46 protein-coding genes, 3 tRNA genes and 2 pseudogenes (2 of these 51 only partly in view) are annotated in these 57472 nt (G+C 64.5%); 36 read left to right on the top strand and 15 right to left on the bottom strand.

The features are described 5' to 3' along the window. Window positions 1–307 carry the 3' portion of a CDP-diacylglycerol--glycerol-3-phosphate 3-phosphatidyltransferase gene (pgsA, locus tag AC0GNO_RS11305; protein ID WP_472903968.1) on the top strand. 263 nt of this gene lie to the left of the window's left edge, so the window shows 307 of its 570 coding nt (coding positions 264–570); its start codon lies beyond the left edge, outside the window; its stop codon occupies window positions 305–307. After that, a complete protein-coding gene (locus AC0GNO_RS11300) occupies window positions 307–1221 on the top strand; it encodes a DMT family transporter (protein ID WP_472903967.1) in 915 nt (304 codons plus the stop codon). Before pgsA ends, AC0GNO_RS11300 begins: the two co-directional genes overlap by 1 nt. Here AC0GNO_RS11300 and AC0GNO_RS11295 read toward each other — a convergent pair. After that, window positions 1178–2146: a LysR family transcriptional regulator gene (locus AC0GNO_RS11295; RefSeq protein WP_472903966.1), complete on the bottom strand. Its 969-nt coding sequence runs from the start codon at window positions 2144–2146 to the stop codon at window positions 1178–1180. The genes AC0GNO_RS11300 and AC0GNO_RS11295 overlap by 44 nt on opposite strands. A gap of 65 nt (window positions 2147–2211) precedes the next feature. Between AC0GNO_RS11295 and AC0GNO_RS11290 the strand changes: the two genes are divergently transcribed. The 6 genes from AC0GNO_RS11290 (at window position 2212) to AC0GNO_RS11265 (ending at window position 6996) form a co-directional block, all read left to right on the top strand. Continuing rightward, window positions 2212–3090 (top strand): alpha/beta fold hydrolase, encoded by an 879-nt coding sequence (locus AC0GNO_RS11290; protein ID WP_472903965.1) that lies wholly within the window; start codon window positions 2212–2214, stop codon window positions 3088–3090. Between the two features lie 16 nt (window positions 3091–3106). Further along, on the top strand, window positions 3107–4201 hold the full coding sequence (locus tag AC0GNO_RS11285; RefSeq protein ID WP_472889072.1) for a tartrate dehydrogenase: 1095 nt from the start codon (window positions 3107–3109) through the stop codon (window positions 4199–4201). Window positions 4202–4490: 289 nt separating this feature from the next. Next, complete coding sequence (locus AC0GNO_RS11280) at window positions 4491–4763, top strand: HU family DNA-binding protein (protein ID WP_177139628.1); 273 nt, start codon at window positions 4491–4493, stop codon at window positions 4761–4763. 23 nt (window positions 4764–4786) lie between these two features. After that, window positions 4787–4862 (top strand) — tRNA-Val (locus tag AC0GNO_RS11275). A 91-nt stretch (window positions 4863–4953) separates the two neighbouring features. Then, complete coding sequence (locus AC0GNO_RS11270) at window positions 4954–6864, top strand: SurA N-terminal domain-containing protein (RefSeq protein WP_472903964.1); 1911 nt, start codon at window positions 4954–4956, stop codon at window positions 6862–6864. 56 nt (window positions 6865–6920) lie between these two features. Next, window positions 6921–6996, top strand: a tRNA-His gene (locus AC0GNO_RS11265). A 187-nt stretch (window positions 6997–7183) separates the two neighbouring features. Here the strand turns inward: AC0GNO_RS11265 and rsxB are convergent. Beyond that, window positions 7184–7846, bottom strand: coding sequence for an electron transport complex subunit RsxB (rsxB, locus tag AC0GNO_RS11260; RefSeq protein WP_472889070.1), 663 nt, complete (start codon window positions 7844–7846; stop codon window positions 7184–7186). 46 nt (window positions 7847–7892) lie between these two features. After that, window positions 7893–9380 (bottom strand): polyhydroxyalkanoate depolymerase, encoded by a 1488-nt coding sequence (locus AC0GNO_RS11255; protein WP_472889069.1) that lies wholly within the window; start codon window positions 9378–9380, stop codon window positions 7893–7895. Between the two features lie 235 nt (window positions 9381–9615). Between AC0GNO_RS11255 and ygiD the strand changes: the two genes are divergently transcribed. Continuing rightward, window positions 9616–10500, top strand: a complete 885-nt coding sequence (gene ygiD / locus AC0GNO_RS11250; protein ID WP_472903963.1) for a 4,5-DOPA-extradiol-dioxygenase — start codon at window positions 9616–9618, stop codon at window positions 10498–10500. 70 nt (window positions 10501–10570) lie between these two features. On the opposite strand, the gene AC0GNO_RS11245 is transcribed toward ygiD, so the two are convergent. After that, window positions 10571–11779: an amino acid aminotransferase gene (locus tag AC0GNO_RS11245; protein ID WP_472903962.1), complete on the bottom strand. Its 1209-nt coding sequence runs from the start codon at window positions 11777–11779 to the stop codon at window positions 10571–10573. Between the two features lie 107 nt (window positions 11780–11886). Here AC0GNO_RS11245 and uvrB point away from each other — a divergent pair, with 107 nt between their 5' ends. From uvrB to AC0GNO_RS11185, 12 genes are all read left to right on the top strand, one after another. Further along, complete coding sequence (gene uvrB / locus AC0GNO_RS11240; protein ID WP_472903961.1) at window positions 11887–13995, top strand: excinuclease ABC subunit UvrB; 2109 nt, start codon at window positions 11887–11889, stop codon at window positions 13993–13995. Window positions 13996–14085: 90 nt separating this feature from the next. Beyond that, window positions 14086–14778, top strand: a complete 693-nt coding sequence (locus AC0GNO_RS11235; protein WP_472903960.1) for a LuxR C-terminal-related transcriptional regulator — start codon at window positions 14086–14088, stop codon at window positions 14776–14778. Further along, window positions 14775–16700, top strand: a complete 1926-nt coding sequence (locus tag AC0GNO_RS11230; protein WP_472903959.1) for a sensor histidine kinase — start codon at window positions 14775–14777, stop codon at window positions 16698–16700. Before AC0GNO_RS11235 ends, AC0GNO_RS11230 begins: the two co-directional genes overlap by 4 nt. Before the next feature lie 163 nt (window positions 16701–16863). Then, window positions 16864–17400 (top strand): Fe-S cluster assembly transcriptional regulator IscR, encoded by a 537-nt coding sequence (gene iscR, locus AC0GNO_RS11225; RefSeq protein WP_226462032.1) that lies wholly within the window; start codon window positions 16864–16866, stop codon window positions 17398–17400. Window positions 17401–17567: 167 nt separating this feature from the next. Beyond that, window positions 17568–18785, top strand: coding sequence for an IscS subfamily cysteine desulfurase (locus AC0GNO_RS11220; protein ID WP_472889063.1), 1218 nt, complete (start codon window positions 17568–17570; stop codon window positions 18783–18785). Between the two features lie 12 nt (window positions 18786–18797). Then, window positions 18798–19184, top strand: coding sequence for a Fe-S cluster assembly scaffold IscU (gene iscU / locus AC0GNO_RS11215; protein WP_077331347.1), 387 nt, complete (start codon window positions 18798–18800; stop codon window positions 19182–19184). Window positions 19185–19206: 22 nt separating this feature from the next. Continuing rightward, window positions 19207–19530, top strand: coding sequence for an iron-sulfur cluster assembly protein IscA (gene iscA, locus AC0GNO_RS11210; RefSeq protein WP_177133880.1), 324 nt, complete (start codon window positions 19207–19209; stop codon window positions 19528–19530). 64 nt (window positions 19531–19594) lie between these two features. Further along, the gene (gene hscB, locus AC0GNO_RS11205) at window positions 19595–20113 is read left to right on the top strand and encodes a Fe-S protein assembly co-chaperone HscB (protein ID WP_472903958.1); all 519 of its coding nucleotides are present in this window, start codon (window positions 19595–19597) and stop codon (window positions 20111–20113) included. A gap of 52 nt (window positions 20114–20165) precedes the next feature. Beyond that, window positions 20166–22049, top strand: a complete 1884-nt coding sequence (gene hscA / locus AC0GNO_RS11200; RefSeq protein WP_472903957.1) for a Fe-S protein assembly chaperone HscA — start codon at window positions 20166–20168, stop codon at window positions 22047–22049. 32 nt (window positions 22050–22081) lie between these two features. Further along, window positions 22082–22420: an ISC system 2Fe-2S type ferredoxin gene (gene fdx / locus AC0GNO_RS11195; RefSeq protein ID WP_472889060.1), complete on the top strand. Its 339-nt coding sequence runs from the start codon at window positions 22082–22084 to the stop codon at window positions 22418–22420. 132 nt (window positions 22421–22552) lie between these two features. Then, complete coding sequence (dnaQ, locus tag AC0GNO_RS11190; protein WP_472889059.1) at window positions 22553–23260, top strand: DNA polymerase III subunit epsilon; 708 nt, start codon at window positions 22553–22555, stop codon at window positions 23258–23260. 92 nt (window positions 23261–23352) lie between these two features. Further along, a tRNA-Val gene (locus AC0GNO_RS11185) sits at window positions 23353–23427 on the top strand. A 232-nt stretch (window positions 23428–23659) separates the two neighbouring features. Here AC0GNO_RS11185 and AC0GNO_RS11180 read toward each other — a convergent pair. The 3 genes from AC0GNO_RS11180 to AC0GNO_RS11170 all read right to left on the bottom strand — a co-directional run bounded on the left by AC0GNO_RS11180 (window position 23660) and on the right by AC0GNO_RS11170 (window position 27392). Beyond that, window positions 23660–24307, bottom strand: coding sequence for a nitroreductase family protein (locus tag AC0GNO_RS11180; RefSeq protein WP_472903956.1), 648 nt, complete (start codon window positions 24305–24307; stop codon window positions 23660–23662). Between the two features lie 66 nt (window positions 24308–24373). Beyond that, window positions 24374–26857 carry an arsenate reductase (azurin) large subunit gene (locus AC0GNO_RS11175; protein WP_472903955.1) on the bottom strand — a complete coding sequence of 828 codons (2484 nt, stop codon included), beginning with the start codon at window positions 26855–26857 and terminating at the stop codon, window positions 24374–24376. Window positions 26858–26867: 10 nt separating this feature from the next. After that, window positions 26868–27392, bottom strand: a complete 525-nt coding sequence (locus tag AC0GNO_RS11170) for an arsenate reductase (azurin) small subunit (protein WP_472903954.1) — start codon at window positions 27390–27392, stop codon at window positions 26868–26870. Window positions 27393–27585: 193 nt separating this feature from the next. Here AC0GNO_RS11170 and AC0GNO_RS11165 point away from each other — a divergent pair, with 193 nt between their 5' ends. Genes AC0GNO_RS11165 through AC0GNO_RS11155 form a run of 3 tightly spaced genes read left to right on the top strand, consistent with a single transcriptional unit; the run spans window position 27586 to window position 31168 of the window. Then, window positions 27586–28419 (top strand): substrate-binding domain-containing protein, encoded by an 834-nt coding sequence (locus AC0GNO_RS11165; protein WP_472903953.1) that lies wholly within the window; start codon window positions 27586–27588, stop codon window positions 28417–28419. Next, window positions 28419–29864 carry an ATP-binding protein gene (locus AC0GNO_RS11160; protein WP_472889054.1) on the top strand — a complete coding sequence of 482 codons (1446 nt, stop codon included), beginning with the start codon at window positions 28419–28421 and terminating at the stop codon, window positions 29862–29864. The genes AC0GNO_RS11165 and AC0GNO_RS11160 overlap by 1 nt, the downstream gene beginning before the upstream one ends. Next, the gene (locus AC0GNO_RS11155; protein ID WP_472889053.1) at window positions 29861–31168 is read left to right on the top strand and encodes a sigma-54-dependent transcriptional regulator; all 1308 of its coding nucleotides are present in this window, start codon (window positions 29861–29863) and stop codon (window positions 31166–31168) included. Before AC0GNO_RS11160 ends, AC0GNO_RS11155 begins: the two co-directional genes overlap by 4 nt. 105 nt (window positions 31169–31273) lie before the next feature. Here AC0GNO_RS11155 and AC0GNO_RS11150 read toward each other — a convergent pair whose 3' ends face one another. After that, window positions 31274–32224 carry a LysR family transcriptional regulator gene (locus AC0GNO_RS11150; protein ID WP_472903952.1) on the bottom strand — a complete coding sequence of 317 codons (951 nt, stop codon included), beginning with the start codon at window positions 32222–32224 and terminating at the stop codon, window positions 31274–31276. Between the two features lie 115 nt (window positions 32225–32339). Here AC0GNO_RS11150 and AC0GNO_RS11145 point away from each other — a divergent pair, with 115 nt between their 5' ends. The 9 genes from AC0GNO_RS11145 to AC0GNO_RS11105 are packed head-to-tail and all read left to right on the top strand — an operon-like array spanning window position 32340 to window position 48768. Next, window positions 32340–32669, top strand: a complete 330-nt coding sequence (locus tag AC0GNO_RS11145; protein WP_472889051.1) for a hypothetical protein — start codon at window positions 32340–32342, stop codon at window positions 32667–32669. Between the two features lies 1 nt (window position 32670). Further along, window positions 32671–34596, top strand: coding sequence for a 1,4-alpha-glucan branching protein GlgB (gene glgB / locus AC0GNO_RS11140; protein WP_472903951.1), 1926 nt, complete (start codon window positions 32671–32673; stop codon window positions 34594–34596). Next, a complete protein-coding gene (locus AC0GNO_RS11135) occupies window positions 34593–36623 on the top strand; it encodes an alpha-1,4-glucan--maltose-1-phosphate maltosyltransferase (RefSeq protein ID WP_472903950.1) in 2031 nt (676 codons plus the stop codon). Before glgB ends, AC0GNO_RS11135 begins: the two co-directional genes overlap by 4 nt. A gap of 9 nt (window positions 36624–36632) precedes the next feature. Then, window positions 36633–39983, top strand: a complete 3351-nt coding sequence (gene treS, locus AC0GNO_RS11130) for a maltose alpha-D-glucosyltransferase (protein WP_472903949.1) — start codon at window positions 36633–36635, stop codon at window positions 39981–39983. Between the two features lie 15 nt (window positions 39984–39998). Continuing rightward, window positions 39999–40679 (top strand): mechanosensitive ion channel family protein, encoded by a 681-nt coding sequence (locus AC0GNO_RS11125; RefSeq protein ID WP_472889047.1) that lies wholly within the window; start codon window positions 39999–40001, stop codon window positions 40677–40679. Beyond that, the gene (glgX, locus tag AC0GNO_RS11120) at window positions 40679–42820 is read left to right on the top strand and encodes a glycogen debranching protein GlgX (RefSeq protein ID WP_472903948.1); all 2142 of its coding nucleotides are present in this window, start codon (window positions 40679–40681) and stop codon (window positions 42818–42820) included. The genes AC0GNO_RS11125 and glgX overlap by 1 nt, the downstream gene beginning before the upstream one ends. Further along, the gene (gene treZ / locus AC0GNO_RS11115) at window positions 42817–44652 is read left to right on the top strand and encodes a malto-oligosyltrehalose trehalohydrolase (protein WP_472903947.1); all 1836 of its coding nucleotides are present in this window, start codon (window positions 42817–42819) and stop codon (window positions 44650–44652) included. The genes glgX and treZ overlap by 4 nt, the downstream gene beginning before the upstream one ends. Next, the gene (gene treY, locus AC0GNO_RS11110) at window positions 44649–47606 is read left to right on the top strand and encodes a malto-oligosyltrehalose synthase (protein WP_472903946.1); all 2958 of its coding nucleotides are present in this window, start codon (window positions 44649–44651) and stop codon (window positions 47604–47606) included. Before treZ ends, treY begins: the two co-directional genes overlap by 4 nt. Then, a complete protein-coding gene (locus tag AC0GNO_RS11105; RefSeq protein WP_472903945.1) occupies window positions 47590–48768 on the top strand; it encodes an amylo-alpha-1,6-glucosidase in 1179 nt (392 codons plus the stop codon). The genes treY and AC0GNO_RS11105 overlap by 17 nt, the downstream gene beginning before the upstream one ends. Window positions 48769–48863: 95 nt before the next feature. On the opposite strand, the gene AC0GNO_RS11100 is transcribed toward AC0GNO_RS11105, so the two are convergent. Beyond that, complete coding sequence (locus AC0GNO_RS11100) at window positions 48864–49112, bottom strand: hypothetical protein (protein WP_472903944.1); 249 nt, start codon at window positions 49110–49112, stop codon at window positions 48864–48866. A gap of 320 nt (window positions 49113–49432) precedes the next feature. Here AC0GNO_RS11100 and AC0GNO_RS11095 point away from each other — a divergent pair, with 320 nt between their 5' ends. From AC0GNO_RS11095 to AC0GNO_RS11085, 3 genes and pseudogenes are all read left to right on the top strand, one after another. After that, window positions 49433–50785: a tyrosine-type recombinase/integrase gene (locus AC0GNO_RS11095; RefSeq protein ID WP_008905361.1), complete on the top strand. Its 1353-nt coding sequence runs from the start codon at window positions 49433–49435 to the stop codon at window positions 50783–50785. 73 nt (window positions 50786–50858) lie between these two features. After that, window positions 50859–51059: pseudogene (locus tag AC0GNO_RS11090) on the top strand (transposase); the annotation flags it as partial. Next, window positions 51053–51541, top strand: a pseudogene (locus AC0GNO_RS11085) (transposase); the annotation flags it as partial. The pseudogenes AC0GNO_RS11090 and AC0GNO_RS11085, both read left to right, overlap by 7 nt. 134 nt (window positions 51542–51675) lie before the next feature. Here the strand turns inward: AC0GNO_RS11085 and AC0GNO_RS11080 are convergent. The 6 genes from AC0GNO_RS11080 to AC0GNO_RS11055 form a co-directional block, all read right to left on the bottom strand. After that, window positions 51676–51813: a hypothetical protein gene (locus AC0GNO_RS11080; RefSeq protein ID WP_008905363.1), complete on the bottom strand. Its 138-nt coding sequence runs from the start codon at window positions 51811–51813 to the stop codon at window positions 51676–51678. A gap of 159 nt (window positions 51814–51972) precedes the next feature. Beyond that, window positions 51973–52662 (bottom strand): TetR/AcrR family transcriptional regulator, encoded by a 690-nt coding sequence (locus AC0GNO_RS11075; protein WP_237707255.1) that lies wholly within the window; start codon window positions 52660–52662, stop codon window positions 51973–51975. 108 nt (window positions 52663–52770) lie between these two features. Further along, window positions 52771–53964, bottom strand: coding sequence for an acyl-CoA dehydrogenase family protein (locus AC0GNO_RS11070; RefSeq protein ID WP_008905365.1), 1194 nt, complete (start codon window positions 53962–53964; stop codon window positions 52771–52773). Window positions 53965–54002: 38 nt separating this feature from the next. Further along, window positions 54003–55784 (bottom strand): acyclic terpene utilization AtuA family protein, encoded by a 1782-nt coding sequence (locus AC0GNO_RS11065; protein ID WP_008905366.1) that lies wholly within the window; start codon window positions 55782–55784, stop codon window positions 54003–54005. Window positions 55785–55814: 30 nt separating this feature from the next. Beyond that, window positions 55815–56306, bottom strand: a complete 492-nt coding sequence (locus AC0GNO_RS11060) for a PaaI family thioesterase (protein WP_008905367.1) — start codon at window positions 56304–56306, stop codon at window positions 55815–55817. A gap of 38 nt (window positions 56307–56344) precedes the next feature. Beyond that, window positions 56345–57472: the 3' portion of an MBL fold metallo-hydrolase gene (locus AC0GNO_RS11055; RefSeq protein ID WP_008905368.1), read on the bottom strand. Its footprint extends 513 nt past the window's final position; the window shows 1128 of its 1641 coding nt (coding positions 514–1641); its start codon lies beyond the right edge, outside the window; the stop codon is at window positions 56345–56347.

The raw sequence follows: 57472 nt of genomic DNA, 5'->3' as shown, positions 1-57472 counted from the left end.
GGAGCGGGCCGATGTGTTTGTGGCGCTCATCATCATCGGCCGCGAGATCGCCATTTCCTCGCTGCGTGAGTGGATGGCCATCATCGGCGCGACCAAGAGCGTGGCGGTGCACATGGTCGGCAAGCTCAAGACCGCGGTGCAGATGACGGCGATTCCCTTTCTGCTGTTTGACGGGACGCTGCTGGGCCTGATCAACACGCACCTGTGGGGCACCTGGCTGATCTGGATCTCGGCGGTCCTGACCGTCTGGTCCATGGTGTATTACTTGCAGAAGGCGCTGCCCGAGATACGGGCCCGCTCGCGCTGATGCCCGAGTCCAGCCGCGACAACGCATGGCTGCGCGCCATGCCCTGGGTCTTCGTGCTGATCTGGAGCACGGGCTTCATCGTTGCGCGCTACGGCATGCCGCACGCGCCACCGATGAAATTTCTCGCGGTGCGTTACGCGCTCTCCATCCTCTGCTTTCTGCCCTGGATCGTGCTCGCCGGCGTGAAGTGGCCGAGCAATCGCAAACAGGCCTTGCATCTCGCTGTCACGGGCATCCTGATGCATGCGGGCTACCTCGGCGGTGTCTGGGCGGCGGTCAAGGCGGGCATGGGTTCGGGGCTGTCCTCGCTCATCGTCGGCATCCAGCCCGTGCTCACTGCCATCTGGCTCACCAGCGTGGGAGGGCATCACGTGTCGCGCCGCCAGTGGGTCGGCCTGCTGCTGGGCTTTGCCGGTCTGGTGCTGGTGGTCTCGCGCAAGTTCGGTGCCGGTGGCCCGGGCGACCAGGCCAACTGGATCAACCTCTCGTTTGCGTTGATGGCCTTGTTGTCCATCACCGTCGGCACGCTGTACCAGAAGCGCTTCGTGCAGCCCTGCGACGTGCGCAGTGCCAACACGGTACAGCTGGCCGCCGCGTTGCTGGTCACGCTGCCGCTGACCTTGATGGAGTCGGAATCCATGCACTGGACCCAGGCCGACGGCGCGCTCAACGCCGAGCTGGTGGGCGCCATGGCCTGGTCGGTGCTGGGGCTCACGCTGGGCGGCAGCTCGCTGCTCTACATGCTGATCCAGCGTGGCGCGGCGGCCTCGGTCACCAGCCTCATGTACCTCGTGCCGCCCAGCACTGCGCTGATCGCCTGGCTGCTGTTTGCCGAGCCCATCACGGCGGTGACCCTCGCCGGCACCGCGCTCACCGCTTTCGGCGTGAGCCTGGTGGTGCGGCCGGCGCGCTGAGGCGCCGCCACGGTTCGTCCTGGAAGCGCTCAGCGAGGAAATCCAGCAGCAGACGGATGCGCCGAGGCACCTGAGACCGGAAGGGCGCGAGCCAGTGGACGTCGGCGTCGGGCATGGCGTAGGCCGGCAGCACCCGCACCAGATCGCCGCTGGCCATCTGCGGTGCGATGTCCCACAGGCTGCGCAACATGATGCCGTGGCCAGCCAGGCACCAGTCGCGCACCATCTCGCCCGAGTTGCTGGAGAGTGGTCCGCGCACTGGCGCGTGCTGAATCGCGGGCTCTCCCTCGCGCTGCAGCCGCCAGTGGTCGAAGCGCTGTCCTGGTCCGCCGCCGTTTTCGCGCACCACGAGGCAGGCATGGGCAGCCAGTTCCTGCAGCGAGCGGGGTTCCCCGTGGGCTTGCAGGTACGCGGGTGCCGCCACCAGCACCCGCTGGTTGGGTGCGAGCCGGCGCGAGACCCATTCGCTGGCGCGTTGTGCCGGCGCGTTCCAGAGCCAGATGGCGCCGTCAAACCCCTCCACCGCCAGATCGGGCAACTGCTCGGTCAGCTGCAGCTGGATGTGCACCGCCGGGTGCCGTGCCTGGAAATCCGCCAGCGCCGGCCCCAGCCAGAGGCGGCCGAAACCGAAGGTGGCAGCGAGGCGGATCGGGCCTGACGGTTCGGTCTGGCGCTCGCGCAGTTCGGCCTCCAGCGCGTCAAAAGCGCGCAGCAATTCACCCGCGCGTTCACACAAGGTCTCGCCTTCGGCCGTGGGGCTGACGCGGCGGGTGGTGCGCTGGAACAGGCGCAGGCCGAGCCGGGACTCCAGCGCGGCCAGGCGTTTGGTCACGGCCGAAGGGGCCACCTTCAGTTCGCGCGCGGCCATCACCAGGCTGCCGTGCTGGCGCACAGCGAGCACGAGTTCAAGATCGGGGCGGTCCAATTGTTTCCTTTTGAGAACGAATCAATTGCAGGATTATTGCTTCAATGCGGATTAAGCTTGCGGCCATGTTCAAAGGTTTTCAGACCCGCACCGTGCTCCGCGAAGGCGTTCGCCTGCATACGCGCGTGGCCGGCGAGGGGCCACCGCTGCTGCTGCTGCACGGCCATCCGCAGACCCAGGCCATGTGGCACCGGGTGGCGCCCGCGCTGGCCGGGTGCTTCACCGTGGTGCTGATGGACCTGCGCGGTTACGGCGACTCGGCGCGCCCCGCGCCGGATGCGGATCATCGTGCGCACAGCAAACGCGAGATGGCGCTCGATGCGCTGGCCGTGATGGCACAGCACGGCTTTGACCACTTTGGCGTGCTGGCCCACGACCGCGGCGCGCGCGTGGCCCACCGGCTGGCAGCCGACCACCCGAACGCGGTGCAGCGGCTGATGCTGCTCGACATCGCGCCCACGCTGGCCATGTACGGGCAGACCTCCGAAGACTTCGCGCGCGCTTATTGGCACTGGTTCTTCCTGATCCAGCCGCCGCCCCTGCCGGAGGCGCTGATAGCGTCCGACCCCGTGCGTTACGTGCGCAGCGTGATGGGCAGCCGGCACGCGGGGCTCGCCCCGTTCGATCCCGCCGCACTGGCCGAGTACGAACGCTGCGCTGCGTTGCCCGGTACGGCGACATCGATCTGCGAGGACTACCGTGCCAGTGCGGGCATCGACCTGGAACACGACCGCGCGGACGTGGTCGCAGGCCATCGCCTGATGCAGCCCCTGCGCGTGTTCTGGGGCGAATACGGCACGGTGGGGCGCTGCTTCGACGTGCTGTCACTCTGGCGCGAGCGCGCCCATCAGGTCACCGGTCAGGCCTTGCCGTGCGGCCACTACATCGCCGAGGAACTGCCCGAGCGGGTGATCGCCGAGGCAGTCCCCTTCTTCACCCCTTGATCCACAGGAGCATCCCATGAGCAAAACGCACCGCATCGCGGTCATCGCCGGCGACGGCATCGGCACCGAAGTCATGCCCGAAGGCCTTCGCGTGATGGAGGCTGCGGCCACGAAGTTCAACATCCCGCTGCGGTTCGACCACTTCGATTTTTCGAGCTGCGACTACCACGAGAAGCACGGCCAGATGCTGCCCGACGACTGGAAGGAACAGATCGGCGGCCACGACGCCATCTACTTCGGCGCCGTCGGCTGGCCCGACAAGGTGCCCGACCACGTGTCGCTCTGGGGCTCGCTGCTGCTGTTTCGCCGTGAATTCGACCAGTACGTCAACATCCGCCCCGCCAAACTCATGCCCGGCGTGACCGCACCGGTGGTGCGCCGCGATGGCAGCCCGCGCCAGCCCGGCGAGATCGACATGGTGATCGTGCGCGAGAACACCGAGGGTGAATACTCCAGCATCGGCGGGCGCATGTACCCGGGCACCGAACGCGAGATCGTGGTGCAGGAAACCGTGATGTCGCGCATCGGCGTGGATCGTGTGCTGCGCCACGCGTTTGAAGTCGCGCGCTCGCGTCCCAAAAAGCACCTGACCAGCGCCACCAAGAGCAACGGCATTGCGATCACCATGCCGTACTGGGACGAGCGCGTGGCCGAGATGGCCAAGCAGTACCCGGACGTGACGGTGGACAAGTTCCACATCGACATCCTCACCGCGCACTTCGTGCAGCGCCCGGACTTCTTCGACGTGGTGGTGGGCAGCAACCTGTTCGGCGACATCCTGAGCGATCTCGGTCCGGCTTGCACCGGCACCATCGGCATCGCGCCCAGCGCCAACCTCAATCCGACGCGCCAGCACCCTTCGCTGTTCGAACCGGTGCACGGCTCCGCCCCCGACATTGCGGGCAAAGGCATCGCGAACCCGATCGGTCAGATCTGGTGCGGCGCGATGATGCTCGACCACCTGGGCTACCGCGCCGCGCACGACGCGGTGATGGGTGCCATTGAAGCGGTGTTGCAGCCGGGCATCGGCGCACCGCGCACGCCCGATCTGGGGGGCAGCGCCAGCACACAGGACGTGGGTCGGGCGATCGAAAACGCTCTCCGCCGTTGAAACGGTGCCGTGACCTTTCGGGCAGGCGTGCAAAATTTCACGAACCCTTCAATCACACTTTGACAATGCGCATAGAATCTGCGCTCTCGTTCAGAGGGCATTCGCCTGTGTTGGCTGAAGTGTTGACAGGGAACTTGACCCGTGGGTCTAATCAACGGGCACCAGTCTGGCCACGTTGCCCGGCCAATGCGAACATGAGCGATCCGGACAGTGCGTTGTCAGACAGGCTTCTGTGCAGGGCGGCTGAACGGTCCACAAGAAATTTCAATCACTTCAAGAGGGGCTATTTGTGAACAAAACAGAACTCGTCGAACACATCGCCAAGCATGCCGACATTTCCAAGGCGGCCGCCACGCGAGCACTGGACTCCACCATCACAGCCATCCGCACCACCCTGAAAAAGGGCGGTACCGTTTCCCTGGTCGGTTTCGGTTCGTTTGCCGTGACCAAGCGCCCCGCACGCAAGGGCCGCAACCCGCGCACCGGCGAAGAGATTAAAATCAAGTCCGCCAAGGTGCCGAAGTTCCGTCCGGGCAAGGCATTGAAGGATGCGCTGAACTGAAGCGCCATCCCGGTTTTCCGGTGGGGTGCTTAGCTCAGTCGGTAGAGCGGCGCCCTTACAAGGCGTAGGTCGGCGGTTCGACCCCGTCAGCACCCACCACCATCGAAAAGGCGAACCCGGGTTCGCCTTTTTTGTTGCCGGCGCAGGCAGAACAGATCTGGCGCCGTTTGTTGTTTCAGGAATTCAAGGCATGTTCGAATCCATCCGCAATCACAAGAAGTACCTCATGGGCTTTTTGCTGATCCTGATCGTTCCCGGGTTCGTCCTGTTCGGTGTCCAGGGCTTTTCAGATCCCAGCCCGGGCGGCGAGACTGTCGCTTCGGTCGACGGCAAGGACATCACCCAGGCCGAATGGGACCAGGCTCACCGTGTGGAGTCGCAGCGCCTGCGCGATGCCAATCCGACCCTCGACAGCCGGCTGCTGGACACCGACGAGTTCCGTTACGCCGCGCTGGAGCGCCTCGTGCGTGACCGGCTGCTGACGGCGGCTGCCGAAAAATTCAAGCTCTACACCAGCGACCAGCACCTGGCGCGCGCGCTGCAGCAAGACCCGGGCATTGCCGCCCTGCGCCGTGCTGACGGCACGCTCGATGTCGAGGCCTACAAGCAGCTGGTGGGTCGCCAGGGCATGACGCCCGAGATGTACGAGGCCAGCGTGCGCGCCGATCTGTCGAAACAGCAGGTGGGGCAGGGCGTGACGGGTTCCGGTTTCGTTCCGGCCGATCTGGCCCATCTGACGCTCAACGCTTTCTTCGAACGTCGCGAAGTGCGCGTGCAGCGCTTTGCCGCCGCCGACCAGGCCAGCCGCGTGCAGCCCGCCGATGCCGACATCGAGCGCTTCTATCAGGAGAACCCGGCCTTGTTCCAGGCGCCCGAGCAGGCGGACGTTGAATACCTGGTGCTCGACGCAGCAGCCCTGCAACAGTCGGTGGCCCTCAACGAGGCCGATGTGCGTTCGTACTACGAGCAGAATGTGTCCCGCCTGTCGGGCAATGAGGAGCGCCGTGCCAGCCACATCCTCCTGACCGTGCCCGCGAACGCGCCTGCGGAAGAAAAGGACAAAGTGCGCCAGCGCGCTCAGGCCCTGCTCGAACAGGTCCGCAAGGCCCCGCAAACCTTTGCAGACGTGGCCAAGGCCGAGTCGAAAGATCCAGGCTCTGCGGCCAATGGCGGCGACCTGGACTACTTCGGGCGCGGCGCCATGGTCAAGCCCTTTGAAGATGCGGTGTTTGCACTGGAGAAAGGCACGATCTCCGACGTGGTCGAGACCGACTTCGGTTTCCACATCATCCAGCTGACCGACATCAAGGCGCCCAAGCCACGCAGCTTCGACGAGATGCGCGCGCAGATCGAAACCGATCTCAAACAGCAACAGGCGCAAAAGCTGTTTGCCGAGACCGCCGACACCTTTGGCAACCTGGTTTACGAACAGGCCGACAGCCTGCAGCCCACGGCCGAGCGCCTGAAGCTGGAGGTGAAGACCTTCAAGGGACTGACGCGTCAGCCCGGTGCGGACGCCGGCGTGTTGGCCCATCCGCGGTTGCTCGAAGCCATCTTCGCACCCGACGCGGTGCAGAACAAGCGCAACACCGAAGCGGTGGAAACCGGCTCCGGTCAGCTGGCTGCGGCACGCGTGGTGAACCACACCCCGGCCCGCACCAGGCCGCTGGCCGAAGTGCGCGACAGCGTGCGCGCGCGGTTGGTGGCCCAGCGCGCCGCCGAACTCGCCAGTGAGGAAGGCGCCAAGCAACTGGCCGCCTGGAAATCGGGCGCGAATGCCTCGGGCATGCCGGCTTCGGTGGTCATATCGCGCGAAGATCCCAAAGGTCTGCCGGCTGCGCTGCTCAAGGCAGCCCTGAGCACCGATCCGGCGCAATTGCCCGCCTGGGCGGGTGTGAGCCTGGGTGACCAGGGCTACGCGGTGGTGAAGGTCGAAAAGGTCCTGCCCCGTGCCAAACGCGATGCGGCGGTACCAGAGCAGGAGGTGGCGCAATACAACCAGTGGTGGACCGCCGCCGAGAGCCAGGCTTACTACGAGATGCTCAAGGAGCAGTTCCGCGTCAAGCTCATGGTGCCCGCGCCCGCACCACCGCAACGCTGAAGCTTTTTGTCGATCGCGTAAACCGTTCAGGAACGCGCTATAATGCAAGGCTTGAGGTGGCTGTAGCTCAGTTGGTAGAGTCCAGGATTGTGATTCCTGTTGTCGTGGGTTCGAGCCCCATCAGCCACCCCAGTAAATACAAGAAAACCTCGCTATCTTTTGGGTAGCGAGGTTTTTTTCTTGTCCTGCCGTTGTCAGGGCGGATGTCCGTCGTTTTCCCGAAGATGAGGGGTTGCCGGGCTGGGTTCGCGCAGTGTCGGCACGATGGCGATCTGGAGGTCGCTGAGCGTTCAGTCCACGGCCCGGGCGGGTGTGATGCTCAACCGCCGTCGGCCTGGCGTTTGGCCCGCGCACGCTCCAGCGCCGCTTCAATGACGGCGCGTTTCTTGTCCAGCACAGCGGGGTCGGTGTGCTGCGAATGGGCCTCAAGGTCGGCGTATTTCATGCGCGCTTTGGTTTCGAGCAAGAGATCGTGTTCCACCTGTTCGCGGGCCAGTCGCACGGTGCGCGCGTCGTAGCGCTGGCGGGCCAGGGTGGCCTGTTCGGTGGTCCACGCCTGCCAGCCAGTGCGTTCACCACTGACGATCTCCAGCGAGATGCAGTCCACAGGACAGACCGGCAAGCAGAGCTCACAACCCGTGCAATAGGGTTCGATCACGGTGTGCATAAGCTTGTTGCTGCCGACGATGGCATCGGTTGGGCAGGCCTTGATGCACAGGGTGCAGCCGATGCACCAGTCTTCATCGATCACCGCGAGGGTCAAAGGACCTTCGATCCCGTTGGTCGGGTTCAGCGGTGTTTCGGATCGACCGGTGAGGGCAGCCAGTCGGGCGATGCCCTCGGCGCCGCCGGGCGGACACTGGTTGATGCCGGCTTCCCCCGAGGCAACCGCTTCGGCGTAACGGGCGCAGTCCGGGTAACCGCAGCGGGTGCACTGGGTCTGGGGCAAGGCGGCGTCGATGCGCCGGGCGAGATCGTTCATGTCGCCAATATACCGGGGAGCAGGGCGCTCCCCGGCCCGCACGCCATCAAGCTGAGCGGGGAGGGGTCTTGCGTTTGGCGGCGGCGACCGGGGCCTTGGTCGCGGGCTTGGCCACGGCTTTGGTCGGCGCTGCCTTGGCGGCTGGCACAACTGCTTTGCTCACCACCTTGGTTGCGGTCTTGGCTTGGGCCGGTTTGACGGCGCGCACGGCGGGTTGGGCCACAACAGCGGGCGCGGTCGACGCGGCAGCAGCGGCCTCCTGCGCAGGCTTGGGCTGGTGCGACAGGATGAAGGTCTTCACCACCGGGTAGACCATGTCGCGCCAGCGCCGGCCGCTGAAGATGCCGTAGTGACCGGCGCCTTTGGCCTCGTAGTGCATCTGGTGCGTCTTGGGAATGCCAGAGCACAGATTGTGCGCGGCAGCGGTCTGGCCCGAGCCGGAGATGTCGTCGAGCTCGCCTTCGATCGTGAGAAGGCCGGTGGTCGCGATGTCTTCCGGACGCACGCGCTCGATCTTGCCCTTCACGGACTTCACGTCCCAGGTGCCGTTGACCAGCTTGAAGTCCTGGAACACCGTCTGGATGGTTTCCAGGTAGTAGTCCGCGTCCATGTCGAGCACGGCGTTGTACTCGTCGTAGAACTGGCGGTGGTTCTCGGCGCTCTCGTTGTCACCCTTGATCAGGTCCTTGAAATAGTCGTAATGGCTGGTGGCGTGGCGGTCGGGGTTCATGGCCACAAAACCGGTGTGCTGCAGGAAGCCGGGGTAAACACGGCGGCCGGCGCCCGGGAAGTTGCTCGGCACGCGGTAGATCACGTTGTTTTCGAACCAGCTGTGGCTGCGCTGCGTGGCCAGGTTGTTGACCGCCGTGGGCGACTTGCTGGCGTCGATGGGGCCGCCCATCATGGTCATGGACAGCGGTGTCGTTTCGCCGCGGCTGGCCATCAGCGAAACCGCAGCCAGCACCGGCACGGTGGGCTGGCACACGCTCATGACGTGGCAGTTGCCGTAGCCCTTTTGCAGGTACTCGATGAATTCCTGCACGTAGTTGATGTAATCGTCGAGGTGGAACTCGCCTTCGGACAGGGGCACCAGGCGGGCGTTTTTCCAGTCGGTGATGTAGACCTTGTGGTCCTTGAGCATGGTGCGCACGGTGTCGCGCAACAGCGTGGCGTAGTGGCCGGACAGCGGTGCCACCACCAGCACAACGGGCTGGCCTTTGAGCTTCTCCAGGGTCGCGGTGTCGTCAGAGAAACGCTTGAAGCGGCGCAGTTCGCAAAACGGCTTGTCGACTTCCACGCGCTCATGGATCGCCACATCCACGCCATCCACATCGACCGTGTGGATGCCGAAAACAGGCTTTTCGTAGTCTTTGCCCAGCCGGTGCATCAGATCGTAGCCGGCCGACACACGCTGTGCCATGGGCAACTGGGCCAGCGGCAGAGAAGGGTTGTTGTAAAGCCTGGAGGCCACTTCGGCCAGGTCAGCGAACGGCTCCATGATGGAGCGCTGGGTTTCGTAAATCTGGTAGAGCATGGGGCAGCCGATCAGTTATGTTGCAGTGCAATATAACAGTATGCCGCAGGTGGCGCGAGAGTGAAAACACCTAATTTCCCCAGCCGGTTGTCACCTTCGTGAAAGAATGTGTCCTGAGCTTTCTGGTTGTTGTTTCACCGATCCCCGCCTCGTCCGAGAAACCGTTCCCCAGCATCCAACGCCGCCCGCTGATCCGTACCGGTATCGCTCTTGCCGCCACCGCGATGGGAATCCCATGAGCCTGTCCTCTGCCGCCCAGCCCTCCACGCCGGCTGTCACCGGTGCCCGTCTGGAGTCCCTGACAAACTGGCCCCTGACCGAACGCCTGCCTGTGCTGTTTCTGGGGCATGGCAGTCCCATGAACGCCATCGAAGACAACGCCTACCGGCGCAGCTGGCAGGCGCTGGGCACCGAACTGCTGGAGCGGGGTCCGCGTCCCCGCCTGATCCTGTGTATTTCTGCCCACTGGATCACCCGGGGCTGGCAGCTCACCGCCATGGAGGACCCCCGCACGATCCATGATTTCGGTGGTTTTCCGCAAGCCCTGTTCGATCAGCAGTACCCGGCCCCGGGATCGCCGGCGATGGCGCAGGCCATCAGTGCGGTCCTGTCTCAGCCGGGCAGCGGGGCGCCGCTGGGTCTGGACGATCTGGAATGGGGTCTGGACCACGGCACCTGGTCGGTGCTCAAGCCGATGTTTCCGGATGCCAGCATCCCGGTGATCCAGCTCAGCATGGATTACAGCCGTCCGCCAGCCGAACATTTTGAACTGGGGCGGCAACTGCGCGCACTGCGAGACCGGGGCGTTCTGATCGTGGGCAGCGGCAACATCGTGCACAACCTGCGCGCCATCCGCCGCGAAGCGCCCGACAACCAGGCCTACGACTGGGCGATCGAGTTTGACCGCATCACGGGCGATCACATCGCCGAGGGGCGGCTGGAGGCCCTGGACGGATTCCGTGCGCTGGGCCCGCTGGCCCAGATGGCCCACCCCACCTGGGACCACTACCTGCCTTTGCTGTACGCCGCTGGTGCGGTGGAGGCGGGTGAAGCGCCCCGTTTCTTCAACGACAGCTTCCAGGCCGCTTCCATCTCCATGCGCTCGGTCATCTGGGGCTGATCGGGCTCCATGGGCTTCCAGAAACAGAAATGCCGCTCACCGAGCGGCATTTCTCTCTGGTTCAACCCGGTCAGATCACCTTGGCGATCGCCTGGCAGACGTAGTCGATGTTCTTGCTGTTGAGTGCGGCCACGCACATGCGGCCGGTGTCGGTGCCGTAGACGCCGAACTCGCTGCGCAGACGCACCATCTGGTCCTTGGACAGGCCGGAGTAGCTGAACATGCCGATCTGGGTGGTGATGAAGCTCATGTCCTTGGCGACGCCGGCGGCCTTCAGGCCATCGACCAGCTTCTGGCGCATGGCCTTGATGCGCACGCGCATCTCGCCCAGTTCCTGTTCCCACAGCGCGCGCAGTTCGGGGTTGCCCAGCACGGCGGCAACGATGGCGCCACCGTGGATCGGTGGGTTGGAGTAGTTGGTGCGGATGGCGATCTTGAGCTGGCTGAGCACGCGGTCGGTCTCTTCCTTGCTGCTGCCCACCACGCTCAGGGCGCCCACGCGCTCGCCGTAGAGGCTGAAGCTCTTGGAGAAGCTGGTGGACACGAAGATGTTCAGGCCAGCGGCCACGAACTTGCCGATCACGGCGCCGTCTTCGGCGATACCGTAACCAAAGCCCTGGTAGGCCATGTCCAGGAAGGCGGTGAGGTCGCGCGCTTTCACCACGGCGATCACCTGGTCCCACTGGGCCGGGGTGATGTCGTAACCGGTGGGGTTGTGGCAGCAGGCGTGCAGCAGCACGATGGTGCCGGGGGCGGCGGCGTTCAGTGCGGCCAGCATGCCGTCAAAGTTGATGCCACCGAGGCCGCCGTTGGCGCTCTGGTCGAAATAGGGGTAGGTGTCGACGGTGAAACCGGCGTTGGTGAACAGCGCACGGTGGTTTTCCCAGCTCGGGTCGGAGATCAGGACCTTGGCATCGGGGCTGACTTTTTTCAGGAAATCGGCACCGATTTTCAGGCCGCCGGTGCCGCCGATGGCCTGCACGGTGGCCACGCGGCCGCTCTTGACCACTTCGGAATCGGCGCCGAAAACCAGGCCCTTGACGGCGTTGTCGTAGGCCACGATGCCGTCGATCGGCAGGTAGCCGCGTGCGGTCGGCTTGTCCATCATGGCCTTTTCAGCGGACTGCACGCACTGCAGCAGCGGCAGTTTGCCGTTGTCGTCGAAATACACGCCCACACCGAGGTTGACCTTGCTGGGGTTGGTATCGGCAGCGAACTGTTCGTTCAGACCCAGGATCGGGTCGCGCGGGGCCATTTCGACGGCGGAGAAGAGGGACATGCTGAAAATCCTGTGGGTTGGGGGCGATTCGGACCCGGGCGCGCGAAGGGGCTTTGCGTTACGCTGTCGGGTTCGTTTGAACTACAGCCACCGATTTTAATCTGCCCATGTCCATCCCTGACGCCGCCCCGGTTCTCTCGTTGGTTGAGGGTGCGCCCGCGCACGAGGGTGAGTTCGTGCGTTTCCCTGGCTCGCCGTTCGAGCTTTTCATGCCGTATCAGCCGGCGGGCGACCAGCCCGAGGCGATCCGCCAGCTGGTGGAGGGTGTGAACGACGGCGAGGTGTTCCAGACCCTGCTGGGCGTGACCGGCTCGGGCAAGACCTTCACCATGGCCAACGTGATCGCGCGCCTGGGGCGTCCGGCCATCGTGTTCGCGCCCAACAAGACGCTGGCCGCGCAGCTGTACAGCGAGTTCCGCGAGTTCTTCCCGAAGAACGCGGTCGAATACTTCGTCAGCTACTACGACTACTACCAGCCCGAGGCCTATGTGCCGCAGCGCGACCTGTTCATCGAAAAGGACAGCGCGATCAACGAGCACATCGAGCAGATGCGCCTCTCGTGCACCAAGAGCATCCTGGAGCGGCGCGACGTGGTGATCGTGGCCACTGTCTCGGCCATCTACGGCATCGGCAAACCCGAGAGTTATCACAAGATGGTGATGCTGCTGCGCGTGGGCGACAAGATCGGCCAGCGCGACCTGATCGCGCAGCTGGTGCGCATGCAGTACGCGCGCAACGAGGCCGACTTTTCGCGCGGCAAATTCCGCGTGCGCGGGGACACCATCGACGTGTTCCCGGCCGAACACTCGGAAATGGCGATCCGCATCGAGCTGTTCGACGACGAGGTGGAAACGCTGCAACTGTTCGACCCGCTCACCGGCAAGGTGCGGCAGAAGATCCCGCGTTTCACGGTGTACCCCAGCAGCCACTACGTGACGCCGCGCGAGCAGGTGCTGGGCGCGGTGGAGCTGATCAAGGACGAACTGCGCGTGCGCCTGTCGCAGCTGGTGGGCATGGGCAAACTGGTGGAAGCGCAGCGGCTGGAGCAGCGCACCCGCTTTGATCTGGAAATGCTCAGCGAAGTGGGGCACTGCAAGGGTATCGAAAACTACTCGCGCCATCTGGCCGGCAGCGCCGAGGGCGAGCCGCCGTCCACGCTGACCGACTACCTGCCCAAAGACGCGCTGATGTTCCTGGACGAGAGCCATGTGCTCATGGGCCAGTTCGGTGGCATGTACAACGGCGACCGCGCGCGCAAGACCACGCTGGTGGAGTACGGCTTCCGCCTGCCCAGCGCGCTGGACAACCGGCCGTTGAAGCTCGAAGAATTCGAGCAGCGCATGCGCCAGGTGGTGTTCGTCTCGGCCACGCCGGCCGACTACGAAAAGACGCATTCGGGCCAGGTGGTGGAGCAGCTGGTGCGCCCGACCGGCCTGGTGGACCCGGAGGTGGAGGTGCGCCCCGCCACCCACCAGGTGGACGATGTGCTGCAGGAAATCCGCATCCGTGTGGAGAAGAACGAGCGCGTGCTCATCACCACGCTGACCAAGCGCATGGCCGAGCAGCTGACCGACTACCTGACGGAAAACGGCGTCAAGGTGCGTTACCTGCACAGCGACGTGGACACGGTCGAACGAGTGGAGATCCTGCGCGACCTGCGACTGGGCGCGTTCGACGTGCTGGTCGGCATCAACCTGCTGCGCGAGGGCATCGACATCCCCGAGGTGTCGCTGGTGGCGATCCTGGACGCCGACAAGGAAGGCTTCCTGCGCTCCGAACGCAGCCTGATCCAGACCATCGGCCGCGCTGCGCGCAACCTGAACGGCCGCGCCATCCTCTACGCCGACCGCACCACCGAGTCGATGAAGAAAGCGATTGGCGAGACCGAGCGCCGCCGCACGAAACAGATAGCACACAACCTGGCCATGGGCATCGAGCCGCGCAGCATCAACAAGCGCATCAAGGACCTGATCGACGGCGTGTACAGCGAAAAGGCCGGCAAGGAAGCCGACCGCCTGGCCGCCGAGAGCGCGCTGCGCGCCAGCGTGGAGGACATGAGCGAGAAGGACGTGGCGCGCGAGATCAAGCGGCTGGAGAAGCTGATGCTCGAGCATGCGCGCAACCTCGAATTCGAGAAGGCGGCGGGCGTTCGCGACCAGTTGCACCACCTCAAGGCGCAGATCTTTGGCGCGCCCGGTGTGGACAACGTGGCCTGAAAACAATGAAGGACAATGGCGCCACAAGCACCCGCGCAGGGGCCGGCCAGCATGGACGGGACGCGGGGGCAACCAGCAACCGATCCATTTATGCAAGCACCGCAAGCGCTGCGCGAACCGGAGGGGCAGGGCTCTGACACGCGCATTTACCTGGTAGAAGACGATCCGTCCATCCTGCAGTTCGTGCAGCAGGCGCTGCTGCGACGCCCGCTCTGGCAGCTGTTGGGGCACTCCGCCACGCTGGCCCATGCGCGACGGCACGCCGTGGCGTCGAACGCCAATGTGTTCCTGGTGGACCTCGGTCTTCCCGATGGCAGCGGCGAAGCCTTGCTGCGTTTGCTGGCACGCCAGCAACCCGGCGCCGAGCTGCTGGTTTTTACCGTGTTTGGCGAAGAGTCGCGCCTGGTGGCCGCGCTGGAGGCGGGCGCCACGGGTTACGTGCTCAAGGGCTGCAGCCCTGAGGCCCTCATTGATGCCATCGAACAGATCCGCGAAGGGGGTGCGCCCATTTCGCCCCTGTTGGCGCGTTTGCTGCTGAAGCAGTTTCGCGAGGTTCAGTCGTCGTTGCCTGTGCTGGAGTCGTTGCACGAGGTCTTGTTGTCCGACCGCGAAACGGAGGTGCTGCAACTGGTGGCCAAGGGGTATGTCAACAAAGAGATCGCCGCCCGGCTGTCGATTTCACCGGCCACCGTGGGCACGCACATCAAGAACCTCTACCGCAAGCTCGCGGTGCACAGTCGCGTGCAGGTGGTTCGCGCAGCCCAGCAGCGGGGACTGCTTTGAGCCTGTGGCGGCCCCTGCTGCAGCGCCTGCACCGGACCCCGGCTTATTTCTGGGCGGGGTTGCTGGTGGGTGTGATGTTGCTGGCACTCGGGCTGGCCACCCGGGTGGGCCACGTGCCCGGCGCGGTCGCCATCGAGCAGGCGACCGTGCTGCTCGCAGGGCAGGCTGAGACCTCAGCCACTGCCGTTGATTTGCCCCACGTCTGGGACAACGAGCGGCGCAGCTGGCGCGGGGAGGCGCACTACCGGTTGGCCTTGCCCGAAGCGCTGGCGCAAGCCGGGCAGCTTGAGAACGGTCTGGGGCTCTTGCTGCCCCGCGTGGGCGTGCGTTTCCGGGTCTTGTTCAATGGGCAGGAGCTGTCGGCCGAGTGCTGGCGGCGCAGCTCGGGCTATTGCGACGCCGGCACCCGGGCGCATTTCGTGCAGCTGCCACAGCGCCTGATGACGCCCCAATGGGCTGACAACCGGATCGAGGTTCAGCTGAAGGGGCAGTTGCTGCGCATCAGCGGGCTGTCACCGGTCTGGGTGGGTCCCCGGGATGCCTTGTACCAGCGCCATCGGTGGTTGAGCTGGTGGCAGGTCAACCTGACCTGGATGGTGGCCGCCTCGTCGTTCATGATGGGTGTGCTGTCGCTGCTGATCTGGTCCCGGACCGCTGAGCCCCTGTTTGGCTTGCTCGGTGGCGGGCTCGTCGTTCTGACCGTGCGTTTGTGGCTGTCCACGCCGGTTTTTCTGCCCGGGCCGTTCCTGGTCTGGGACTACGTTCACAAACTCAGTTTTACCTGGTACTGCGGCTTCACCTACCTGTTCATGTCGGAGCTGTTCAATTTCAGGCAAAGTCTGGTGCGCAAGCTGGTGGTGGTCATGATGGCGCTGGGGCCGTTCTGGCTCGCCCTGCAGGCCTGGCTGGAGAATTACCAGCTCTACCGGTTGTGGACGGGCGTGATCGTGCTGGTGTGCATGTTGGCCCTCCTGAAAGTGATGCATCGGGCCCGCTGGGGCATGAATGTGAACCAGCGCCTGATGGTGGTGGTGGGTATGGCCACCATGGCCACCGGTTTGCGCGACTTCCTGGTGGTGCAGATGGATTTCCCCGGTGACACCGATATCCGCTGGATGACGCCGGGCAGCCTGGTGCTCATGTTCGCCATGGGCTGGGTGCTGGTGCGGCGCACAGCCCAAGCCATGGAACAGGTTGCGCAGCTCAATACCGAGCTGGCGCGCAAGGTGAGCGAGCGTGAGGCCGAGCTGCACGCCGTGTTTGACCGTCTGCGCGCGGTGGAGAACCAGCGCGTGCTGGAGTCCGAACGACGGCGCCTGACCCGTGACATGCACGACGGCCTCGGAAGCCAGCTGGTGCAGACGCTCAACCTGGTGCACAGCAGCGGCGCCAAGGTGGACAGTGCGTCCGTGGCGAACATGCTCAGTCACGCACTGGAAGAGCTGCGCATGACGCTCGACTCGCTTGAACCGATGGATGGCGACCTGCCCACCATCCTGGGCACCTTGCGCCAGCGCATCATGCCGACGCTGCAAGCCGCCCGCATCGATCTGGACTGGCAGGTCGAAGCGGTTTCCGCCGTTCCGGGGCTGGAGGTGCGTGGCGTGATGCACCTGTTCCGCTGCCTGCAGGAGGTTTTTGCCAACGTGGTCCAGCATGCACAGGCCACCCGTGTGACCGTGCGCACCTGGGAGCGCGGCGGGCGCATCTTCCTCAGCGCGACAGACAACGGCGTGGGACTGGGTGAGCCGATGGAATCGGGTTTCCGTGAAGGTGGCCGCGGTATCAGCAACATCCGGGTGCGGGCGACCGAAATCGGCGCCGAGGTGCGGTTCTCCTGCGCGCATCCGGGAACCTGCGTGACCTTCAGCTTTGCATCGGATTCTGCAGAAGCCACCCTGGGCCCCTCGGTGCAAGGTTGAGCAAGACGAAGGGTTTTAAGGTATACTCGATCAAAATAGTCGGGAAAGACTTCAACGTATTGGCCGCCATCGTTGCGGCGGGGTGGGCGGAGAAGCGGTTTGGTGGGTTTTTACCCATGAAACCATCAACGACGGTCAAGCCACAATTTACAGGAGCTTGAAAATGCGCCTCACGACCAAAGGCCGCTTTGCGGTCACAGCCATGATCGATCTGGCCCTGCGCCAGAACAACGGTCCCGTCACGCTCGCGGCCATCAGCCAGCGCCAGCAGATTTCGCTCTCTTACCTGGAGCAGCTGTTTGGCAAACTGCGGCGCCACGAACTGGTGGAATCCACGCGTGGCCCGGGTGGTGGTTACAGCCTGGGCCGCAAGGCCGCGGAAATCACCGTGGCCGACATCATCGTTTCGGTGGACGAGCCGATCGACGCCACCCAGTGTGGCGGCAAGGAAAACTGCCTGGGTGAAGGCAACCGCTGCATGACCCACGAGCTGTGGGCAGCGCTCAACGCCAAAATGGTGGATTTCCTCGACTCGGTGTCCCTGCAGTCGCTGGTGGACGAGCAGCTCGCCAAAGGTGTGGTGGTGGAAAACGCCCCCATGATCAAGCGGGCCATTTCCAGCGCCCCGGTGGTCAAACCGATCCGCGTGAACGCCCCCAATTCGGTCTTCGCACTGGGAGGTGCGGCTTTTTCGAAATGACACCGGCTTCCGGGGACTGTTTCCCGGTGCCGTTGTCCGACTTCAGGTGTTCCGGGGTGTCCTGATCGATGCCTGGGGTCCGGTGCGTTTTCGATTGCCGATACATTCATTGCCTGCAGATTCAGAACCCTTCCCATACCAACCGCCAGCCCATTTCATTGCCCTCCATGAGCACACCGCACTTTCCCATCTACATGGACTACAGCGCCACCAACCCCTGCGACCCGCGGGTGGTGGATGCCATGATTCCCTGGTTGCGTGAACATTTCGGCAACCCGGCCTCGCGCAGCCATGCCTGGGGCTGGGAAGCTGAAAAGGCCGTTGAAACCGCCCGTGAGCAGGTGGCCGCGCTGATCGGTGCCGATCCACGCGAAATCGTCTGGACCAGTGGCGCCACCGAATCCAACAACCTGGCTTTGAAGGGGGCGGCCCACTTCTACCAGACCAAGGGCAAGCACCTGATCACGGTCAAGACCGAGCACAAGGCCGTGCTCGACACCATGCGCGAACTGGAGCGCCAGGGCTTCGAGGTGACCTACCTCGACGTGCAGGCCGACGGCCTGCTCGATCTGGAGGTCTTCAAGGCGGCGATCCGCCCGGACACCATCCTCGCCTCGGTCATGTTCGTGAACAACGAGATCGGTGTCATCCAGGACATTGCCGCCATCGGCAAGATCTGCCGCGAGAAAGGCGTGATCTTCCACGTGGATGCGGCGCAGGCCACCGGCCGGATCGACATCGACCTGCAGACGCTGCCGGTCGACCTGATGAGCCTGACCGGCCACAAGACCTATGGCCCCAAGGGCATCGGCGCGCTGTATGTGCGGCGCAAGCCACGCATCCGTATCGAGGCGCAGATGCACGGTGGCGGTCACGAGCGCGGCATGCGTTCGGGCACACTGCCCACGCACCAGTGCGTGGGCATGGGCGAGGCCTACCGCATCGCCAAGGAAGAGATGCACGCCGAGAACGTTCGCATCCGCGCGCTGCACGACCGCATGCTGGCGGGCCTGAAGGGTATCGAAGAAGTGTTCATCAACGGCCACGAGACGCAGCGTGTGCCGCACAACCTGAACATGAGCTTCAACTACGTCGAAGGCGAGTCGCTGATCATGGGTATCAAAGGCTTGGCGGTGTCGTCGGGTTCGGCCTGCACCTCGGCCAGCCTGGAGCCCAGCTACGTGCTGCGCGCGCTCGGCCGCAGCGACGAACTGGCCCACAGCAGCCTGCGCATGACGATCGGCCGCTGGACGACAGAAGAAGAGATTGACTACGCCATCGGCACGATCAAGGAAAACGTGGCGAAGCTGCGCGAGTTGTCCCCTCTGTGGGAAATGTTCAAGGACGGCATTGATATCTCTTCGATTCAATGGGCCGCACACTGAAGGAGAAAGACCATGGCTTATTCTGAAAAAGTTGTTGACCACTACGAAAATCCCCGCAACGTCGGCTCCTTTGACAAGGGCGACGAATCGGTGGGTACCGGCATGGTGGGCGCACCCGCCTGCGGCGACGTCATGAAGCTGCAGATCAAGGTGAACCCGACCACCGGCGTGATCGAAGACGCGCGCTTCAAGACCTATGGCTGCGGTTCGGCCATCGCATCGAGTTCGCTGGTGACCGAATGGGTCAAGGGCAAGACGCTGGACCAGGCCGCTGCGCTGAAGAACAGCGAGATCGCCGAAGAACTGGCGCTGCCGCCGGTGAAGATCCATTGCTCCATCCTGGCCGAAGACGCCATCAAGGCCGCGGTGGACGACTATCGCAAAAAGCACCTGAACTGATCCAGGAAAAATTTCCAGCACCATGGCTATTTCGATCTCCGAAGCCGCTGCGCGGCACGTCACCCGTTACATCGCCAAGCGTGGCAAAGGCGTGGGCGTGCGCCTGGGCGTCAAGACCACCGGTTGTTCTGGCCTGGCCTACAAGCTGGAGTACGCGGACGAGATTGCACCGGAAGACGTGGTGTTCGAGGACAACGGTGTCAAGGTGCTGGTGGATCCGAAAAGTCTGGCCTACATCGACGGCACGCAGCTCGATTTCGTGCGCGAGGGCCTGAACGAAGGCTTCCGCTTCAACAACCCCAATGAGCGCGACCGTTGCGGTTGCGGCGAGAGTTTCAGAATCTGATACTGTTGCCGAATCACCCACTAGTAGCCGCCAGTGCGTACCGTCCTGGCGGCTTTTTGATGCCATGAACCTGCTGTCCAACGACTTCGAAGTTTTCGGTATTGCACCTTCATTTGCGCTGGACCGCGATGCCCTGGACCAGCGCTGGAAAGACCTGCAACGTGAGGCCCATCCGGACCGTTTTGCGACCTCCGATGCGTCGGCGCAGCGCCTGGCCATGCAGTGGTCGGTTCGCATCAACGAGGCCTACCAGCGCCTGAAGGACCCGCTCAAACGCGCCGCCTATCTGTGCGAGCTGAACGGGGTGCCGATCCAGGCCGAGAACAACACCGCCATGCCGGCAGCTTTCCTGATGCAGCAGATGCAATGGCGTGAAGACCTGGAAGACGCCCGCAGCAGCGAGGCGCTGGAGCGCATGGCGGACGAGGTGAGCGCTGCGCGCCGCACGATGTTGACCCAGCTGCAGCACACAGCCGACGGTGAGCGCAACTTCGCTGCACTGGCCCAGCAGGTCAGAGCCCTTATGTTTGTTGAGCGCTTTGCCAGCGACGTCGAGAACCGGCTCGATCAGCTGGGACAATAGCGGGCTGACCTCCGCAACCCTCTGCTTTCTTTCTCCACCAGAACCCGCGCCCATGGCTCTCCTGCAGATTTCCGAACCCGGCCAGTCCCTCGATCCGCACCAGCGACGGGTGGCGGTCGGCATCGACCTCGGTACCACGCATTCGCTGGTGGCAGCGGTGCGCCACGGTGTATCCGAATGCCTGCCGGCGGCGGACGGCCGCGTGATCCTTCCCAGCGTGGTGCGCTACCTCGACCCGGCGCAAGGCGGTTCGGGTCGCCAGATCGGCTTCGACGCTCTGGCTGCGCAGGTCAGCGACCCAGCCAACACCGTGAGCTCGGTCAAGCGCCTGATGGGCCGCACACGCGCTCAGGTGGCTGACGCTGACAAACTGCCCTACACCATCGTTGAAGAGAACGGCATGGCTGTGGTCGACACCATCGCCGGGCGCAAGACACCGATGGAGGTGAGCGCCGAAATCCTGGCCACGCTGCGTTTTCGGGCCGAAGACAGTTTCGACGACGAGCTGTTTGGCGCGGTCATCACCGTGCCCGCGTACTTTGACGACGCGCAGCGCCAGGCCACAAAAGACGCGGCGCAGCTCGCCGGCATCAACGTGTTGCGCCTCATCAACGAGCCCACCGCCGCAGCGATCGCGTACGGGCTGGACAACGGCTCGGAAGGCATCTACGCCATCTACGATCTCGGCGGCGGCACCTTCGACATCTCCATCCTCCGCCTGACGCGGGGTGTCTTCGAAGTCATGGCCACCGGCGGTGATTCCGCGCTGGGTGGTGACGATTTCGACCAGGCGCTGGCTGCCTGGGTGCTGGCGCAGCAGGGCGTGACCACGCCTCTGAATGCTTCCGAGCGTGCGGGTCTGCACGCAGAGGCCCGCCGCTGCAAGGAAGCCCTGTCGGCCGTGGATGCCAGCACCGGTCATGTGGTGTTCGAAGCAGTGGTCGGCGGCCAGACGCTGCGCCAGACCGTCACGCCGGCCCAGTTCGAGGCCGCCACCACCGCACTCACGGCCCGCACCATGACCGCCGTGCGCAAGGTGCTGCGCGATGCGCACATCGCCAAGGATGAAGTCAAGGGCGTGGTGATGGTGGGTGGTTCCACCCGCATGCCGGTGATCCGCCGCACTGTGGGCGAGTTCTTTGGTCAGGAACCCCTGGTCAACCTGAACCCGGACGAGGTGGTGGCGCTGGGCGCGGCGATCCAGGCCAATGCACTCGCCGGCAACAGCCGCGACGGCGACCTGCTGCTGCTCGACGTGATCCCGCTCTCGCTCGGTATCGAGACCATGGGCGGTCTGGTCGAGCGCATCGTGCCGCGCAACAGCCCCATTCCCACCGCGCTCGCGCAGGACTTCACCACCTACCAGGACGGCCAGACCGCTTTGGCGCTGCACGTGGTGCAGGGCGAACGCGATCTGGTGGCCGACTGCCGCAGTCTGGCGCGCTTCACGCTGCGGGGCATCCCCCCTATGGCGGCGGGTGCAGCGCGCATCCGCGTGAGCTTCACGGTGGATGCAGACGGCCTGTTGTCTGTCCATGCGAAAGAGCAGGGGAGCGGCGTCGAGGCGACGATCGACGTCAAGCCGGCTTACGGCCTGTCGGACGAACAGATCGCCGCCATGCTCAAGGACAGCTTTGCCACCGCCCAGCAAGACATGCAGGCGCGCGCGCTGGTCGAAGCCCGGGTGGACGCCGACCGCATGATCGCCGCCACACACAGTGCCCTGGCGGCCGACGCCGACCTGCTGGAGCCCGCAGAGCTGGAGTCCATTCACCATCTCATCGCCCAACTGGGCCAGATCACCTCCGGCGACAACACCGCCGCGATCGAATCCGCCACCGAAGCGCTTGCCAAGGGCACCGAAGCCTTTGCCGCCATGCGCATGAACCGGGGCATCCAGCATGCCCTGGCCGGCAAACGGCTCGAAGAAGTCTGAGACCCGCCGCGGACCGACGCACAGGAACCCCCATGCCCATCATCAAGATATTGCCCCACCCCGAATACTGTCCGCAAGGAGCCCAGGTCAACGCACCAGCGGGCACCTCGATCTGCGAGGCGCTGCTCGAAAACAACATCCCGATCGAACACGCCTGCGACATGGTGTGTGCCTGCACCACCTGCCACGTGATCGTGCGCGAAGGTTTCAACAGCCTCAACGAGCTGGACGACAACGAAGAAGACCTGCTCGACCGCGCCTGGGGCCTGGAACCCAACTCGCGCCTGTCCTGTCAGGCCATCCTGGCGCAGCAGGACGTGACCATCGAGATACCCAAGTACTCGATCAACCACGCCAAAGAGAATCATTGACCCCCTGGCGTCTCCCCACCGCCGGTGGGAACCCGGGGCGCCGCCGCTGCGCGGGTCGCTGCCCCCCAAGGGGGCTGATCCGGCCGGGCGCCGGATCGCCGCTGATGTCACACACAGATATGAGGGAAGAACATGCGTCAGATCGTCCTCGATACCGAAACCACCGGCCTGTCCGCCGACAGCGGCGACCGCATCATTGAAATCGGCTGTGTTGAACTGCTCAACCGCAAGCTCACCGGCAACAACCTGCACTTCTACGTCAACCCGGAGCGCGACAGCCACGAGGACGCGCTCAAGGTGCACGGCATCAGCAACGAATTCCTGCGCGACAAACCCAAGTTCGGGCAGATCGCCGACGAGCTGCTGGACTACCTGCGCGACGCCGAACTGATCATCCACAACGCGCCGTTCGACATCAGCTTCCTCAACAAGGAGCTGGAACGTCTGGGGCGCCCGCCATTGCGTACCCTGATCGGCCAGGTGACCGACAGCCTGGTGATGGCCAAGGAAATGTTTCCGGGCAAACGCAACGGCCTGGACGCGCTGTGCGACCGGCTGGGCGTGGACAACTCCGGGCGCACGCTGCACGGTGCGTTGCTCGATGCCGAGCTGCTGGCCGACGTCTACATCAACATGACGCGTGGCCAGGACGCGTTGCTGATTGAAGGGAATGAAAGCAGCGAAGCGGGCGTAGAAGCCATCGTGATCGATCTGTCCGGGTTCGAACTGCCCGTGCTTCACGCCAATGAACAGGAGCTGCAGGGGCATGATGCCGCGCTGGCCGATCTGGACAAGGCCTGCAAAGGCAAGACGCTTTGGCGGTCGCTGGAAATGGCTTGAACGCGCACTTGTCCATTTTTTCTGCGCAGCGGAAAAACGACCCAAATAAGACGCTATAATTTGAGGCTTCCGAGAGATCGGTCAGATCAATCGGGCGGTTAGCTCAGTGGTAGAGCACTGCCTTCACACGGCAGGGGTCGCAGGTTCGAACCCTGCACCGCCCACCAAAAATTGTCATACATGACAACGCTTTACGCCACCTTCGGGTGGCGTAGTCGTTTCTGGTGGGGAAAAAGTGGGCCAAAAAACGGATCTCTGTTTGTTGTCTCACCAGCACAACTGGCTTGTGCGGACTAGATTGCGATAGCTGGGTTGCTGGACTCGGAACATGTGGTGATCACACATGGCACGTTTCCGGTTGCGACGGGGGAACGCCAGAGACGTTCCGAAGCAGGGCGGTCACAGCGTGCTGACAAAGTTCTGCACCTCGGGGTGCAGGCGTCGTGCCTTGCGTTTGGAGACGGTGCCGATGTTCAGGAAACAAACCGCTTCTTCGCCCGCAGCGAGCCCAAACAACTGGCGCATGCGGGTGGACTGCATCGCTTGCCCACTGGTCAAGCTGCTCCCAAAACCTTGGCCATGCGCCATCAGGAGCATGTTCTGCACGGCTGCGCCCACGGACACCATGCGTTCCAAAGCCGGAATGGGCGGCTCGCAGGCGCCCAGCTGGGCCACCACCAGCATCAGTGCCGGGGCGCGGTGCGCTTTTTCGCGGGCGGACTCGATCTGTTCAAGTGTTGCGCCTGGATCGCGGTCCACCAAGGCCAGTGCAAAGACCTCGGCCAGCAAGGCGCGTTTGTCCTGCGGCACGATGACAAATCGCCAGGGCTTGACCAGGCCGTGGTCGGGTGCCGAGGCGGCGCTGCGAAAGATCTGTTGCAGCTGCGAAACGTCGGGGCCTGGCTCCACCAGGCGTTTGGGGGATATGTTCTGGCGGGATGTGATCCAGGCCTCGGCCATGTTGTCGGTGAATGGATCACGCTCTGACGGACTTGATGGCAGGGTGACTTCCTGCCACGGCGCTGGCATGTGTGAGGCATTGCCCATGGTGGTCTCCTGTCTTGTGGTCACGAAGAAAGAAAGGGTGGCCACCGCCACCCTTTCTTGGGCCAATTACGCGTAGCGGCGGTCCTTGAACGAGATCGACTTCTTGTAGTCGTCCACGCTGCCCACACGCTTGATGCCGCCCCAGGTGCCCTTGTAGTAAGGCACCACGTTGCGGTCCACCCAGGAGGTCACCACGTCACCGGCCACGCCCTTGATGTAGCCAAAGAGCATGAAGGTCTGGCCCGCTTTGATCGCCTTGAGCGGGTAGGCCATGGCGTAGGTGCTGCCGAAGTCGTTGTAGACCTCGACCACGTCACCGGCCGCCACGCCCAGTGCCTTGGCATCGTCCGGATTCATCTCGATGTAGGCCATCGGGTAGCGGTCGCGCACGAAGCTGTTGTACTGGTCGTGATAGGCCGTCTGCCAGACTTCGTTGGCGCGGCCCTGGTTGATCCAGAACCTGTACCTGGCCTTCTGGTCCGCCACCATCTTGGGCAGGCCGTTCCACGGTGCGGGCTTGAAATGGGCCTTGCCGTCGCCGGTGCTGAACTTGCCATCGGCGTATTCCATCTCGGTGCCGATCAGCTTGCCGTCCTTGACCTCCTTGATGGGCAGTTGCACACCGTTGTTGCCGGCCTTGCGCAGCAGTTCGTAGGTGGCGAGGTAGCCGGTGGGGCCACCCTGGCTGTCGATGGGCTCCACCCCCGGGCGACCGGCGCGGCGGAAGCCGTCGTTGAAGGCGTCTTCTTCGGTCTTCCAGTTGAAACCGTCGAAACGTTTGGCCATGTCCGCCTTGCCATCTTTCTGGTACATCGCCTTGAGCGTGTTGGCAATGTCGGCGGCGATCAGGCAGTCGGGCTTCGCGGAGCCGGGAGGGTCCATGAACCTTTCGGACAGGCGCATGCGGCGCTCGCCGTTCATGGAGGTCAGGTTCATTTCGCCTGGGTGGGTCGCCGGGAACAGCAGGTGCGCGTCGTCGGCGAGCTGCGTGGGGTAGAGGTTCATGGCCGCCACGAACATGCCACCCTGGTACCTGCAGGCGTTGTAGATCACGTCCACCAGTTGTTCGGTGCTCGCTCCGCGGGCTCGCGAGATCGCCTCGTCCACGATCTTGGCGCGTTTGCTCAGCACCAACCGATGCTGTTCAGCGTTCAGCGTGGTCTGGTAGGGGTTGGTGCCCCACAGCGTGTACATCAGGCCCTTGCCGGCGATGACTTCCTGGTCCAGGTAGATCTTGCCGTTGCCGGGGTAGGGCGGACGGGTGTAACCCTCCTGGTGGCCGCCGAGGCGGCACACGCCGGTGCCGCGGCGCCCGACGTTTTGTGTTGCCAGCACGAGGCTCACCAGCGCGCTCTGGATGACGTAGTTGTCGTTGCCCCAGATGATGCCCTTCTCATAGGGGTGGAAGGTGCGGGGGCGGTGTCCGCTGGCCTTGGGTTTGTAGGCCCATTCCGCCGCCTGCCTGATTTGGGCCACGGTCAGTCCGGTGGCCTTGGCGCCGTCTTCCAGGCTCATGCGGTTGGTCTTGACCGCGTCGTCGTAGCCGCTGGTGTGTTGGGCGATGAAGTCCTTGGCCGTCCAGCCTTGCTGCACGACGTAGGTGAACAGCGTGTTGAACAGCGCCGTGTCGGTGCCGGGCTGGATGTCCAGGTGCAGCACATTCTCCTTGCCGGCCACCTGTTCGCAGATCGCCACCGTGGCCGAGCGGCGCGGGTCCACGATGATGATCTTGGCGGCGGCGGCTGTTTCGCCCGGGAACCACTTCTTCTTTTTGTCCACCGTGGAGCCTGAGAGGTTGGCCACCCAATGGTTCAGGAAGTAGTTGGTCTGCGTTTCGTAGGGGTTGGCACCGGTGCACAGGATGCAGTCGGCCAGCTGGGCGTCTTCGTAGCTGTTGTTCAGCTCGCCCACGCCCATGTCGCGCGTGGCGTGGCACTCGGAGTTGTAGGCCGGGCGGTTGTGGATGCGCACCATCTGGGTTTTCAGCGCGCTGAACATCAGCTTGCCGGTGCCCCAGGTGTTCTCGAAGCCGCCGCCAGCGCCGCCGTGGTCGAAGCAGTCGTAGAACAGGCCGTCAGGGCCGTCGTTGTCGAGGATCTTCTTGGTCAGGCCGGCGTAGATCGCCAGGGCCTGCTCCCAGCTGGTGTCGAGCCACTGGTCGCCGCGCTTGATGCGCGGGTGCTTCAGGCGCTCGCGGCCGATGCCGTCGTGCGTGTACATGTAGCTGGCCATCTTGCCGCCGCGCGTGCTGGAGAGGCCGCTGTTCACCACGCATTCCTTGTCGGGAACGATCATGATGTTCCACTTCTTGCCGCCCTTGTCGGTGATGGTGTTGGTCATCGCCCGGGTCAGGGTGGTGGCAAACGGCGGCAGCTGGGTGCGGAAGTCCAGGCCCAGCGCGTTCTGGTCCGGGGCGCGGCCGCCTTCGGTGTTGTGATCCCACTTGTAGGCGTGGTAGCCACATCCGACGATGCAGAAGTGGCAGGTCATGTTGGTCTTTTGCGCGTCTTTCGGGGGCAGCGCGATGCGGTCGTTGATCTGGGTGGTCATGCGGCTCTCCTCACAGGATGTTGGACTGGCGGCCGTAGATCAGGCCATCGACGCCGACGGCGTGGATGCTGTCTGTCTTGGCGTCGTACTCCAGCAGGATGCGCGGCAGGTCTTCGGTGGCCTGGCCGGTGACCATCTGGCCGCCGTTCTCGGGGTCGAAGATGGAGAAGTGGCAACCACACTTGAAGGTCTTGGTGCCGGGTTCGTAGCCGACCGGGCAGCCCATGTGGGTGCAGAACGAGCTGTAGGCCACGATATCGCCGTTGGGGCCAACGCCGCCCGGCACGGGTGAGCCCATGCGGATGGCCAGGCAGGCCGAGCTGTCATCGGGGTAGGCAAAACTCACCGCCTGGTTCAGCGGCAGACCCTTGGCCGAGCCGACGGCTTTTTTGGGATACGGCAGCGTGGTGCCGCTGGATGCCGGCGGGGTGGCGGCGTTCGCATTGCGAATCGGGATGATGGTGGCGCCCGCCACGGCGGCTGCGGCGCCGCCCGATTTCAGAAAAAAGCGGCGACCGATCTTGACGTCTTCCATTTTGTCTCCTGGTTGGGTGAAAACATGGAACCGGTATGCAACGTTCATGCCAGCAAGGAAGTCTTTTAAAATCAACCACTTACTTCATTAGGGTTTCTTCTCTGTGGGATTTTCGTAACCATGATGAAAATCAAAGTTACGAAAACGTAACGCGAGAATGTCTGTGAACCGAAGACGCTACCTGGCCGCTGGCATGTGCGGCGCCGCCGCGGCGGCTGTGTCCCTCCCGGGATGGGGAGCGGACCGCCTGCGCATCGGGCTGACCCCGGTGATCCTGGCGGATCAGGTGGCCTTCTTGTCGCGCTGGGGTCGCTACCTGGGCAGTCGGGTGGGGATCGATGTCGAGTTCGTGGCCCGCGAGTCCTACCAAAGCATCCTGGACCTGCTGTTTTCCAGACAGATCGATGCCGCCTGGATCTGTGGGTATCCCTTCGTGCGTTTCGAGAGCGGGCTGTCCCTGCTCGCCGTGCCGCTGTACCACGGCCAGCCGTTCTACCAGGCCTATCTCATTCGCTCGAAAACCCCAGTCCCGGAGATCGAGGGCTGGAACGATCTCAAAGGGCGCGTGCTGGCCTATTCCGATCCTCTCTCCAACTCGGGCTGGCTGGTCGCGCAGGCCCAGCTGAGCAAGGCCGGGGTGTCAGCACGAGACCTGAAGCGGGGTTTTTTCACGCACGGCCACCGCAACGTGGCCGAAGCCGTGGCGGCCCGCCTGGCCCAGGCTGGCTCCATCGACGGTTATGTATGGGAGACGATGCGCGACCAGGGCATGCCTGCGATTGCCAAGACCGAGGTGATCTGGAAGTCGGAATCTTTCGGGTTTCCACCCCTGGTCGTGCGCAAGGGGCATGAGCACCCGCAAATGGAAGCACTTCGGCAAGCCCTGCTGCACATGGGCGACGACGAGGTGGGGCGCGATCTGTTGGCCTCGTTGAATCTGACCGGCTTCACGCCAGGACAGGCGAGCCTGTTCGATTCCATTCGCCGACAAGCCCGGCAGGTGCCCGGCAGCGGGGTGGCGGGCTGATGCTCAGGCGGCTGCCCTACCGGGTGCAGATACCGCTGGGGCTTTCTCTGGCCGTGCTGCTGGCGGCCGTGCTCGTCACGGCCATCACCGCGCGGGTGCAGGCACAGAATGCGCGCCGCGACACCTTGTCGCTGCTGGACCGGGCGGTGGTCCTGGTCATCGCCCAGGTGCGCCCCCTGCTGGCGGCCGATGACACCTGGCGCGTGTTCTCGCTGCTGCGCGACACGGCCCAGCTCATCCCAGGGGCGGATGCGGACCAGGCACGTCTGGCCATCCTGACCCCGGACGGCGCTGTTTTTGCCGCTTCGGACCCGGTGAAGCTTGAGACCGGCGGCCAGGTGCTGGGCAAGCCCTGGCGCGAGCAGCCACTGCTGTCTTCCATGGAGGCGGAACAACGGGAGCTTCACCTGATCCCCGACGGCTCCGTGGTGCTGATCGACCCGATTCGAAGCGAAGACGGCCAGACCTTGGGCTTTGTGTTCACCGAGGTGGAGTCGGCCGCTTTCGCGCCTGACTGGTCGGCGCTGGCCCGCACGGCGCTGATCAGCATTGTCTTGGCGGTCACGGTGCTCGGCCCCCTTGGGTGGTGGGTAGGCAAACGCATGGCCCGTCCGGTGGGTCGGCTGGTGGAGGTGATCGAACGCATCGGACGCGATGACCCCGGGGTTTTGCGCGATGACGTCCCCAAGACCACGGACCCTGAGCTGAGCCGCATTGGCGACGCCATTGCGCAGTTGATGGGCGAACTCGAACGCCGCAAAGCAGCGGAAGAACGTGCGCTGTCGGCCGAGCGGCTGGCGGCTCTGGGCAAGATGACGGGCGCCGTCGCGCACGAGATCAACAACCCCCTGGCGGGCATGTTGACGGCCACCCAGACGCTGCGCTTGCATGGGGGCACGGAGACGATTCGCCTGCGCACCATCGATCTGCTCGACCGGGGGTTGCAGCAGATCCGCACCACCGTGGCGGCCCTGTTGCCCCAGGCCCGGATCGAGGACCGGCCCCTGGAGCCGGGTGATCTGGAAGACATCGTGACCCTGGTGAGGGGCACGGCTGAAAAACGTGGGGCAGAGATCCGGTTTCAGGTTGATGTGGAGTCGGCGCTGCGGGTGCCCTCTGCGCCGCTGCGGCAAGTCATGCTCAATCTGCTGCTCAACGCCCTCAAGGCGGCGGGTGAAAACGGCGTCGTTGCCGCGCGCCTCCAGGCCGATGAATCCCGGGTACGGTTCTGCATCAACAACAGCGGACCGGTGCTGAGCGAAGACAAGTTCAAAAGCACGCTGGCCGCCGAAAGCGGCAAGGACCCGCGCGGCTTTGGCCTGTGGGTGTGCCAGGAACTCGCCAGCCACCTGCGCGGTCGGTTCGAGCTCGACACCACCGAAACCTCACAAACCTGTCTCTTGTTTGAGGTCCCGAACCGAGAAGCGCCGGAAGGCCAGACATGACATCCATTTTGTTGATTGAAGACGACCCCATCATGGGAGAGTCGCTGATGCAGCGCTTCGAACTGGAAGGCCTGCAGGTGAGCTGGTGCCGTCGGCTCGCTGAAGCGCGCGAAGCGCTCGCCACCTTGCCGTCGGCCGTGGTCAGCGATGTTCGCTTGCCAGACGGCCTGGCCACCGCATGGTTCGTCGGTTTGCACGCCACCGTCAGGGCCTTGCCCTGGTTTTTCCTGACGGGATACGGCAGCGTCAACGATGCGGTCGCAGCGGTCCGCGCCGGTGCCCGGGAGTACCTGACCAAGCCTTTCGATATCGAGAGCCTGGTGGCCAAGATCAAGGATGCGGTGGACCTGTCCTCCGCACCCGACGACGACGCGCTGCTGGGTGTTTCTGTAGCCATGCGCCGGGTCGAAACCATGGTGCACAAGGTGGCCAGCCAGCGCGTGTCGGTGTTGCTGACGGGCGAATCGGGCGTGGGCAAGGAGGTGGCGGCCCAGCTCATCCACAGCCTCGATCCCAGAGCAGGCAAGGGTGAATTCGTGGCCGTGAACTGCGCTGCGATCCCAGAGACCCTGCTGGAGGCGGAGTTCTTCGGATACGAAAAGGGCGCGTTCTCGGGGGCCATGCGAACCCACAGGGGCTATCTGGAGCGCGCCAACAAAGGCACCTTGTTTCTGGACGAAGTGGGTGAACTGCCCGCCAGCATGCAGGCCAAACTGCTGAGAGCGTTGCAGGAAAAATGCTTCTTTCGCCTGGGGGCCGAGCGGACCATCCAGAGCGACTTTCGCATCCTGGCCGCCACCAACCGAGACCTCTACGCGGACATGAACGCGGGATCGTTCCGGGAAGACCTGTTCTACCGGCTGGCGGTCATCAAGATCGAGTTGCCGCCGCTGCGCGAGCGACCGGAAGACATCCGCTGGCTGACCGAAAAGCTGCTGGCCCAGATCGTGGTGGAGCAGGGCCGGCCCCTGGCCATGTCCGAACCCTTCATGCGCGATTTGATGCGCCGGGAGTGGCGCGGCAACGTGCGGGAGTTGCGTTCGTTCCTGGAGGAGGCGGTGGTGCTCAGCGATGGCGGGATGCTGGACCTTCCCGAGCGCCCGGCTTCATCTTCTGCCATCGCAAATGACAGGCCCGATGACGGCATCGTCACCCTGCAGCGCATGGTCGAAACCGTGGAGCGCTCACACATCCAGAAAGCACTGCAGCACTGCGATGGCAGCGTCGGGAAAACGGCCGATGTGCTGGGCATCAGCCGCAAAACGCTGTGGGAAAAGATGAAGAAGCTCGCCATTCAGGCTTGAACGGCAGCGGGAGATAAAAGCCCCGCTCCGCAACCCATGCGGATCACGTGGGTTTGGCCCATGGTGATCTCGAGATCCTTCCAGAGAGGGTGGTACGGCGTGTCGTTAGACGGTGGGGCCTGGCTGCAAGGCGCGCAGCGGGTTGGCGGCATTGGCCAGCGCAGGGCCAAACGCGCGCATCAGGACCTGAATTCGGGCGGCGTCCTTCAGTTCAGGGTGTGTGACCAGCCACATAGGCGTCACCAGTTCCTCGATCGATGCGGTCAGCGGTTGCAGATCCGGAATGCTCGACTCGACAAACGCTGGCAACAGGGCAATGCCGATGCCGGCGCGTGCCATGTTCGCGGCGTGGCTGAAATTGTCCACGCGCAGCACGACCTGATCGGCGGGCACGCGCCCGGCCAGCCACCGGTCGAACTTCAGATCGTGGGAGTCGCGCTCGAAGGCGATCCAGCGTCGTTGGCCCATCAGGTCATCGATGCTTTGTAGCGGCAATTTCCCCCGCCCCGTTTTGCGCGTGAAGACCTTGAACTGAAGGTCGGTCAGCTTTCGACCCACCAGCCAGTCCGGCACCGTGTCGGCGATACGGATCGCGATGTCGGCCTCACGCCTTCGCAGATTGACGTGTTCCCGGGTGCTGATCAACTCGATCTGGACGTCCGGGAACGACGACCTGAACTGCGCAAGCACCGAAGGCAGCAAATGATCGATGACGATGGACGACACACTCACACGCACGTCGCCACTGGGCCGCAGGTCTGCTCCGCTGGCGCGCATCTCAGCGCCGATGGCCAGTGGCTCGAACTCTCGTGCCGCACGGTCGATCTCATGTCCCGCAGCCGTGAGGGTGTAGCGAGGCCGACCGCGATTGAACACCTTGGTCTTGAGGCGCGACTCGATCTGATCGAGCTTGCGCAGCAAGGTCGAATGTGTCATGCCGAGTGGCGCGAAGGCCTTCGCCACGCTGCCATGGCGCGAGACCGCCAGAACGGTCTGGAAGTCGGACCAGTTCAGCAGGAGCCGCAGTTCATCGGGATGGGTGGTTGCTCGTCGCATAGGGGAAAAAGTGGCGTATTACGTGCGCTGGCTGCAGTTCAAATGATCATTTTTGCAAACTTTAACTTCAAAAAAACAGATTAGTTTCGCAGAGATCATAAGTTAATGTGCACATATGAAAGAGAACACGAAGTCGGTCGCCGCATCGCGCCGCAAGCGTTCTGCGGCAGATCCGAAGAACCTGATGGCTCTTGAAGCGGGCCCGGTCCCCGAGCAGGTGCTGCTGGAAGTAAAGCGGCGCGTGCTTGAAATCGAGGCCGGATACCGCGAGGTCGCCCAGAAGATGGGGCAGCTCTACATGTATGCCGATCAGCAAGGGCTCGCCTTCCTGACCCGGTATCTCGATCGACCGATGCGCAACGCAGCCGACAACGAACGCGCGATGGTGTCGATCCTCGACGAGCTGCAGCTCAACGCAAGCCGCCGTCTAACCGGAAGCAACTGAAATGAACAAGCCACTCCTGAAAACCATCGCAGCCCGACCGGGCACAGCGCTCGGGGAACAGGACATCCACCTGTTCCGCGAGGGCACGCATTCGCGACTGCACCAGAAGCTCGGGTGTCACCTCCATGCGACCGGGGCCCGTTTCGCGCTCTGGGCACCGAACGCCCGTTCCGTCTCGGTGATCGGTGATTTCAATGCCTGGAATGTCGATGCCGATCAAGCCCAGGCGCGCGCAGACGGCTCGGGCATCTGGGAGCTCGATGTGCGCGGCGTCGAGGCGGGGCAGCGCTACAAGTTCGCGGTCTTCACACCAACCGGCGAGCGGCTTGAGAAGGCGGACCCCTTTGCGTTTCGCGCCGAGCTGGCGCCGGCCACCGCCTCCATCGCCTGGCGTCTGGATGGCCACACGTGGGCCGACGGTGCGTGGATGGCGGGTCGCGCTGCGACCCATGGGCTGAATGCGCCGATGTCCGTCTACGAGGTACACCTCGGGTCCTGGCGGCGCGCCGAGGACGGTGAGATGCTCGACTACCGCACCATGGCGCGGTTGTTGACGCAACACGTGACGGATCTGGGGTTCACCCATGTCGAGCTGATGCCGATCACGGAGCATCCGTTCTATGGCTCGTGGGGCTATCAGACGACTGGCTATTTCGCGCCGACCTCGCGCTACGGAACGCCGCAGGACTTCAAGTTCCTCGTCGATACGCTGCACCAGGCGGGCATCGGGGTGATTCTGGACTGGGTGCCGTCACACTTTCCTGCCGACGCACACGGGCTGGCGCAGTTCGACGGCACGCACCTCTACGAGCATGCCGATCCGCGGCAAGGGTTTCACCCGGAATGGAGCTCGTCGATCTTCAACTACGGGCGCAACGAGGTTCGTTCTTTCCTGCTGTCGAGCGCGATGTTCTGGCTCGACGAATACCACATCGACGCCCTGCGCGTGGACGCGGTGGCCTCCATGCTCTACCTCGACTACGCGCGCAAAGCGGGTGAATGGATCCCCAACGTGCATGGCGGACGCGAGAACCTGGAAGCCATCGCGTTCCTGCGCCAGCTCAACGAATCGGCGTACCGCGACCATCCGGGTGTGCAGGTGATCGCCGAGGAGTCCACGGCCTGGCCCATGGTCTCGCGGCCCACCTACATCGGCGGCCTGGGCTTCGGCATGAAATGGAACATGGGCTGGATGCACGACACGCTTGCCTACATGCACGAGGACCCGATCCACCGGCGGTGGCACCACGGGCAGCTGACGTTTTCGCTGGCCTACGCCTTCAATGAAAACTTCATGTTGCCGCTTTCGCACGACGAGGTGGTGCACGGCAAGGGCTCGCTGATCGAAAAGATGCCCGGCGACGACTGGAAGAAGTTCGCCAACCTGCGGCTGCTCTACGGGCACATGTGGGGACACCCCGGCAAGAAGCTGCTGTTCATGGGCTGCGAGTTTGGCCAGCGACGCGAGTGGAACCACGACCGCGAACTCGACTGGGGGCTGATCGACGGCAGCGAAGCACACGGCGGCCTGCAGCGGTGGGTCTCGGATCTCAACCGCCTCTACCGCAGCGAGCCCGCGTTGCATGCGCTCGACTTTGATGCCGCGGGTTTCGAATGGATCGATGGTGCCGACGCCGAAGGCAGCGTGCTGAGCTACCTGCGCAAGTCGGGCGACGGCGACGCGGTGCTCGTGGTGGCCAACTTCACGCCCCTGCCGCGCGAGAATTACCTGGTGGGCGTGCCGACGCCGGGACACTGGCGCGAGCTGCTCAACAGCGACGCGACGGTGTACGGTGGCAGCGGCGTGGGCAACCAGGGGGGCGTTGACAGCGTGCCCGTCGCGGTGCACGGCCGCTTTCACGCGTTGAATCTGCGACTGCCGCCGCTGGGCGTGCTGGTCCTGAAACTGGAAGGAGCCGCGTCGTGAGCCTCGACAACGAAGTCCACCCCATCGCCCTGACCGATGGCCGCGTCCGCGTGGTGATCGAGAACATCCAGCCGGCGGTGGACGGCGGTCGCTTCCCCGTCAAGCGCATCACCGGCGATGAGGTCGTCGTCGAAGCCGACTGTTTTGCAGACGGCCACGACGTCGTGGCCTGCATGCTGAAGTGGCGCAGCGCCGGGTCGGACTGGAAGAGCACGCCCATGCAGCCGCTCGCCAACGACCGCTGGCGCGCCAGCTTCGTGGTCGCCGCGCTGGGCACCTGGGAATATGCGGTCTGTGCCTGGGTTGATCCGTTCCAGTCCTGGCGCCATGATTTCGCGCGTCGCGTGGATCTCGACGACGTGCGGATCGCCGCCGCCTCCGGGGCCGGCCTGATCGAAGCATGCGCCGGGCGTTCGGATCGAGCAGCCGATGCCGAACTGCTCCGGGCATGGTCGCGCGAACTCGCGCAGCTCGCCGCCGACCCCCAGGCCGACGTCGATGCGTTGAAACGCGTGGGTGACGACGAAGCGCGTGCCGCCGTCGCGCGCCGCTACCCCGATCTGCGCCATGCGTTCACCGACCCCCAGACCTACGCTGTCACGGTCGAGCGTGAGCGGGCGCGCTTCTCCGCGTGGTACGAGTTCTTCCCCCGATCGGCGTCGGACGACGCCAGCCGGCACGGCACGTTCGCTGATTGCGAAGCCTGGCTGCCCTACGTCAAGCGCATGGGATTCGACGTGTTGTACTTTCCGCCGATCCATCCGATCGGACGGTCGCGTCGCAAAGGAAAAAACAACACGCTCGACGCCCAGGCCGACGATCTGGGCAGCCCGTGGGCCATCGGTGCCGCCGAGGGCGGGCACACGGCGATCCTCGGTGAACTCGGGACGGCAGCAGACTTCCGGCGGCTCGTCAAAAAGGCCACCGAACTCGACATCGACATCGCGCTCGACATCGCGTTCCAGTGCGCGCCCGACCACCCGTGGGTGACCGAACATCCCGACTGGTTCAAGAAGCGTGCGGACGGCAGCATCCAGTACGCCGAAAACCCGCCGAAAAAGTACCAGGACATCTACCCCTTCGACTTCGAGAGCTCGGACTGGCGGGCGATGTGGCTCGCGCTGGCGGGCGTCTTCGAGCACTGGGTCGGTGAAGGGGTGAGCGTGTTCCGCGTGGACAACCCACACACCAAGGCCTATCCCTTCTGGGAGTGGGTGATCGCCCGCGTGCGTGCGCTGCAGCCAGAAGTGGTGTTCCTGTCCGAGGCCTTCACACGGCCGCGGGTGATGCACCGGCTTGCCAAGGTGGGCTTCAGCCAGTCGTACACCTACTACACCTGGCGCAACACGAAACAGGAAATCACCGCGTACTTCACCGAGCTGAGCAGCGGCCCCGGCCGCGAGTACTTCCGCCCCAACGTCTGGCCCAACACGCCGGACATCCTGCCCGCTGCGCTCCAGTACGGCGGGCGTCCGGTCTTCATGGCCCGGGTCGCCATGGCAGCGACGCTGGCCGCCAGCTATGGCATCTACGGACCGGCCTACGAACTGCTGGAGGCGCAGGCCCTGCGTGCCGGTGGCGAGGAGTACCTCGATTCAGAGAAGTTCGAGCGCCGCGTGTGGGACCGCACGCGCGCCGATTCGCTGGCCGAGTTCATCGCGGTGCTGAACCGCGCCCGCCGCACCAATCCGGCGTTGCAGAGCGATGCCGGCCTGCGGTTCCTGAAGATCGACAACGAGCAGATGATCGCCTACGCCAAGACCTCTGCCGACGGCGCGAACACCGTCGTGTGCGTGGTCAACCTCGATCCGCACCACACGCAGAGCGGCTGGGTCGAGCTCGAACAGGACAAGCTCGGTATCCAGCCCGGACAGGCCTACCAGCTGCACGATCTGATCACCGGTTCCCACTTTCTCTGGCACGGCGAGCGCAATTTCGTCAGCCTGGATCCGCAGCGCACGCCCGTCCATGTGATGGAGCTCCGGTCGCGCCTGAAGCGCGAGAACGATTTTGACTACTTCCTTTGAGAGATGCCTGTGATCGATGAACCCCAGCCCGGAGAGATCGACGCGATCGTCCCTGACACACCTGCGGCCGATCCTGCAAATGAACCGCTCTGGTACAAGGATGCGGTCATCTACGAGCTCCACATCAAGGCCTATGCCGACGCCAATGGCGACGGCATTGGTGATTTCCGGGGTCTGACCGAACGTCTCGACCACGTGCAGTCGCTCGGCGTCAACACGATCTGGTTGCTGCCGTTCTACCCGTCACCCCAGCGTGACGATGGCTACGACGTCGCCAATTACGAGGACGTGAACCCCAACTACGGCACGCTCGACGATTTCAAGGCCTTCGTGATCGAGGCGCACCGGCGCGGCCTGCGCGTGATCACCGAACTGGTCGTCAACCACACGTCCGACCAGCACCCCTGGTTCCAGGCCGCGCGACGATCCCCCAAGGGCTCGCCCGAGCGCAACTACTACGTCTGGAGTGACGACAACAAGCTGTATTCGGGCACGCGCATCATCTTCACCGACACCGAGAAGTCGAACTGGACCTGGGACGAGGTCGCGCAGCAGTATTTCTGGCACCGCTTCTTCAGCCACCAGCCCGATCTGAACTTCGACAACCCGCTGGTCCTTGAGGCCGTGCTCAAGACCATGGAGTTCTGGCTCGAGATGGGGGTGGACGGCTTCCGGCTCGACGCTATTCCCTACCTCATCGAGCGCGACGGCACGAGCAACGAGAACCTGCGCGAAACCCACACGGTGATCAAGGCGATCCGCGCGCGCATCGAGGCCAACTACCCGGGCCGCCTGCTGCTGGCCGAGGCCAACATGTGGCCCGAGGACGTGCGCGAGTATTTTGGTGACGCCGACGAATGCCAGATGGCGTACCACTTCCCGCTGATGCCGCGGATGTACATGGCCATCGCCCAGGAAGACCGCCACCCGATTGTCGAGATCCTGGCGCAGACGCCCGAGATCCCCGACAGCTGCCAGTGGGCGGTGTTCCTGCGCAACCACGACGAACTCACGCTGGAGATGGTCACCAGCAAGGAGCGCGACTACATGTACCGCATGTACGCCTCCGACGCGCGGGCGCGGATCAACCTCGGCATCCGCCGCAGGCTCGCGCCGCTGCTTGAAAACGACCGCGCGCGCATCGAGTTGATGAATGGCCTCCTGCTGTCGATGCCCGGCACACCGGTGCTCTACTACGGTGACGAGATCGGCATGGGAGACAACATCTTCCTCGGCGATCGCGATGGCGTGCGCACGCCGATGCAGTGGACCAGCGACCGCAATGGGGGTTTCTCGCGCGCCGATCCGCAGCGTCTGTACCTCCCCCCGATCCAGGACCCGATCTACGGTTTCGAGGCCTTGAATGTCGAGGCCCAGGCGCGCGAGCCGTCGTCGCTGATGAACTGGACCAAGCGCATGCTCGCCATGCGCAACGCCACCCAGGCCTTCGGCCGCGGCCACTTCACGATGCTGCATCCGGGCAACCGCAAGGTGCTGGCCTACGTGCGGGAATACGGCGAAGACGTCATCCTGTGCGTGTTCAACGTCAGCCGCGTCGCGCAGCCGGTCGAGCTGTCGCTGGAGGCCTACAAGGGCCGCGTTCCGGTCGAGATGATGGGGCGCAGCCCGTTCCCGCCCATCGGCGATCTGCCCTACTTGCTGACGCTGCCGGCCTATGGCTTCTTCTGGTTCCGCCTCGCCACCGATGCCGCGCCGCCGCGGTGGCACGAAGAGCGCCTGGCGCTCGAGGACCTCCCGGTGCTCGTGCTGTTCGACGACTGGAACAGCTTCTTCCGCAGCAAAGTCGTGCCGTGGCGCATCGGCATGGCCGAGAAAACGCGCAACCAGTTCGAACGCGAGCTGATGCCCCGCTTCATGCTGCGCCAGCGCTGGTACGCGGCGAAAGGCGAACCCCTGGAACGCGCCACACTGGCCGCCCACAGCCTGCTCGAAGAAGGCACGTCGCAGTGGCTGCTGGCGCTGATCGACACCCAGGGTCCTGCGGAACCGGAACGCTATTTCGCGCCCCTGGTGATGGCCTTCGAAGACGACGACGAAGAGCGCACCCGTGCCCTGATGCCCGTGGCGGTGACCAAGGTGCGCCAGCAGGCCACGATGGGCGTGCTGGCCGACGCGATGGGCGACGAGCCCTTTTGCCGAGCCATGGTCTCCGCCATCGGCGCGCGGCGCGAAACGGTTGCCGAGGGCGGCGTGGTGCGTTTCGTGCCGACCCAGGCCTACAGCGCGGTCATCGGCGACGCGCTCCAGGTCGCCACGCCGCTGCAGAGGCTGACCACGAGCAGCAACTCGATCAGCCTGCTGGGCGATCAGATCTTCCTGAAGGCCTATCGGCGATTGCACGCCGGCGTCAGTCCCGAACTTGAAATGGGCGGCTTTCTCACCGACGTGGCGCACTACGAACATTGCGTGCCCGTGGCCGGCAGCGTCGAGTTCCACGCCAGGGACGGCTCGGTCTGGGCGCTGGCCCTGCTGCAGGCGCAGGTGAAGAACCAGGGCGACGCATGGAACTTCACGGTCGACCAGCTGGCGCGGCTGCTCGAATCGCTGCGCAACGTCGACACCGATCTGCAGGCCGGCATGGACGCGATGGCGCAGCGGGTGGAAATCCTGGCGCGACGGGTGGCGGAGCTGCACGTGGCACTGGCACAACCCCATGGGTTGCCTGCGTTCGACCCGGAGCCCATCCGGGTCGATGACCTCGTGAACTGGTCGTCGGCGGTGCGCGTCGAGTTCGAACGTACGCTGGAGCTGCTGGCTTTGCGCCACGCCGCATTGAGCGAGTCGCAGGCTGACCTGGCCTCCCGGGTGGTGTCCGCCCGCGCTGCGCTCGATGCACGGATCGCCCAGGCCGCTGCGACAGCGCCTGCCGGCGTGAAGACCCGGTTGCACGGCGACCTGCACCTGCAACAGGTGCTGATCGCGCAGGACGACTTCCTGATCATCGATTTTGAGGGCGAGCCGCAGCGTTCGCTTGAGGAGCGGCGTGCCAAGCACAGTGCGCTGCGGGATGTGGCCGGCATGTTGCGATCCTTCGATTACGCCAGACACACGGCGCTGCACCAGACCGCGCAGGGCAGTGTCGAGCTGGAGCGGCTGGCGCCTGGCGCCAGGCACTGGGAGCGGCACATCCGGCAGGCGTTTCTGGGGGCCTACCGCCAGGTCGTGGTGGCTGGAGGACTCTATGCGAATGCGGCCGCGTTCGACGATGCCTCCGCATTGCTGGACCTGTTCGAACTCGAGAAGGCGTTGTATGAACTGCGCTACGAACTGGACAACCGGCCGGACTGGGTCGGCGTCCCGCTCGCCGGAATCGCCGCGCTGGCCGGCGTTGAACACTAGACACCAGGAGTTGAGATGGAAAATATCGACGTGATGCTGGTCCCGCTGCGCGGGCTCCTGCTTGAAATTGGCAATTTTCTGCCCCGCCTGGGCGTGGCCCTGGCGGTGATCGTGGTCGGCTGGCTGCTGGCCAAGGGCTTGCGCATGGGCGTGGTGAAAGCGATGAGGGCGCTCAACTTCCACATCCTGACCGAGCGTGCCGGTATCGACGGGTTCCTGAAACAGGGTGGCACCGAGAAGGACACCGTCGAGTGGTTCGGCATCATCGTTTACGTGCTGGTGCTGATCGCTTCACTGATCGTGGCCTTCAACACCCTGGGCCTGACCCAGGTGACCGATCTGCTGGGCAAGGTGCTGCTGTTTGTGCCGCGTCTGCTGGTGGCGCTGCTGGTGATCGTGTTTGGTGGCTACTTTGCGCGTTTCGTCGCGAACGCGGTGCAGCGCTACTTCCGGGCCGCGGGCATCAGCGATGCCGAGATCCTGGGCCGCATCGTGCGCTACGCGGTGATGGTCTTCGTGGTGCTGCTGGCTGTTGACCACCTGGATATTGGTGGTGGGCTGATCCAGCACACTTTCCTGATCCTGCTGGGCGGCGTCGTGTTCGCGCTGGCGCTGGCGTTCGGTCTCGGCGCTCGTGAGCGCGCTGCTCAAATGATCGAGCGCTGGTTCCCGCGCGACCCGGCGGACCGCATCTGATGTCCGCCTCCGCCGTCATTGATGCCCTGTGGCCGGGGAAACCCTATCCGAGAGGCGCCACCTGGGATGGCATGGGCGTCAACTTCGCGCTCTTTTCCGAGTCGGCCGAGCGTGTCGAGTTGTGTCTGTTCGATGCGAGCGGGCGCAACGAGATCGCGCGCCTGGCCCTGCGCGAGCAGACCGACCAGGTCTTCCACGGCTACCTTCCCCAGGCACGCCCAGGCTTGTTGTACGGCTATCGGGTCTATGGGCCTTACCGCCCGCAAGACGGCCACCGCTTCAACGGGCACAAGCTGCTGCTGGATCCGTACGCCCGCAACATCGTCGGCACCATCCGCTGGCACGATGCCCTGTTCGGCTATCGGGTCGGAAGCACCCAGGGCGATCTGTCTTTCGACCGGCGCGACAGTGCCCCCTACCTGCCGCGCTGCAAGGTCATCGAATCGGCGTTCACCTGGGGTGACGACCGTCCGCCCAACGTGCCCTGGCACGAGACGGTGATTTACGAGCTCCACGTCGCCGGCTTCACAAAACGCCACCCCGACGTGCCGCCCGAGCTTCGTGGCACCTATGCGGGTCTTTCCTGTGCACCCGTGATCGACCATTTCAAGCGCCTCGGCGTGACCACGGTCGAGCTGATGCCGGTGCACTCCTTCCTGGACGACCGCCACCTGGTTGAACGAGGCCTGCGCAACTACTGGGGCTACAACACGATCGGCTACTTCGCGCCCGAGCACCGGTACAGCGCCAGCGGGAAAATCGGCGAGTTCAAGACCATGGTGCGCACGCTGCACGAGGCCGGTATCGAGGTCATTCTCGACGTGGTCTACAACCACACGGCGGAGGGCAACGAACTCGGACCGACGCTGGCTTTTCGCGGCATCGACAACGCGTCCTACTACCGCCTTGCACAGGACAATCCGCGCCACTACCAGGATTTCACCGGCTGCGGCAACACGCTGAACATGCGGCATCCGCGTGTGCTGCAGCTGTTGATGGACTCGCTGCGCTACTGGGTCACGGAGATGCATGTCGATGGCTTCCGCTTCGATCTGGCGTCGGCGCTCGCCCGCGAGCTGCACGCCGTCGATCGGCTGAGCGCGTTCTTTGACATCCTGCGTCAGGACCCTGTGCTGTCTCGCGTCAAGCTGATCGCCGAGCCCTGGGACCTGGGCTCGGGTGGCTACCAGGTCGGCAACTTTCCCGTCGGCTGGGCCGAGTGGAACGACAAGTACCGCGACACCATGCGCGCCTACTGGAAGGGAGAGGGCGGCGTGATCGGCGAATTCGCGCAGCGCCTCACCGGATCGAGCGACCTGTACAACCGCAGCAGCCGCAAGCCCTACGCGAGCATCAACTTCATCGCCGCCCACGATGGTTTCACGCTCGCCGACGTGGTCGCCTACAACGACAAGCACAATGAAGCCAACGGCGAAGAGAACCGCGATGGCCACGGCCACAATCTTTCATGGAACGCCGGCATCGAAGGTCCGACGGACGACATCGACGTGCGTGCGCTGCGGGCACGCCAGCAGCGCAACTTCATCACCACGCTGCTGCTCTCGCAGGGCGTGCCCATGTTGCTGGCCGGCGACGAAATGGGGCGCACCCAGCGCGGCAACAACAACGCCTACTGCCAGGACAACGACATCAGCTGGCTCGACTGGACCCCCAGCGCAGACCAGCGCGCCTTGCTGGCTTTCACGCAACGCGTGATGGCGCTTCGGGCGGCACACCCGGTGTTCCGCCGTCGCGACTTTTTCCAGGGCCGGCCGCTGCACGGCAGCACCGTGCGCGACATTGTCTGGCTGCAGCCCCAAGGCACCGAGATGGGGGAGCAGGCATGGGGGGAAGAACACGCTCGTGCCCTGGCCGTCTTTCTATCGGGCGACGGCCTCAACGAGGTTGATGGGCGTGGCCGCACCGTGCGTGACGACAGCTTTCTGGTGATGTTCAACGCCGATTCGAACGAGGTGCAGTTTGTGCTGCCGTCAGGCGTGGTCCCACCGGCGGGCGAGTTGCTGATCGACACCTCGTTCGGCGCGGACCGACCCGACGCCCCCTTCAACTCGGGCGAGCCCTACGTTCTGGCCGCGCGATCGCTCGCGCTCGTGCGCTTCAAGAGGAACCCTGTGCCATGAAGCGGCAGCACGAAATGCCTTTTGGGGCGCAGCCGACCGAACGGGGCGGCGCGCGGGTTCGCCTGTGGGCGCCGGCCGCAACGGATGTCGTGCTGGTGCGCAGCGGCGATGGACCGGACCAGGGCAGCTTCCCCATGGCTGCGTTGAAGGGCGGCTGGTTCGAGCTCGAATTGCCGCGAGCCCAGGCCCGCACCGACTACGCGTTCCGCATCGACGACGGCCTGGTGGTGCCCGATCCCGCCTCCCGCAGCAACAGCGACGACGTGCATGGACCCAGCACCTTCGTCGACCCGCGCAACTTCGAGTGGACCGACGGCGCGTGGCGCGGCCGGCCCTGGCACGAAGCGGTGATCTACGAACTTCACGTGGGCTGCTTCACCGCCGAGGGGACGTTCGAGTCTGCGATTGCCCGGCTGGACGCGCTCGTCGCCCTCGGCATCACCGCGATCGAACTGATGCCGGTGGCGGCATTCGCGGGCCGACACGGCTGGGGTTATGACGGCGTGCTGCCGTTCGCCCCCAAGGCCGCCTACGGTTCGCCCGATCACTTCAAGCGGCTGGTCTGTGCGGCCCACCAGCGGGGGCTGATGGTGCTGCTGGATGTCGTCTACAACCACTTCGGCCCTGACGGCAACTACCTGAACGCCTACGCACCCGGCTTCTTCAATCCAGACGTCACCACGCCCTGGGGCGCCGCCATCAACCTCGACGGTGAGGGCAGCCGCGTGGTGCGCGATTTTTTCATTCACAACGCGCTCTACTGGATCGAAGAGTTCCATCTCGATGGCCTGCGCATCGACGCGGTGCACGCGATGCACGACACCGGAACGCCGCACTTCATTGACGAGCTGATCGCGGCTGTGCGCGCAGGCCCCGGCCGCGAGCGGCATGTGCACCTGGTGCTGGAAAACGACCTCAACGACGCGGCGCGCCTGAGCCGCGACGAGACCGGTGGCCCGCTGCTGGCCGACGCGCAATGGAACGACGACGTGCATCACGCCGTGCACGTCATGACCACCGGCGAGACGGACGGCTACTACATCGACTACGCCGCCGAACCGGTGCGACTTTTCGGCCGCGCCCTGGCCGAGGGTTTCGCATTCCAGGGCGATCCGTCGTCCTACCGCGACGGCGAGCTGCGCGGCACGCCCTCGACGCATCTGCCGCCGCTGGCCTTCGTCAACTCGCTGCAGACACACGACCAGGTGGGCAACCGCGCGTTCGGCGAGCGCATCGCCACGCTCGCCGCAGCGGCGGAACGCAGCGATGCGCTGCGCGCGCTGCTGGCGTGTGTGCTGCTGGCGCCGTCACCGCCGATGCTGTTCATGGGCGAGGAATGGGCGGCCGGCACGCCGTTCCTGTACTTCTGCGACCACCAGGGTGAGCTCGCGCAGGCCGTGACCCACGGGCGGCGTTCAGAGTTCGGCCGCTTCGCCCGCTTCAACGATCCGAGCGCACGCGACGCCATCCCCGATCCGAACGCCGAAAGCACGTTTGCCAGGAGCCAACTCGACTGGCAGGAACGCGAGCGGGCGCCCCACGCCGAATGGCTCGCGCTGTACAGCGACCTGCTGCGACGGCGGCACGCGCACCTCATACCCTGGCTCCAGGGCGCACGCAGCGGCGTCATGACGCTGCCGGCACCCTGCACGCTTCGCATCACCTGGCCGCTGGGTTCAGGGCATCGCTGGCACCTGCTGGCTCAGCTGGCATCGCACGAAAGCCCCGCAGGCCTGGCGACCGAGCTGCCGGGTGCCCTGGTGTATCGCAGCCATCCGGTCGCTGCGCGGCTGCCCCCCTGGTCGGTGCAGATCGCGATCGAGGCGCCATGACAACCCATTCCCCCCGGCGGCAGGCGATCGTGCCGCATGCCACCTACCGCGTTCAGTTGCACAACGGCTTTCGCTTCGCCGATGCGATGGCGCTCGTGCCCTACCTGGCCGATCTGGGCATCAGTCACCTCTACATCTCGCCGCCGTTGCGGGCGCGGGCTGGCAGCCAGCACGGCTACGACGTGGTCGATCACGGCATGCTCAATCCCGAACTGGGCACGCGCGCCGATTTTGATCAGCTTGTTGCGAGCCTGCATGCACGCAGCATGGGGCTGCTGGTCGACATCGTGCCCAACCACATGGGGGTGCTCGGCGGCGACAACGCCTGGTGGCTCGACGTGCTGGAGAACGGCCCCGCGTCGGCGTACGCCGACCACTTCGACATCGCGTGGCGCAACGCCGATCCGGAGCTGTCGGACAAAGTGCTGCTGCCGGTTCTGGGTGACCAGTACGGCGCAGAGCTCGAACGGGGTGGTATTCGTCTGGCTTTTGATGCGGCTGGCGGGTGCTTCACGTTGGCTTACCACGAACATTGTTTGCCGATCGACCCGAGCGGATACGGTGCGCTGCTCCGGCTGGCGCAGCGGGCCTTGTTGCCGGGGGCGATGTCGGGCGTGCGCGTCAACCGGCTTTCAAGCCTCGCCACCCTGTTCGACCGTTTGCCGGCGCGCAACGAAACCGATGCCTCAGCCCGCGAACGCCGCCAGCTGGACACGACCCGCTTGAAGGCGGCGCTGGCCCAGCATGTGCGTGAGTTTCCCGCACTGGTGTCGGCCATCGATCAAACGGTCACCGTGATGAACGGCCGACCGGGGGACCGCAGCAGCTTCGACGCACTCGACGCACTCATCGACGCGCAGGCTTACCGGCTCGCGCATTGGCGCATTGCGGCCGACGAGATCAACTACCGCCGCTTCTTCGACATCAACGAACTCGCTGCGCTGCGCATGGAGCGCCCCGAGGTGTTCGAGGCGACGCATCGCCTGCTGCTCGAGCTGGCGACCTGCGGCGCCATCGATGGCCTGCGGGTCGACCACCCCGACGGCATGGCCGATCCGGCGGGCTATTTCGAACGCCTGCAACGGCGCTATGCACAGATGGCGGGATTGCCAGCACCCACCGGGCGACATGGTGACGGGGCGCCCGATATGCCGCTGTACGTCGTGATCGAGAAGATCGTTGCTCCGCACGAGGCGGTGCCGAACGACTGGGCGGTCCACGGCACCACCGGCTACCGGTTTGCCAACGTGATCAACGGGCTGATGATCGACGGCGCCGCGAAGACCCGGCTGGACCGGGTGTGGCGCTCGTTCGTGGGCGAGGAGGCCGTGGACTTCGACACCCTGGCCTGGCATTGCCGCCACGTCGTGATGGATGGAACGCTGGCCGGCGAGCTCACCGTGCTCAGCGCATCGCTGTTGCGCCTGGCCCGCGAGGATCGCCGCACGCGCGACTTCACGCTGAACTCGCTGCGGCTGGCGTTGTCCGAAGTCGTGGCGTCGTTCCCGGTCTACCGCACCTACATGCTGGACAGGCCGAGCGCGCAGGATCGCAAGTTCATCGACTGGGCCATAGGCCGCGCCCGCCGCCGCAGTCTCGTGGCTCCCCCCGGTGTGTTCGACTTCCTGCGGCGCGTCCTGATCGGTCGCCCTTTGAGTGGTGCACCGGTCGGCCTGGGCGTGCGCTATCGGGCGTTTGCGCGCCGGCTGCAGCAGTACACGGCGCCGGTGGCGGCCAAGGGCATCGAGGACACGGCGCTGTACCGCCACCACCGGCTGGTTTCGGTGAACGACGTGGGCGGCGACCCCGATGCGTTCGGCATGTCTGTCGATGCCTTCCACGCCGCCAGTCTTGACCGCTCGATCCGATGGCCCGACACCATGTTGGCGACCTCCACCCACGATGCCAAGCGCTCGGAAGATGTGCGCCTGCGCATCGACGTCATCAGCGAGATGCCCGCGGCCTGGCGGTTGACCGTGCGACGCTGGAGCCGGTTGAACCGCAGCCACAAGCGCACCGTGGACGGCGAGCGCGCACCCACGCGCAACGACGAGTTCCTGCTCTATCAACTGCTGTTGGGCAGTCTGCCCGACGGTGAGCTCGACGATGCCGGGCTGGCCGACTACGCGGGGCGGATCGAGCAGGTGATGCTCAAGTCGGCCCGCGAGTCCAAGGCGGTGACCAGCTGGATGAACCCCAACGTGGCGTATGAAGGCGCGCTGAGTTCGTTCGTGCACGCGTTGCTGGGGCGTCGCGAGCGCAACCTGTTTCTTGAGGACCTGCAAAGCAATGCGGCGGTGGTCGGGTGGCACGGCGCCCTCAATGGCCTGACGATGGCGGTGGTCAAGACCCTGTCTCCGGGCGTGCCGGACTTCTACCAGGGGCACGAAGCGATCCAGCTGTCGCTGGTCGACCCCGACAACCGGCGCCCCGTCGATTTCGACCGGCGCCGTGAAATGCTCGCAGAGGCGCGGGCCATCGCAGCCTTGCCCGACCGGTCTGCTGCACTGAGCGAGCTGCTGGCCCATGCGGGCGACGGTCGGGCCAAGTTCTGGGTCACCTGGCAGGCGCTGCAACTTCGGCAGGCCCATGCCGACATGCTGCGGCACGCGGACTATCTGCCGCTGGAGGTGCGCGGCGAGCGCAGCGCCAACGTGATCGCGTTCGCGCGGCGCCGGGGGCGGTCCTGGTTGGTGGTGGTCGGCACGCGCCTGAGCGCCGCATTCGGGCTGCCCGTGGGCACTGCGCCGGTCGGCGAACACTGGGGCGACACAGCGATCGTGTGGCCTGATGGCGGAATGCCGGACCCGGCAGACCTGTGGCTCACCGATGCGGTGAGCGGCCGGCGCCACGGGCCACTGGGGGCGACGCTGCCGCTGGCCGAAGTGCTGCGAGAATTTCCGGTGGCGGCGCTCTTCAGCGCCGACGCCGGAACCCATGACCCACCAGCCTGACGCCTCCACCATCCCGCTCATCCAAGCCTGCACCCAGGCCGCGCTGAAGCTGCTGCAGGCCAACCTGACGCCGCACGGCATCCTGGCCGCCAGCCGGTCCGAAGCGGCCGAGGCGCGCCGCTATACCCGCATCTTCGGGCGCGACGCAGCGATCTGCGTCATGGCCATGTGTGGCAGTGGCGTTGACGCCCTGGAGGTGGGGGCGGTGGCCAGCCTGGATGCGCTGGTCGCGCAGCAGGCGCCGAATGGCCAGATACCCAAGTACGTCGACCCGCAAGGGCAGGATGCCGACTTCTGGTACCTCGGTTGCATCGACGCGACCCTGTGGTGGCTGATCGCGGTGGACCACGTGCGCCGTGCCGGGCCGGTGAACCCTGATCGCTGGCAGGCCGGGGTCGATCGCGCGATCGCCTGGCTGCTGGCGCAGGAGCACCAGCGTTTCAGGCTGCTGCAGCAGAACGAGGCCAGCGACTGGGCCGACATCATGCCGCGATCGGGCTACGTGCTGTACACCAACGCGCTGTGGTACGACGTCAAGCGGCGCTTTGGGCTGGCAGACGCCGAGGCCACGCACCACCACTTCAACCACCTGTTTGACCCCTTTCAGCGCGATCTGCCCGAGTACCACAGGGCGCGGCTGTTGCGCCACTACGCGCGTCGCGGTCGGCGCGATCCGGGCCTGTACCTCAGCTTTGTCAACCTGGCGGTGTCCGGCCACGAAGGTGACGTGTTCGGCAACCTCATGGCCGTCCTGAACGGACTGGCCGACACCGCCAAGTGCCAACAGATCGTTCAGACCATCGACCGGGCGCACGCGGACGATCCCTACCCGGTGCGCGTCGTTCTGCATCCGCTGTCTCGCCAGCACGAGCTCTGGCGGCCTTACATGGGGCGGCATCAGCAGAACAGCGTCCACCAGTACCACAACGGTGGCATCTGGCCGTTCGTGGGGGGCTACTGGGTCATGGCGCTGGCGCGGCTCGGGATGCAGGAGCAGGCGCGGTCTGCACTGACACGACTCGCCCAGGCGAATGCGCTGGATGGCTGGCGTTTCACCGAATGGTTTCATGGCCGCACGCTCAAGCCCATGGGCATGGCCGGGCAAAGCTGGAATGCGGCCACCTTCCTGCTCGCCCGTCGCGCGGTCGAGGGTGAGGCCTGATCAGCGCGCTCGGGGTGAGCGCGCCAGCAGCTTCATGCCAAAACCCGCTCAGGCGGTCATTGCATTGATAACCCGGCCTTGGGAATGGGCGCCACTCACGCCGGCGCTGTCGGCGTGGGCGAAGGATCAGCCGGTGGGGCATCGCCTTGCCGGACCAGATCGTGCAAGCTCATGCCCGCCAGCGAGGTGGCTGCCGCCTGCTGCAACTGCATGACCAGCCCGTCCACCGCGGTCGAGGTCGGCACCGCCGGTGGTGGCATGAATCCGTCTTCGTCGGCTGCACGCACAGCCTCCAGCACGTCGGCCAGAAGGGGTTGGCGGGCTTTTTTGCGTTTGATCGCCATCAGCACCAGGTGGTGGAGTACTGGATATTGGAAGCTTTCCAATAAACCATCCAACAAGCAAGAAAAAACCGCCTAGGCCTTGCGACCTAAGCGGTTGATTCTGTTCGATATTTCTGGCTCCCCGACCTGGACTCGAACCAGGGACCTGCGGATTAACAGTCAGTATAAACCGGATTTTCTGGGACGCTATGGGACGTTCTGGGACGACGTAAAACCATTTTAAATCAATGGGTTACAAGAATTTGTTGTTTCATGCAGTCCCGCTGGGTAGCATTTGAGCTCAGGATTTTTCGGACACCAGTCGGACACGGAACACGCAAATGCCGCTCCTCACTGTCAGAGCGATTGAAACCCACAAAGCCAAAGCGCGGCCCTACAAGTTCACGCTCGACCGAGGCTTGCAGTTACGCATCGCGCCAGATGGCGTTCGCACATTGCTGGTCCGCTATACCGTCAAAGGTTCTGATGTTGAGCGCCAGTATCGATTACCGCAGGAGTATGGGGAAGGTCCGGGCCAAATGAAGCTGGCCACGGCCTGTGCCGAGGCCGCTCGCATCCGGGCTCTGGCCCGCGACGGCGTGGACTGGCCAGCCCAAGAGGAGGCACGGTTGCGGGCCGAAACAGCTGAACGTGAGCAACTGGACCGGCAAGAGGGCATGACCGTGGCCAAGGCACTCAGCGAGTACGTCGACAAGAAGCGGCGGGCAAAAGATGGTCTGCCACTGAAGGCCCGCACAAAAGCCGACTACCTGGCCATGGTCGAACCCGGGGAAGTAACCAAGACAGGCAAGAAACTGGCTGACGGGTTGCTATTTCGGCTCGCAGACAAGCTGTTGGTGAAGCTCACTTCCGATGACATTCGGGACCAGTATTCGTCACTGCTCAAGCGGTCAAAGCGGCAAGCTGACTATGCGATGCAGGTGCTGCGAGCGGTTATGCGATGGCATGGGGTTGGGGTGCCAGGCAACCCGTTGGGACGCGATACAGCTGGGCGTGATCGGATCGTGCTTACTCCAACGAAGGGGAATCCCTCTCCCATCCCCCCGGAACGACTCGGCGCCTGGTGGCGGGTGAGCGGCAAAGCCCCCTCACGAGTCGCAGCCGACTACTATCGTTTTCAGTTGTTAACCGGGTGTCGTGGAGGTGAGATTCATGGCGACAAGCGCTACAACTACCCGCCGATCAAGGTTAGTGACGTGGACTGTGATGCCGGAAAAGTCGTTCTGCGGGACACAAAGAACCGTAGCGACCACAAGCTGCTCCTGTCCCGACAGGCGCTGGAAATAGCTGCCAAGCACTGCGTAGGCAAGAAGCCCGAGGATGTGTTGTTCTCGATCACCGATGCCCGAAAAACGCTGAAGTGGATCAATGCGAAGGCAAAAACCGATGTGCAAGGACATGGCTTGCGCGATACATTTGCCAGCATCGCTGAAGAGCTGGTGTCAGGTGGTTTGCTGAAGCGAATGCTCAACCACTCGGTCGCAGGGGATGTGACCTTGGGGCACTACGTGGGCAAGAGTGAAGCGCAGTTGCGCGCCGGATGGCAGACGGTAGCTGACTTCATTGAGGCTGCGGCTCTGCAGCCAACGCCTGATGATGTGAAGGTGGTCTCTGGCGCCGCCACTGTGCGCGACTCAGTAGGTACCTCTGCAGGCATAGGTCTAGCCAGCTAAGTTCTAAGAACTTATCCGTAAATAGGTAAAATAGCAATCCGAGCCGCAGCGAACGCGGTGTCGGAGTGAGGTGTTGAGCAAACGAGTTGATTCCTGGGTGGTAACGGATGAGTTCTGGCAGCGCGTGGAACCGCTGGTTCCTCAGCGCGCGTTGGTGCCGGGCAAACAGTACGTTCGCAAGCCTGGAGCAGGTCGGCCGGCGAAGCCGGCGCGCCAGGTGTTCGAGGCCATCGTGTTTGTGTTGCGCACAGGCTGCCAGTGGAAGGCACAGCCAGCGAGTTGCGCTTCATGGGCCACACGCTGATGGAGAACCGCCATGGCCTGGTGGTGGGCGCCATGGTCACGCAAGCCGATGGCTACGCTGAACGCGAAGCGGCCAAAGCCATGGTAGCCCAAGCGCGTCAACGCAACCCCGAGACCGAGATCACACTGGGTGCCGACAAGGGTTACGACGCAGCGGAGTTCATCGAGGCCTTGCAAGAGAAGAAGGTCGTGCCCCATGTGGCACAGAACAAGTCGGGCAGAACGTCAGCGGTCCCGGATGCCATTGCCACCAGCGAGGGCTACGCCATCTCGCAGGAAAAGCGCAAGCTCATTGAACAGGGCTTTGGTTGGGGCAAGCTCATTGGTCCGATTCGTCAGGTGATGGTGCGCGGGGTCAAGAAGGTCGGCCTGCTCTTCACCATGACCATGGCTGCCTACAACCTCGTGCGCATGCGCTCCCTGGGACAAGTCCGTCTGGAGGTTGCGCAGTGAGCGCCAGATGAGCGTAAAAAGCCCTGCAAATGCGTAAAACAGCCCCCCTGGATGGCGCATGGCGCGATCGCGACCGACCAAACCATCCGAAACTGGCTCATCGTGCTGAGGCGGTCAGCTTCGGCAGGGGTATTTCAGCAGCCTGCTAAGATCTTTGCCCGCCTGATCTGATGACGTCGAATCTCACCCGCCTGTGAATCCATCTGGTAAACCTGAAAGACGCTCTTTGCGATATCCAGGCCAATGATGGGGAGCGATGCTGCTTCGAACATGATGAACCTCCAAAGTGGGGTGGAAACACCCTCACTTTGGCATCCGCTGCCTGTTCAAGCCAGAGACCGTGATCGAGTGCACTGCACAGCACGTGATAGGTGGGGTGACCATGCCATCTGACTGGCTCAGAAATTCGAGGGGACTTCAGGCTAACAAAATCAAGTCCGGATTGCCGGGGGGGCTTGTATGCACAGGGCTACCACTGCGTCGGTCAGGGCATCAATCGAGATTCCCTTTTTAGGATTGAACCACAGCGCTGACCCGTTCAATAGTCCAAAGATCAAATGGCGCGCAAGCGACACCTCGCCATGCAAGCAGCCGGTCGACGCGAGTTCTTGGAGCACGGGCGTCCATGTCGCTTCGTAGTCACCTTGCAGCTTCGCGATGACGTTGTGCTGCCTTGTGTTGAGAGAGCGGGACTCGTAGAGCACCGCATGCATGAAGTCGCTGCTTGGCCCCAGTAGCGTATCGAAATGCGATCGGATCAATTGCCGCAGCGTAGTCGCAGCGTCATGTTCGGCAAGGAGCACGATCGTCTGGCGCGCCAGCGCGCTACGCATGCCTTCCTGCATCACCTCATACAACAGCGCATCCTTGCTTTTGAAGTGACAAAACAGTGATCCGGAATGCATGCCAACGGCGCAGGCGATGTCGCGCGTGCTCGTGCCGTTGAAGCCGTTGCGTCGAAACAGTTTGGCCGCAGCCTTGACGATATCTTGGCGGCGGTTGCCTTCATTTCGCTCTTGCGGCGTCTTGCGTGGGCGGCCTCGCGGCCGCTTGGTTGCTGCGAAAGTGGGAAGGGAGCGCGCGGCACACATCATGCGCAAACGAGTAGCGACGCCTGCCAAAGGTGCCGGTTCGTAAGCTCAGGCCAGCCCGAAAGCGGCGGACGGAGGCCTTGACCGTGTTGCGAACCTTGGTCCGGCTGGTCGGCGCCGGGGATGACGGCCATCGGCTCAGTACGACTTCGGCAAGCCCAGCACATGTTCGCCGATGTAGTTGAGCAGCATCTCGTTGTTGATGGGCGCGATTTCCAGCAGGCGCACCATGGGCCACAGCGTAACGATGTCGTAGTCGCGGTCGAACCCGTAACCGCCGTGGGTTTGCAGCGCGGCCTCGACGGCGGCTACTGCCGCTTGCGAGCCTAGCAGCTTGGCCATGTTGGCATGCGCACCGGCGTCCTCGCCGGCGTCGAAGCGCTCGGCGGCGTTGTAGGTCATCAGGCGCGCCGCCTCGATTTGCGCCTTGGCCTGCGCCATGCGGTGCTGCAGCGCCTGGTAGGAGCCGATCGGCTTGCCGAAGGGCTTGCGATCTTTCGAGTAGGCCACCGCCTTGGCCAGCGCATAGTCACCCAGGCCGATGGCGGCGCCGGCGGCCAGCAGGCGCTCGGAGTTCAGGCCTTCGAACATCAGCTTGGCGCCCTTGCCGGCTTCGCCGATCAGCGCGTCGGCGGGCAGTTTGACGTTGTCAAAGAACACCATGTACTGGCGCTCGGCGGTCTCGACCTGGATGTTGAGTTGCGTGAGCTGGATGCCGGGCGTTTTCATGTCGAGCACGAACAGCGAGATGCCTTCGGTGCGGTTTTTCACCTCGCCTGCCTTGGTGGTGCGGGCAATCACCAGCATGTAGTCGGCATCGCGCGCGCCAGAAATGAAGACCTTCTGGCCATTGAGCACCCAGCCATCGCCGTCCGATGTGGCCAGCGTGGTCATGGCAAAGCTGTTGGTGCCGGCATTGGGTTCGGTGATGGCAAAGCACAGTTTCTTCTCGCCGGTGCAGGTGGGCGTGACGAACTTGCGGATTTGCTCGGGTGTGCCGTTGCGCATGATTGGCACCCGGCCCAGGCCGGTGACGACCAGAAACAGCGTGGGAACGCCGGCCAGCGCCAGGGCTTCATTGAGCGCGGTGATCTCCAGCACGCCGCCGCCTGAGCCGCCGTACTCTTCCGGAACCGACAGGCCTAGCAGGCCGAATTCGCCGAGCTTTTGCCACAGCTCGTCGGGGAAGCGGTCTTCCTTGATGCACTGCAGGATGTAGCTGCGTGGGTACAGGGTGGTGACGCCGCGGGCGGCTTCCTGCACGTCGCGGATGCGATCACGCAGGGCTGCGGAAGCGGTGTTGGCAATGGCGGTGGTGGCCGGGGTGTTCATGGTTTGTGTCTCCGTCTTGGGTTAGTGGGTGAACGTTCTCAAAGAGCCATGTCGGCTGGAATGGGTACCGGAAAATCGAGCAGCATCTGCGCAAAGGCTTTGCCCTGCGAGTCCATACGAACCGAAGCGATGCCGCCGCCGCCCAGGGCTTCGTGCATCAGAAAATTCAGCGCGTGCGTGCCAGGCAGATCAAAGCGCTGCACGCTGCCCTTGACGAGGTGGGCGAACCAGGCCGCCACCGCCTGCTCGCTCAGGGCGGCGCGGATGAAAGGCAGGTAAGCGGGCTTGCGCGCCAAGATGCCGATGTTGGCGGCGTCGCCCTTGTCGCCACTGCGGCCCCAGGCCAGCTTCACCAGCGGCACTATCCGCGTGCCGCGCGCATAGGCGTCGGCGTCAGGCAGCGGGCCGTCGACCTGGGGCAGGGTCGCCGGATCAAACGCCTGGCCGTGCCATGGCGGTGCCGCCACGGTCTGGTCGCCCATGTCGATGCTGGCGGCCACCTGTGCCTTGGGTACCAGGCAGGAGAACAGCCGCACCACCGGCTGCACCTTGGGCCGGCCGCCGGTGAAACCGGTGATGGCCGGTGCCGACATCAGGGCCAGCGGCGCCACTTCGCGCGAAAACAGTTCGAGCGCGTCCTTGACCGGGTGGCGCACGCCGACCTTGAGCATCACTTCGCGCGCATCGGGCCGCGCGTGGGGGCCGTAGGTGTCTTCGGCGCCGATGGCCTCGACACAGGTTTCGGTGAAGTCGGGCCAACCGCGCTGCGCATAGTGGCGCCGCATGCGCGCCAGCATGGCGGCGCCCACGCGCTGCGCCTTGGCGCCGGCATCGATGCCGCCGATCATGAACAGGCTCATGGCCCGAAAGCCGTCGGCGTAGGTGATGCTGGCCTTGGCCTGGTCGGTCGGCGGCAGGCCGCGCGCGCCCTTGACCTCGACGCGGTCGGGGCCGACCTGCGTCAGTGTCACGCCGGTAAAGTCGCACACCACATCGGGCAGGATGTAGGCGCGCGGGTCGCCGATTTCATAGACCATCTGCTCGCCTACCGTGGAGGGGCAGACCAGCCCGCCCGTGCCTTCGGGCTTGGTGATGATGAAGCTGCCGTCGGCGCGGCACTCGGCGACGGGAAAACCCATGTCGTCCCAGCCCGGTACCGTGTCCCAGTCGGTGTAGTTGCCGCCGGTGGCCTGCGTGCCGCACTCGATCAGGTGACCGGCCAGGCTGCCCTGCGCGAGCAGATCGTGGTCGGCGACGGTCCAGCCAAAGGCATGGATCAGCGGCGCCAGCGTGACCGCGCTGTCGACGCAGCGGCCAGTGACCACGATGTCGGCGCCGGCCGCCAGCGCGGCCGCAATCGGGAAGGCACCCAGATAGGCGTTGGCGCTCATGACCTTTTGCGGAAACGGGCTACCTGCGAACATCTCCTGGGTGCCGGCTGCGCGCAGTGCTTCCACCTGCGGCATCAGGTCGTCACCCAGAACGGCGGCGATTTTCAGATCGACACCTTTGGCCTGGGCTGCCGCCACCAGCGCGGCGCGGCAGGCGGACGGGTTGACGCCGCCCGCGTTGGCAATGACCTTGATGCCGCGCAACTTCAGTTCCTTCATCAGGGGCTGGAGGGTGGTCACGAAATCCGGTGCATAGCCCAGTGCCGGGTCTTTGGCCTTGGCGCGGCTGAGCAGCGACATGGTGATTTCGGCCAGGTAGTCGAACACCAGGACGTCGATGTTGCCGCGCTGCACCAGTTGGGCGGCGGCGAACTCAGAGTCGCCCCAGAAGCCCGAGGCGCTGCCAATGCGAAGGGTGTCTTTTTTCATGAATGTCTCCAGTTGATTGGGGGAGTGGGGTCAGCGCGGGGTGGTGGCAAGACTGCGTGGCCAGAACACGCGCCAGATACCTTTGGCTGTGGCGCAGACTGTGCCATGGGCATCCAGGAACTCCCCCTCTGCAAATGCAGTCGTGCGGCTGATGCGCACCACCTTGCCGCGCGCCTCAAAGCTATCGCCCAAGGCAGCGTTGAGGAAGGTGATGTCGAGGTTGATCGTGAACTGGCGCAGCTCGAAGGGGTCAATGTCGGCCGCCTCAGGCATGTCCAGCAGCGAGGAGATGATGGCCCAGCCCAGCGCGCCGTCAAACATATAGGAGATGACGCCGCCATTGATCACTGTGTCCGAACCGCCGCCGCCGCGTTGGGTGGGGAGGGCTTTGGGCAGTCGCACAATAGCTCTGCCCACGCCTGTTTCTTCCACTTCCAGCCCTTGCGCCTTCAGAAAGGGGTTGTCGTTCCAGCTTTTCTTGTAAGCGGCGATGCGGTCAAGGTGGGGGGCGTTGGCATTCATATGGGGTTCCTGAGGCTTGTTTAAAAATCGTAGGGGATTCAAAGCATCGCCAGTTGTTCGATGCGTTGCACATGGGCCGCCAACGAACGGCGCGCCAGTGGCCAGAGCGCTGCGGGCGTGTCGTCATAGGCGAGTGGCAGCCAGTCGTCCAGGCTGCCTTGCGGGACGGCGCGCATGGCCGCCAGCACCTTGGCCTCGCGCCGCAGGCGGTGCGCCTTGAGCTGCGCAATGGACTGCGCCGCCCAGCCGATGACGTGGCCGTGCGCCGGCAGGATGAATTCGATACCGTCCTCTTCGCAGGCCTGCGCCAGGCGGTCCAGCGAATCGAGGTAGGCGCTCATGTCGCCGTCGGGCGGGTCGATGATGGTGGTGCTGCCGCTGAGAATGTGGTCGCCCGAGAACAGCAGACCGTCTTCTTCGAGGATGAGGCAGAGGTGGTTGGCGGCGTGCCCTGGGGTATGGACCACGCGCAGGGTGCTGTGGTGCTCGCCATCGTGCAGCATCAGGCGCTCGCCGTCGGCCAGCGCGCGGTCGGGGGCGAAGGCTGCTGTGGAGCGGGCGGTGGCGGCGCTGGCCAGGCCCAGCACGGGCGGCGTACGGCCCGTCAGGCGGGCGCAGGCCTGGGCCAGCGGCCGTGCGGCGGGGGAGTGGTCGGCGTGCGAGTGGGTGCAGACGATGGCCGTGATCTGGCCCGCCGTGAACGCCAGCAGGCGCTCGATATGGTCGTTCAGCAAGGGGCCCGGATCGATGACGATGTAGCCACTGGCCGCGTCACCCACGATGTAGCTGTTGGTGCCGGGGCCGGTCATGACGCTGGCGTTGGGGGCGGTGAGGCGATGCAGGTTCCGCAGCAGGGGCACCGGCCGTTCGTGCTGCCAGTCCAGCGCATGTTCCAGTTGTCCGGATGGGCACACCAGCGCGAGCTCGGCGTAGGGCAGGTCCTGCTCCATGAAGCGCTGCGGTTGACCGCCGACCAGACCACCACGGGGGGTGGAGTTCCACAGTGGTTCGTCCTCGGTGCAGGCCGCCAGGGCCTGCCCGGCCTGTTCGAAGGCCGACAGCCAGTGCAGGGTGCGGATGGTGGGGAAGATCATGAAGAAGTTGCCGGCCTGGTGCTGCGCCAGCGCATCCTGGGGCCGGACCCAGACCGGCTCGAACTGCTCCAT

The sequence above is a fragment of the Hydrogenophaga sp. L310 genome (assembly GCF_055703065.1).
This window is presented reverse-complemented; position numbering and strand designations above follow the sequence as displayed.

Excerpts from the sequence above, each read along its gene's own strand:
- AC0GNO_RS11300 (WP_472903967.1), top strand. The coding sequence starts at position 307 with ATGCCCGAGTCCAGCCGCGACAACGCATGGCTGCGCGCCATGCCCTGG.
- AC0GNO_RS11290 (WP_472903965.1), top strand. The coding sequence starts at position 2,212 with ATGTTCAAAGGTTTTCAGACCCGCACCGTGCTCCGCGAAGGCGTTCGC.
- AC0GNO_RS11285 (WP_472889072.1), top strand. The coding sequence starts at position 3,107 with ATGAGCAAAACGCACCGCATCGCGGTCATCGCCGGCGACGGCATCGGC.
- AC0GNO_RS11270 (WP_472903964.1), top strand. The coding sequence starts at position 4,954 with ATGTTCGAATCCATCCGCAATCACAAGAAGTACCTCATGGGCTTTTTG.
- rsxB (WP_472889070.1), bottom strand. The coding sequence starts at position 7,846 with ATGAACGATCTCGCCCGGCGCATCGACGCCGCCTTGCCCCAGACCCAG.
- AC0GNO_RS11255 (WP_472889069.1), bottom strand. The coding sequence starts at position 9,380 with ATGCTCTACCAGATTTACGAAACCCAGCGCTCCATCATGGAGCCGTTC.
- ygiD (WP_472903963.1), top strand. The coding sequence starts at position 9,616 with ATGAGCCTGTCCTCTGCCGCCCAGCCCTCCACGCCGGCTGTCACCGGT.
- AC0GNO_RS11245 (WP_472903962.1), bottom strand. The coding sequence starts at position 11,779 with ATGTCCCTCTTCTCCGCCGTCGAAATGGCCCCGCGCGACCCGATCCTG.
- uvrB (WP_472903961.1), top strand. The coding sequence starts at position 11,887 with ATGTCCATCCCTGACGCCGCCCCGGTTCTCTCGTTGGTTGAGGGTGCG.
- AC0GNO_RS11235 (WP_472903960.1), top strand. The coding sequence starts at position 14,086 with ATGCAAGCACCGCAAGCGCTGCGCGAACCGGAGGGGCAGGGCTCTGAC.
- iscR (WP_226462032.1), top strand. The coding sequence starts at position 16,864 with ATGCGCCTCACGACCAAAGGCCGCTTTGCGGTCACAGCCATGATCGAT.
- AC0GNO_RS11220 (WP_472889063.1), top strand. The coding sequence starts at position 17,568 with ATGAGCACACCGCACTTTCCCATCTACATGGACTACAGCGCCACCAAC.
- iscU (WP_077331347.1), top strand. The coding sequence starts at position 18,798 with ATGGCTTATTCTGAAAAAGTTGTTGACCACTACGAAAATCCCCGCAAC.
- iscA (WP_177133880.1), top strand. The coding sequence starts at position 19,207 with ATGGCTATTTCGATCTCCGAAGCCGCTGCGCGGCACGTCACCCGTTAC.
- hscB (WP_472903958.1), top strand. The coding sequence starts at position 19,595 with ATGAACCTGCTGTCCAACGACTTCGAAGTTTTCGGTATTGCACCTTCA.
- hscA (WP_472903957.1), top strand. The coding sequence starts at position 20,166 with ATGGCTCTCCTGCAGATTTCCGAACCCGGCCAGTCCCTCGATCCGCAC.
- fdx (WP_472889060.1), top strand. The coding sequence starts at position 22,082 with ATGCCCATCATCAAGATATTGCCCCACCCCGAATACTGTCCGCAAGGA.
- dnaQ (WP_472889059.1), top strand. The coding sequence starts at position 22,553 with ATGCGTCAGATCGTCCTCGATACCGAAACCACCGGCCTGTCCGCCGAC.
- AC0GNO_RS11180 (WP_472903956.1), bottom strand. The coding sequence starts at position 24,307 with ATGGGCAATGCCTCACACATGCCAGCGCCGTGGCAGGAAGTCACCCTG.
- AC0GNO_RS11175 (WP_472903955.1), bottom strand. The coding sequence starts at position 26,857 with ATGACCACCCAGATCAACGACCGCATCGCGCTGCCCCCGAAAGACGCG.
- AC0GNO_RS11170 (WP_472903954.1), bottom strand. The coding sequence starts at position 27,392 with ATGGAAGACGTCAAGATCGGTCGCCGCTTTTTTCTGAAATCGGGCGGC.
- AC0GNO_RS11165 (WP_472903953.1), top strand. The coding sequence starts at position 27,586 with ATGTGCGGCGCCGCCGCGGCGGCTGTGTCCCTCCCGGGATGGGGAGCG.
- AC0GNO_RS11160 (WP_472889054.1), top strand. The coding sequence starts at position 28,419 with ATGCTCAGGCGGCTGCCCTACCGGGTGCAGATACCGCTGGGGCTTTCT.
- AC0GNO_RS11155 (WP_472889053.1), top strand. The coding sequence starts at position 29,861 with ATGACATCCATTTTGTTGATTGAAGACGACCCCATCATGGGAGAGTCG.
- AC0GNO_RS11150 (WP_472903952.1), bottom strand. The coding sequence starts at position 32,224 with ATGCGACGAGCAACCACCCATCCCGATGAACTGCGGCTCCTGCTGAAC.
- AC0GNO_RS11145 (WP_472889051.1), top strand. The coding sequence starts at position 32,340 with ATGAAAGAGAACACGAAGTCGGTCGCCGCATCGCGCCGCAAGCGTTCT.
- glgB (WP_472903951.1), top strand. The coding sequence starts at position 32,671 with ATGAACAAGCCACTCCTGAAAACCATCGCAGCCCGACCGGGCACAGCG.
- AC0GNO_RS11125 (WP_472889047.1), top strand. The coding sequence starts at position 39,999 with ATGGAAAATATCGACGTGATGCTGGTCCCGCTGCGCGGGCTCCTGCTT.
- glgX (WP_472903948.1), top strand. The coding sequence starts at position 40,679 with ATGTCCGCCTCCGCCGTCATTGATGCCCTGTGGCCGGGGAAACCCTAT.
- treZ (WP_472903947.1), top strand. The coding sequence starts at position 42,817 with ATGAAGCGGCAGCACGAAATGCCTTTTGGGGCGCAGCCGACCGAACGG.
- treY (WP_472903946.1), top strand. The coding sequence starts at position 44,649 with ATGACAACCCATTCCCCCCGGCGGCAGGCGATCGTGCCGCATGCCACC.
- AC0GNO_RS11105 (WP_472903945.1), top strand. The coding sequence starts at position 47,590 with ATGACCCACCAGCCTGACGCCTCCACCATCCCGCTCATCCAAGCCTGC.
- AC0GNO_RS11100 (WP_472903944.1), bottom strand. The coding sequence starts at position 49,112 with ATGGCGATCAAACGCAAAAAAGCCCGCCAACCCCTTCTGGCCGACGTG.
- AC0GNO_RS11095 (WP_008905361.1), top strand. The coding sequence starts at position 49,433 with ATGCCGCTCCTCACTGTCAGAGCGATTGAAACCCACAAAGCCAAAGCG.
- AC0GNO_RS11080 (WP_008905363.1), bottom strand. The coding sequence starts at position 51,813 with ATGTTCGAAGCAGCATCGCTCCCCATCATTGGCCTGGATATCGCAAAG.
- AC0GNO_RS11070 (WP_008905365.1), bottom strand. The coding sequence starts at position 53,964 with ATGAACACCCCGGCCACCACCGCCATTGCCAACACCGCTTCCGCAGCC.
- AC0GNO_RS11065 (WP_008905366.1), bottom strand. The coding sequence starts at position 55,784 with ATGAAAAAAGACACCCTTCGCATTGGCAGCGCCTCGGGCTTCTGGGGC.
- AC0GNO_RS11060 (WP_008905367.1), bottom strand. The coding sequence starts at position 56,306 with ATGAATGCCAACGCCCCCCACCTTGACCGCATCGCCGCTTACAAGAAA.